This window comes from Allostigmatella hybrida, from assembly GCF_020103775.1.
Classification (GTDB): domain Bacteria; phylum Myxococcota; class Myxococcia; order Myxococcales; family Myxococcaceae; genus Hyalangium; species Hyalangium aurantiaca.
This window is the reverse complement of sequence record NZ_JAHXBH010000014.1, coordinates 113,402-168,248: the sequence shown is the minus strand read 5'-3', so window position 1 is coordinate 168,248 and position 54,847 is coordinate 113,402. Positions and strand designations below refer to the sequence as shown.

Genomic DNA, 54,847 nt, shown 5'->3' with positions numbered 1-54,847 from the left:
CGCCTCGTTACGCCCTGGCCGGGGGGCTCTCCATCCAGTCTGCGTCCACGGCTCAAGTCGTCGCGGATGGCACCATCGTCCTCGCGGGCGCGGTCCTGGGCACGGCGGGCTCTGCCCTGAGCAGCACTTGCGCCGATGGCTCTCGAAAGCAGGAGGGCTACCAGTGGCACCACCTGGCCACGGACAAGAACGACGCTTCACCGCTGAGAGGTGGCCCTTGGACTCCACGGTTCCAACAGCTCTTCAAGAAGGCAGGAATGAGCCTGGATGATCCGGCCAATCGTGTCTATCTGGCGGGCCATCAGGGGCCCCACCCGGAGGAGTACCACTTCGAGGTCTACCAGCGACTCGAAGCAGCCATGGGCCGGTGTCAATCGAGCGCTCAATGCAAGATTCGCCTGGCCGAAGAGCTTCAGAGAATCCGAAACGAGGTGTGTACCTCTGGGTCTTTCCTCCACCGGCTCCTGACAAAATCATGAAGCATCGCGGAGAATCTCAAAGCATGCCCCGGTACTATCAGCTGCTAGACGACATGCGCCTTCCGGGCCGATGGCTTCTGGGAAGCCCCTTGGACGAGCGAAAGCACGAGATCGATCCCTGGCAGTTCAAGGATGGCACGATTCTGGAGGTGGGATGCGTGCCACGGTTTCCGCTCGATGTTCCTGGTACTCCGCTCGACTTCAGCTGGGCGGCCTTGAGCATTCCAGTGGTTCATGAGCGCTTCGCCAGACTCTTTGAGCGCCTCCACGTGGACGGAGTGCAGTTCATCCCCGCCCAGACCGAGGAGCATCCTGGGCCCTGGTACATTCTCAACGCACTGCACATCCTGCGCTGCATTGACGACGCTCGCAGCGGGGAGGTGCAGTACTGGAAACCGGAGGACAACCGGCCGGACAAACTCGGTGAGTATCGCGCCGTCCATGGCCTGCGCATCGACCCAACGAAGGTGGGGGATGCCCGCATCTTCCGTCCCTGGGGTTGGCGCGTGGCGCTCATCATCTCCGAGGACATCAAGCAAGCCATCGAGTCCGTAGGCCTCACCGGAACGCGGTTCGTTGAAGCCTGAAGTTCCTTATCTGGTGGAGGTGGAGGCGGCGGGAATCGAACCCGCCGCAATGCGGTACGCGCTCAGCGCAGCGGTAGTTCATGGAAGAGGATTCCATCCATCCCCAGACGCTGAACGGCCTCCTTGAAGTGCTCATTGCCGACCAGGACGCTTTCGAAATCGGCCAGGCGAAACACATCCGTATGGGGCGGCAGCGAGGCGGCCTTGAGGATGAGCTGCTCTGGGAGTTCGAAGCCCTCACGCACGCACCGAGGACAAGGCGCAGGGGGTTGGCGCAGGCAGTCAGCGTGCAACAGTCCGTAGGGCATGAGCTGGAGCTCGATCAGGTCTGGCAGCTCTTTCTTCTGACGGAAGCTCAGCTGAGGCTGACGCCCCGCCAACCCCCGAAGGCCGGCCTGTTGCAGCGTCTCCATGGCCTCGCGTCGCACCAGCAGCGTCCAGGGATTCTGGAAGAAGAAGGAGCCGAAGCGCCCCCACGCCTTCCCGACAAGGGGACCGAACCGCGTTCCGGGAGGAAGAGGCGCTCCTTCGGGAGCCCAGGGACGGATCAGCTCACGCAGCCGTTCGAACTCATGAAGAGGCTCAGCTCTCGGCACCACGAACGCTGCCTGCTGGGGATGCCGTGATAGGTCGACGCAGGGATAGGCCACCGCCGCGTTGGCCCATGTAGCACCGCACCCAGGACACTTCGCTCCGGGGAGGAACCACTTGGATGCGGCACTGATGTCCCCTGTGTCGCCCGACGCCCGGTTCTCCCTCAACTCGTAGAATCGCATCCGATTTGCGCTCAGGGTACCTCATCAGTAGGGCACCATCGAGGCTCCTGTCAGATCGTACCTCACGATCAACTTGATGGCGTGCTGCCAGATCTCCTCGGGTGTGGCTCGCAGGCGGCCCCTCGTGAAGTGACGCCATTCCTCATTCCACCGGCCTCCGCGTTGGCCTCCGTTATGGAGCCGAATATGCACTTCACGAGGAATCAAGAGCGTGTACTGGTGGATGTTGAGGCCCTGCTGCTGGAACCATGCGGCGAGGTCCGGGGCCTGCGGGAAGATGTGGTGCTTCACGAGGCGGTCGCGCGGGAGCGGGCGCTGACTGGGCAGGGTCGGAGCGGGGTGGTTGTGCCAGCGGATTCGGAAGACGGGCTCGGCGCCTGGCCGAGGTAGCCGTCCCCCTCTGCGCCACCCGCCAGGAGGCCTGAGCCCCGGCCATCGAGCCGGCTCGATGTTGCCAGGGGTGGCTTTCCTGTCATCAGTCAAGTCCCTGCAGTGGAAGAAGGCACAGGTGTCTTCGGCGCAGACCAGCTCAAGGGTGGTGTCGTCCTGGCAGCCTTCTTCCCAGGAGACTTCCTGGGGTTCCTTCTCAGGCAGAGAGACATTCGTGGTGGCGCAGGCCGCCAGGAGCACACCTATGAGCGCCATCCAGCGAGCAGGGCTTGTGAGCATGGCTCTGAAGTCTACAGAGTCCTGCGCGATGACCGGCGTGGAGGCGGCGGGTTTCGAATCCTCCAGCCCACGGAGTAGATATCGTGCGATGGAGCAACCTGCGGTATGCCGTCACCCTGCCGGCCAGGGCTGCAATGGCTGCAGCAACCCGGCCCGGTCCAGCAATTCGTGGACGCGAGCGGCCAGCGCGACATGCTCCGGGTTGGAGGCGGTGAACCGCTCGGGGGTGAGGATGACGAGAGTGCCCTTGTCCTCCACCGGCTCGATGCGCACAGGGGCGGGCAGTGGGGGCACCTTGCCTCGCAGCCGCGAGAAGTACATCCCCCAGCCTACGAAGGTGCCCGGCTTCGCTTTCTCCGTCACGCTGTCCCGGTGCGCCTCGGATGTGGCCACTCCCCACTCTGGATCCCAGGCCAGGGCCATGGCGCGCAGCACCCCGGCCATGACGGGTGCGGTCAGCACCCGCTCTCCAAGAGGGCCCTCATCATAAGGCCGGAGTACGCAAGTGGACGGAAGGTGAAGAGAGGAATGACCGCAGTTGCCATCAACGCCTGATGTCTCCTCCCGGCTGTCTCCTGTCCACAGGTGAAAGGAGAAGCCATCGCCTATCCGATGCTCCTTTTGTGCGAACAGCTTCTGGAAATTCTCCGCGTCTGTGGCGAACAGGCGTTCGCGTGCTTCCTTGAAGGAAGCTGCCGGCTCATACCAGCGGGTCCACGCTGGGTCGCAGCGCCCCAGGAGGTGGAAGAACCGCTCCGCACGTCGGGCGCAAGCCTCGGCGGATTCGGGCCGGTCGAGCCAGCAAGAGCCAGCGTAATACGTCTCTGTCATCGGAGGCTGCTCCTCACGGGGCCGGGTGAATATGAACGACCTCGATATCGCCGAGAAAGTTGGCCTTGAACATCTTCCTGAGTGCAGCTGCGAACTTCTCCTCGGCGACGATCCACCGGATGGGCGTTCCATTGGCGGCTTTGAGCTGGCGCCTCGCCTGATCAAGGAGCTTGTGACGGCCCTCGAAGATCTCAAGCAAGTTCAGCTTCTTGTCGACCCATTTCGCGTAACCGGTGGCTTTGACCTCAAGGAGAACCCCTTGGTCGAACCCATCAAAGTCCACCTCTTCGTCGCCCATCTTCACGCGGTAAGCGTAGCCCTTGGGCGCCCCTGTCCTCTGGGCTTGATAGGTCCGGGCGCTCTCGGACATGAACTCGTCCGCCTGAACCCATTCCCCTGGGCCACCGGAGGGCGGCGCAGCCTGCGCGCCAACCTTGCCGCCTGAGCTGTCGCGCGCCGCCATGGCTACCGCATTGGGGACCAGCACGAGGGTGACTCCCTCGGAAGTGATGGCAACCGACTCTACCTGAGCCAAAGCTGGGGCCGTCCAGCGGATGCCCAACTGCGCCTCGGCTACCCCCGCGGCCTGCCCGGCTCCCGGTAACCTCGGCAGCGTCGCCGCCATGCCCGAAGCCGTGTTCCCCAGGGCCACCGTGCCCAGCATCACGAGGGCTCGGGCGGCCTTCTCCCCCATCGTGTCGCCGAACTTCTTACCGGAGGCGTAGATGCCATCGAAGGTGGTGGCCTGATCCACTTCCTTCATCAGTACCAGCCACCCATCCATGAGGCGCCCCACCGTATCCCAGCCCAGGTAGGCCACCGCCCCGAGTGTCAGCAGCGCGGCGATGCCTTTGCTCACCGGCTCGGGGAGCGCGAGCAAGATGGCGTACAGGGTCAGGCCACCAACGACTGTGGCAACCACAGCCTGGGGGCTCACCAGCCGGGCGAGTTCCTCCTTCATGGCTCCCAGTACCTTGCTGTGAGCGATCGCCATGGCCAGCGCGTACTTGTCGTCCCCATTCAGGAAGGGCTTGTCCACCAGCAGACGCAGGCAATCTCCGCCTCCCCACGTGTGCTCGCACCACAGCAGGTAGCGGCCCTTCAGTTCCTCGTCCTCGGGCAACAAGCGAAGGTTGCGCGTGCTCCCCGGCTCGGAGGCCTTGAGGCGCTGGCTTCGGGCCTCGTACCGGTACCAGCCGCTTCGCTCGGGCAGTCCGAACACCTGCCGGACGTGCTCCAGGGGATGCTCCACTGGAAGCACAGAGGGGGCGTGTTGGGCGACGGCCTTCTTGAACTCCTTTTCGCTCACCGCGACCGGCTCCACATCGCGGCGCGGAGTGCGGACGACGAGCTCGCCCTGGCCTGTGTCCAAGCGGACGACGGTCCTCGTGGAGGCGCTGCACCCTGAGAGGAACACGAACAGCAGCACCACCGCCCAGCGCGGCATCTGGAGCCTCCTGACCATGGCCCCCGCGCGCCGGGAGCACACCCAGCGATTACAGGGGAGCCATGTCAGGCTCGTCAATCACGGGGGCTCGTGGACACCTGGATTGGACGGAGCGTCACCCTTCGAGGGTAGCCGCACCTGCAGCACGGCAGCCCATGTCCATCACGGCCCACTGTTCTAGCGTACGACATACGCGCAACACGGATAGAGCCAGCGTCCAGCCATCCGTCATCACAGAATAAAAGAGACGAGGCGGCGGGTATCGAACCCGCCGCCGTGCGCACGACTCCCGGTGGCGGGTCCAGCGCGCTCCACGTGCGCTTTCCGAAGAACGGAGCAGCGCGCGCGGCCTGAGTGAGCAAGTCTCTCGCGCGCGGCACCGCGCCCCGCCATAGAGTGGCACCTGCCCAGGTGACGGCGAAGAGGAGGCCCATGGCGGAGGGGCTGCGCGAGCGCAACAAGCGTCAGAAGTTGGAGGCAGCCAAGAAGGCCGCGCGGCAGTTGTTTGCCCGCCAGGGCTTCGAGGCCACCACCATCCGCCAGATCGCCGAGCGCGCTGGCATCGGCCTGGGGACGCTCTACTCGTACGTGCCCAACAAGCACGAGCTGTTGGACCTGATCTTCCACGAGCAGTGGAGCGCGGTGGAAGACGCGGCCTATGCCTCGCTTCCCGAGGACGTGGGGCTGGTGGAGGGGCTGCTGCACGTCTTCGGCGCCATGGTGGACAGCTACGCGAAGGATCCAGAGCTGTCGAAGACCTTCCTGCGCGAGACGCTCCTGCCCACCGAGGGAGGGGAGACCCGGCGGGAGCGCAGCCGGCAGGTGCTGACGCGGCTCGCGGGCCTGGTCGAGCGCGCGCGGGAGCGGGGCGAAGTGGGCCAGGAGGTGGAGCCCCTGGCCGCGGCAACCAACCTCTTCGGGCTCTACCTGCTCCACCTGCTGGGCTGGTTCGGAGGGCTGGGGAACACCGCTGAGTTCCTCGAGCGCCTGCGCCTGAGCCTGGAGCTCCAGATGCGCGGCCTGCACCCCGCCAAGCCAGGAAGCTCGCGACGTAGAAGCCGGGCTTAAGCGCCGCATCCAGCCGAGAGCGCCAAAGGCCCCCCTTGCCTGGATTTTCGAACACGTTCGAATTAGAACGTGTTCAGGGCATTGACGTTCAAGGAGTGCCCGGGAGGAATGCATGCGCGCGGAGGATGCGAAGGCCTTGGTGGTGGGCGGCGGCATCGGAGGGCTGGCGGCGGCCATCGCCCTTCGGCAGGCAGGCTGGGCGGTAGAGGTGTACGAGCAGGCGCCCGCGATGGGAGAGGTGGGCGCGGGGTTGGCCATCACCACCAACGCGATGCGCCTGCTGTTCGAGCTGGGGCTCACCGGGTTGCCCCAGCGGGGAGAGGCCGTTACCGATGCCGAGGGGTGTACGTGGCAGGGGGAGGTGCTCGTGAAGTTCCCGGTGCTGGAGCTGGCGCAGCGGCAAGGAGCGCCCTCCGTGGTCATCCACCGGGCGGCGCTGCACTCGGCGCTCCGCGAGGCCTTCGGGCCGGAAGGGCTGCACGTGGGAGCGCGGCTCCGAGGGTTCGAGCAGGACGGCGCCCAGGTGGTGGCGCATTTCGAGGGAGGCCGCGAGGCCCGGGGCGCGCTGCTCGTGGGCGCCGATGGGCTCAGGTCACGCGTCCGGGCTCAGCTCCACGGGGACAAACCCCCGCGCTACGTGGGTTATCCGGTCTGGCGCGGCATCACGCCCCCGTTTTCCCATCCGGGGATTCCCAAGGGAATGCTCCGCGAGACCCAGGGGCGAGGGGGTCGCTTCGGCATGAGCTACATCGCCGGGGACCGCGTGTTCTGGTGGGCCGCGGTCGAGGGGCCCGCGGGCCAGCCCGTGCCTGGAGGCGACAAGGCCTACTTGGCGGAGGTGTTCCAGACAGCCCACGCGCCCATCCCGGAGCTGATCGCCGTCACGGACGCGGCAGACATCCTCCGCGCGGATACCTATGACCGGCGTCCCCTCACGAGGTGGGGCGAGGGGCGCGTCACCCTGCTCGGGGATGCAGCGCATCCGATGGCCCCTAACCTGGGACAAGGGGCCAACTCCGCCATCGAGGACGCCTTCATGCTCGCCCTGGCGCTCCAGGAGGCGGAGGACATCCCCTCGGGACTGCGTGCCTACGAAGCGTGGCGCAAACCGCGCACCGCGCTGTTGCAGTGGCAATCGTGGGCCTTTGGCGCCATGGGGCACTGGGAGAACCCGGCTGCCGTGTGGCTTCGGGATGGGCTGATGAGGCGGCTGCCTCGGCGGCTCGTCACCGGTGGACTCCAGCGCATCTGGGGTTGGGAGCCGCCACTCCGGCAGACGGTCAGGGTCCCGAAATGCAAGCGCCGCCCCCGTTCTCAGAGGGCAGCGCCTTGAAAGCAGCGGTCAGTGCTTGCCAAACTCCAGCGGCACGCCCTTGCGGCGGGCGTAGATGTAGGCCTCCATGGCCTTCATCTTCGGGTCGTCATCGGCCAGCGGCTTGCCGCGCACCGGATTCTGGATGCACCAGTTGATCATGTCGCGCAGCATCGCCACGCGGCCCAGTTGCACCTGGTACTTCGGGTACGTCTCCGGGTGCGTGTTGGCCGCGTCCGGGTGGCACATGTCGCACGACACCGCGATGGTGCCGCCCAGCGCCGCCGCGTCGTGGAACACGCGGTTGCCCTCCTCCACGAACGCCTGCGTCGAGTCCGCCCAGATCTTCTCGTCGCGCTCGCTGAACGCGCCGTAGGTGTGGCCCGTCTGGAGGTGGGCGTCCTTCTTCGCCGCCACCTCCGAGGCCCCCGCCGCCGCGTTCTGTCCGCCACTCTTCACCGAGCCCCCCGCCGAGGGCTTCTGCGGCGTGCCATCCACCGCGGGCGGGCTGCGCGGCCCCTTCGGATCGGGGCTGGGCGGCGGCTTGGCCGTCTGGGCCACGGCCCGCGACGGCAGCGGCACATCGTCCCAGTTCGCGTCCGGGTTCTTGCGGCGCCACTCGGCCATCAGCGCGGTGGACACCGCCTGGGCCTGGTCGCGCGTCATCGACCCGCCATCCTTCACGCCCACGACTTCCATGGACGTCACGCCGTCACACAGGCCGACGACGAGGTTGCCGTCCGGGGAGACGGGCACCTTGTGCTGGGGAAGCGGCTCGGCCTTGAGTCCGGAGCCGGTGGCGAGCGCCGCGCCGCCCGCCAGGGAGCTGGCCGCGACGAGTCCTGCCAGGAGCTTGTTCTGAAAGTTCATTCCGGTGTTCTCGCTCAGTAGGTGGGCAGCTTGGGACGGGGGGGCGCATCCTTCTTCCCGTTGGACGCGAGGTAGCTCGCGCGCACGGAGATGGGGTTGCGCTCCCAGAGGTTGTAGAGCTTGTTGACGAGGCCCGCCTCGAGCACGTCCATGCGCCCGTCTCCGCACCCGTCGAAGGCGCTGAACGGATCCGCGCGGTTCATCTGCGTGGTGAACGAGGGCAGGCCTTCGGGGGCATACGGCCACGGCCACGCGGTGGACAGCATGCCGTGGAAGTGGATGTTCTGGATGCGGTTGGTGAGAAGCTGGTGCGTGTGGCCGTGGATGACCGTCACCTTCTCGAAGGGCTTGAGCAGCGCTTGCACCTCGTCCGCGTCATCCGTCCAGAAGTTCCAGGGCCGGTAGTACTTGTAGAGCGGCGAGTGGCTGAAGACGATGACGGGCGTCTTCTTGTCCACCTTGGCCAGGTCCTTCTGCAGCCACGCGCGCTGCTCGGCGCCCACCTCGAAGCGGGACTGAATCCCGTTGTCCAGGCCGGCGACGATCTTCATGCGCTCCATGTTCGACAGGCCGCGCTCCGTCCAGAAGTCCTTCTCGTAGATGGAGTTGAGCACCACGAAGTGCACGCCCTTGTGGTCGAACGAGTAGGTGGGCTCGCCGAACAGCTCGCGCCACTGCTCGCCCATGTCGAGGAACCAGTCGTGCTCGCCCACCATCATCCGCACGGGCGCCTTCACGCTCTTGAGGATCTGCGCCCCCAGCTTCAGCTCGCTGGCCTGGCCCAGCTGCGCCAGGTCCCCGCCGAACAGCACGAAGTCCGGCTGCGGGTTGAGCGCGTTCACGTCATCCACCGCCTTGAGGATGGAGCGCACGAACCGGTCGTTGAGCTTCTGCTCGTACAGGTGCGTGTCGGAGATGTACGCGAAGGTGAACTTGGGCTTCTCCGGGTTCTCCTGCCCCTCGGCCACCTGGATGAGCTGGAAGCTGGCCGGCGTCACCAGCCCCATGCCGGCGACGATGCCGGCGGAGACCCCCGCCACGCGCATGAAGGCGCGGCGGTCCAGGCGCTTGAGCCCATCGAACAGCTCCTGGCGCTCCTCGTAATACTTCGTCTCGACGCTCTTGAACTTGTTGGTCATGGCTTTGCGTTCTCCCTACTTCGCCGCGCCAGGGACCGAGGTCTCCGCGCCGTACACACCCATCGCCGCCGGGTTCTTCACCGCCAGGTCCGGATTGGGGGCGAGGTCTCCCAGGTTGCCCTTCTTGCCCATCGCCACCGCCGTGTCCCGCTCCGGGCGGGTGTTCTTCCGCTTCTGCTGCCGGGCCAGCTCCTGCCCGTTGAACTTCGTGTAGCGCGTGTCCGTGAGGGTGAAGAGGAAGGCCACCAGGTCGTCGATCTCCGGCTCGGTGAGCCCCAGCCGCTGCATCCCCCCGTCCAGGTAGGGGTTGGCCACGCCGCCCTTGTTGTAGTGGTCCATCACGTCCCACAGCGTCGTCAGCGAGCCGTCGTGCATGTAGGGGCCGGTGATGCCCACGTTGCGCAGCGTGGGCGTCTTGAAGGTGCCGATGTCGTTCTCCTTCTTCGTCACCAGGAAGCGGCCCAGCTCGGAGAACTCCGTCTGCAGCGCCAGCTCGTCGATCTGCTTCTCGTCCCCCAGCCGCACCACGTCCACCGCCTTGCGCGCCAGCTGCACGAAGTCCTGCTTGTGCGCGGCGATGCCGATGTTGTGGAACTTCTGGTCCGAGAACAGCGGCGAGACGATGTTCGCCGCGTGGCAGGAGTTGCAGCGCGCCTTGCCGTTGAAGAGCGCCCAGCCGCGCTTCTCCGAGGCGTTGAGCGCCTTCGCATCCCCGTGGATGAAGGCATCGAAGCGGGCGCTGCCCGAGAACTGCGTGCGCTCGAAGGCGGCGATGGCCGAGGCCAGGTCGTCGTAGTTCACGTCCCGCCCGAAGACGGACTTGAACGCGGTGGCGTACTCCGGGATGGCCTGCACCTTGGCCACCACGGCCTCCGGCGAGGGCATGCCCATCTCGCGCGGGTTGAGGATGGGCAGCTTGGCCTGATCCTCCAGCGTGCCCGCGCGCCCGTCCCAGAACTGGGAGGCGTTGAACATGGCGTTGAGCACCGTGGGGCTGTTGCGCGTCACTTTCTGGCCCTTGATGCCCGTGGACAGCGCCTTGCCGTCCACGAAGCCCATGGCGGGCTCATGGCAGGTGGAGCACGACACGGTGTTGTCGGCCGACAGCCTCGGATCAAGGAAGAGCTTCTCGCCGAGGGCCACTCTCTCCGGCGTGGGCTCCGCGCCCGGGGGCACGGAGAGCTTCCACAGCGCGGGAGAGACTCCGGGGGGCAGCTTTGGCGGCGAGGCCGGCGCGGTGCCCTGCGCCTGGACCGCTCCCGCGCACAGCAAAGCACCCACCATCCAGGCGGTGGTGGACCTGGAACCCATCATGAGGATTCTCCTGAGGCCCAGCAGCGCACGAGGAAAGCTCGCGGAACTCCGGGCCGTGACTTCCGCCCGAAGGCAATCACCCTCCTCAAGGCTCCCGCCATGGCCATGTCCCCGGCGTCTCATTGCGCTGTTCAGTTTCTGACAAAATAAAAATTTCTGCTCGCCCGCCCGCAGCGGGTTCCACGGCTGGAACCACCGCGCCATTCACCAGGGTCCCAGCCGGGCAACGCGCGGCGGCTCACGGCATCGTCTTCAGCGCCACGGTGACCAAGCCCTTCCCGGGCGTGGGCGGCGGCCTCAAGGTGGGCGGGCTGTAGCGCTCCCCTTTCCGCCCACCGCCTGACACCCCGCACATCCCGTACGGCCAACGGCTTGCGCCGACATTAGAGTGCCCGGCCCTATGGCTCACCTGACCGCAGACAAGAACTTCCGGCTGCCGCGGACCGTCCTCCCCCGCCGCTACAGCGCCACGGTGTCACTCGACCTGGAGGCGCGCACCTTCACCGGCTCGCAAACCATCGAGCTGACGGTGGCGGCGCCCACGAACGAAATCATCCTCCACGCCATCGCGCTGAAGCTCACCCAGGTGAGCCTGCGCGCCGGGGGCACCCAGCACACGCCCACCGCCATCGAGCCCGTGGCCGAGAGCGAGACGGTGGTGCTGCGCTTCGCCTCTCCCCTGCCCGCGGGCGAGGCCTCGCTGGCGGTGGACTGGACGGGCCCCTTCACCGAGGGGCTGCGCGGCCTGTACCTGTCCGGCAAGGTGGCCGCCACCCAGTTCGAGACCGCGGATGCCCGCCGCCTCTTCCCCTGCTTCGACGAGCCCGCCTTCAAGGCGCGCTGGGCCCTGAGCGTGCGCGTGCCGGCCCAGCCCGGGCTGACGGTGCTCTCCAACGGCGCCGTCACCTCGGACAAGACCGAAGGGGGACTGCGGCACGTGACGTTCCAGGAGACCGACGTCCTCAGCTCCTACCTCATCGCGCTGGTGGTGGGCCCCCTGGTGGGCACGCCCGAGGAGCGGGTGGACGGGGTGCCGGTGCGCACCTGGGCCCTGCCGGAGAAGGCGCACCTGACGCGCTTCGGCCAGGAGGCCGCGCTGGCCTCGCTGCCCCGGCTCCAGGAGTACTTCGGGCTGCCCTATGCCTACGGCAAGGTGGACCAGGTGGGCATTCCGGACTTCGAGGCGGGCGCCATGGAGAACGCCGGCCTCATCACCTTCCGCGAGGTGGCGCTGCTGTTGGACCCCGCCACCGCGCCGCTGTCGGTGCAGAAGCGGGTGGCGGAGGTGGTGGCGCACGAGCTGGCGCACCAGTGGTTCGGCAACTGGGTGACGATGGTGTGGTGGGACGACCTGTGGCTCAACGAGGCGTTCGCCACGTGGATGGCCTACAAGATTGTCGACGGCTGGAAGCCGGACTGGCGCGTGTGGCTGGACTTCGACACGGGCAAGGCGGCGGCGCTGCACCTGGACGCGCTCAAGTCCACGCACCCCATCCGCGGCGAGGTGCGCAACGCGAGCGAGGCGGGCGAGAGCTTCGATCTCATCACCTACGAGAAGGGCGGCGCGGTGCTGCGGATGATCGAAGGCTTCCTCGGCGAGGAGGCGTTCCGCGAGGGCATCCGCCAGTACATGCGCACGCACGCGCGCGGCAACGCGGTGGCCGATGACCTGTGGCAGGCGCTCGCCGCGGCCTCCTCCCAGCCGGTGGTGGAGCTGGCCAACGCGTGGATTGGCCAGAGCGGCTACCCGCTGGTGTCCGTGAGCCAGGCGGGCCACCAGGTGACGCTCACCCAGCGCCGCTTCTACTCGGAGCCGGGCGTCTCCAGCGGCGAGCGCTGGCCGGTGCCGGTGGTGCTGCGCTTCGAGGATGGCAACGGGGTGCGCGAGCAGCGCGTGCTGCTGCGCGAGGAGCGCACGCCGGTGACGCTGGAGGGCAGCGGGGAGATCCGCTGGCTGAGCGCCAACGCGGGCTCCACGGGCTTCTACCGCGTGGCGTACGACGCGGCGGCGCTGCAGAAGCTGGCCTCCCACCTGGGGGCGCTGGCGCCCTCGGAGCGCATCGGCGTGCTCGCGGACCAGTGGGCGCTGGTGCGCGCGGGGCTCGCCAAGGTGGAGGACTTCCTCAACCTGGCGGCCCGCTTCGGCCACGAGGAAGACGATGCCGTCCTGGACGAGCTGGTGGGGCGGCTGGGCTACATCGAGGCGCGGCTGGTGGAGGGCGAGGACCAGGAGCGCTTCCGCCGCTGGGTGGAGCGGCTGTTCTCTCCGGGGTTGGCGAAGCTGGGCTGGGAGCCCAAGGCGGACGAGACGGACCGCATCCGGCTGCGGCGCGCGGCGCTCGTGCGCGCGGTGGGCGTGCTGGCGCGCGGCCAGGACGCGCTGGGCGAGGCGCGGGCCCGGGTGACGCGGGCGCTCGGCGGGGACACGCGGGCGCTGGAGCCCAACCTGCTGGACAGCGCGGTGGCCATGGTGGCACGGCGGGGCGACGCGGCCCTGTTCGACACGCTGCTCTCGAAGATGAAGGCGGAGCCGGATCCGGCCACCCAGCGCCGCTACCTGTCGGCGCTGACCTCCTTCGAGGATCCGGCGCTGGCCAAGCGGGGCCAGGAGCTGTTCTTCACGGACGCGGTGAAGATGCAGGACGTGACGACGTACCTGAGCGGGCTGATGGTGAACCGGACCGGCCGGGAGGCCTGGTGGGCGGAGGTCCAGAAGCGGTGGAAGGACGTGGTGGCCCGCACGGGCGGCGCGCCCATGCTGCTGCGGCGGGTGGTGGAGGCGCTGGGCACCCTGCGCACCCGGTCCCAGCTGGAGGAAGTCCAGGCGCTGCTCCAGGCCCACCCGGTGGGTGAGGCCCAGCAGGCCATGAAGCAGACCCTGGAGCGGCTCAGCCAGGACGTGGCGCTGCGCGAGCGCGAAGGCCCCGGCGTGGTGGAGTGGCTCAAGCACCAGCCGTAAGGGTGCCGGGAAACATGAGATAACCGCCGGTGTCTTCCTCACCGGCGGCTTCTCCATGATCCAGGCCCCCATCGCAGTCCTCTTCCCTGGCCAGGGAGGGTATTTCCCTGGCGCCCTAGCCGGGCTCGCCGGCAGCCACCCGGCGGCCCAGGCGGTGCTCGCCGCCATGGACCCCATCGCGCGCGTGCACCTGGGGAGCACCCTCTCGGACTATCTCGCCTCGCCGCCTCCTCCCGAGAGCGAGGCGCACACGCTCCAGGCACAGGGGCTGTACCAGCTGGCCATCTACGGCTCGTCCCTGGTGGTGTACCGGCTCCTGGAGTCCGAGGGCCTGGTGCCCCGGGTCTTCGTGGGGCACAGCTTCGGGGAGCTGACGGCCATGGTCTGCGCGGGGGGCTTCACCGTGGAGGAGGGCACGGAGATCCTCTGCGAGCGCGTCGCGGCGCTCCAGCAACTCGGCGCCCACAGCGGCTTCATGGCCGCGCTGGGAACCGGCGTGGCGCAGGCGGAGCAGCTGGTCAACCAGATTGGCTCCCCACGGCTCGCCATCGCGGCGGAGAACCACTCTGGGCAGACGGCCCTGTCGGGCGAGGAGGAGGCCATGGCCCAGATCCAGCGCCTGTGTGGCCCCCTGCGCATCGCGTTCAAGCGGATGAACTCGCTCTACCCCTTCCACTGTCCCGGGGTGATGGAGCCCATCGCGGAGGACTTTGGCGCACGGCTGCGGCGCTTTGCCTCCCGGCCACTGAGGGCCCCTGTCTTCTCCCCCATCCTCGGCCGCTACTATGGCCCCGAGGAGCCCCTGACCGGACACCTGGCCCAACATCTGATTCACCGGGTCCGCTTCTCCACGGCCCTTCACACGCTGGCCCAGGAGGGGCTCACCGTCTTCATCGAGTGCGGTGCGTCCCGGGCGCTCTCCTCGTTCGCCCAGAGCGAGTTGGAGGCGCCGGAGGTGTTCACGCTGACCCTGCTCCACTCCCGTGCGCCCGCGCGGGAGTCCGTCGCCGCCGCGCTTCAGGCCTTGCGAGCGCGGCAGCTCCTGCCCGGGGAGCGCTGAGCTACGGCACGGTGGGCTGATAGTGGGAGGCGTGGGAGACGGTCAGCTGGAGGCACGCCCCGGTGCCATCCCACCGGAATTCGACGTACGCGTCCGCCGTCACCGACTGCGCGGCCGCCACCAGCGCTGGCACCCTCGACGTGCAGGTGCCCGTGATGCCACCGCTGGTCTTCGCGAAGCAGGTCATCGCCATGTCCCCCGCGCTGCCACTGCTGGTGGTGCACCCAATGTACTGGACCGTGTCCGCGCTGGTGCGGGCATTGCCCAGCGAGCCATAGGCGGACCCGCCCGCCGAGGAGGAGGAGACGTAGACGTTGCGCACGATCTTCGAGCCCGCCAGCGCGCCCGTCCCCGCGAGCAGCAAGGTGCCCAGGCCCAGTCCCATCACGACGTTCTTCGGCATTCCCATGTGAGGCTCCGTGGTGTGTGTCCACGAGCGGTACGCCGCGCCCCGTCCTTATTCCCGGGAGTGCCTTTCTTTTCCGCTTTGGCCCCCTGCTCACTACTGCACAGTGACCCGGGCGTTATGTGCCCCGAGCACTTCCGCCTGGGGAGCACGTTCCTACTGTGTGCCGGGACTTCCGCACCCTTACCCGACAGCGACCATGATCCATCCTTCTCTTGGCCGGGCCTCCTCGACGCAACTTCCCACCCAGCACGCCACGTGGAGCGTCGATCCTGCGCACTCGTCCATCCTCTTCACCGCCCGGCACATGGTGGTGGCGCGGGTGCACGGCCGGTTCGAGCGGCTCACGGGCACCCTGCGGGTAAACCCAGAGCAGCCCACCCAGGGTGAGGTCGAGGTGAGCGCGGATGCGGCCAGCATCTACACGGGCAGCCCGGAGCGGGACGCGCACCTGCGCTCGGCCGACTTCCTCGATGCCGACAACTCGCCCAAGATTACCTTCCGCAGCGTCCGGACGGAGCCCACGGGAGGCTCGGGGTTCCGGCTGCATGGGACGCTGACCATCCGCAACATCACCCAGCCGGTCATCTTCGAGGCGCGCCACACCGCCACGTCGAAGGACCCCTGGGGCCGTCAGCGCCTGCTCTACACGGCGCGGACCTCGGTCAATCGCTCGGACTACGGCATCCGCTGGAACAAGGTGCTCGACAACGGCGGCTGGCTCGTCGGGGAGCGCATCGAAATCGAGATGGACATCCAGGCGCTCCCCGTCGTGTCCTGAGCGAAAGGCTGCCTGCCCTCCTCCAAGCTCCTGAAATCAAAGGAAGTTGTTAATGAAATGAACCGGTAGCATATTGCTACACCGTCAGAGCATGGGGTTACTTTTCCAGCTCGGGAGGTTGGAGCATGGGACTACCGCTGCGTATCAGTGACGAAATCGTGCGCTGGGCCCGTGAGGAAGCAGAGACCAGTGACCGCTCCCTGACGAGCCAGATCGAGCACTGGGTGCGACTGGGGATGGCCGTGGAAGCAGTGCTCGGCCATGGCCAGGTCAGGGAACTCAAGCGCCGTGGCAAGGCGCTGCTCTCGCTGCCGGATGCCCTTGCCTACGCGGAGTCCGCGGAAGGGCAATCCGAAATGAGGACCCATCTCGAGACCTCGGGCCAGCCCCTCTACAGTGCCGATCCCGAGCGTCCTGGCGGCATCGTGAGGGAGAATCCCGACGGCACCCGGACACGAGGGAAGTTCGTAGGGCGGGTGTTCGTCCCTGAGAGCCCGGATACACCTTGAGTGCCCAGCCCCAGCTCGTCGTCCTCGCGGGGCCCAACGGGGCGGGCAAGTCCACTTTCTTCGAGCGAAGACTCCGGGCCACAGGCTTGCGCTTCGTTAACGCCGACGTCCTCGCGCGGGCGATTGCGCCCGAGGACCCGGCCAGTGCTTCGTACGCCGCCGCCCAAGCCGCGGATGCCGAGCGGCGTGAGCTCGTCAAGATGGGCATGAGCTTCTGCATGGAGACCGTGTTCTCGGATCCCGCTGGCGACAAGCTCGCGTTCTTGCGCGGAGCCATGGCGGACGGCTACCGCGTCGTCCTTCTGTTCATCGGGCTGGAATCACCTGAGCTGTCGCAGGCGCGTGTCATCAGCCGGGTCGCCTCGGGTGGTCATGATGTGCCCGATGAAAAGCTCTTCAGCCGCTTTCCTCGTACGATTGAGAATTTGGCGCAGGCCGCGAGGTTCGTGGATGAAACGCGCCTCTACGACAACAGTGATGCCCGGCACCCGTACCGTCTGCTCGGACGCCTTGAGCGAGGCCGAAGCCTCGAGCGGTTTCCCCCCGTTCCCACCTGGGCCGCAACGGTGCTCGATGCACCGGAGCCGAAGTAGCGCCACCCTCAGGGCGTGCTGTGGCTCACGGCCGCGGGCTCAAGCAGTGGACGCTCTCCCGCGGTCTTGAGGAAGAGGACGACGTCGAGTGCCCCCTCGCGCGATGAGGCGGACATCCGGACCTCCTGCTCCTGCCGGCGGAAGACGAGCGGCTCCTCCTCCTTATATCCGGCGCGCACGAGCCGCTCCCGGTACCAGGCGCTCACCTGCTCCTGCTTCGCCGCCACGCGGAAGGCGAGCGTCTTCGCCCCTTCCATGTCGCTCTGGAGCACGTTCTGCGCCCCCGGGTACACGGGCAGCAGCTCCGAGGCCGGCAGGGGCTTGAACTCCCCCATCCGGGACTCCCCCAGCACCACCGTCGTGAGGCCGTTGGCCTCCTTTTCGAGGATGACCGTGTAGGCCGTCAGCGTGCGCGTGTTCAGCGCGGTGAGGTGGGGCTCGGCGGCCAGCTGCTTCTGCTGGCGCTCGATGTAGAAGCCGGACTCGTCGAACGCCGTGGCGAAGTACTGGATGAGCCGGTCCACGCTCTCCTTGGAGCTGTAGACCTGAAGGCGGATGGGAACGCCTCCCACGTTCATGCCCCCCGGCACCTCCAACTTCGACACCTGCCCGGGCACCTGCCACTGAAAGGGCTCTCCTGCGGGCGGCGCGGCCAGCAGCCCCCCGAGCACGAGCAGACAGCTCAGCATTTGGACAGTCCCAGGAAGCACTTGTTGGAGGCCCGGCGGACCGCCTCGGGCTTGTGGTCGATACCACCCGTGTTGCGGGGCCGGTCCCGTTCATCCTGGGACTCTCCGCGCGGCGTGTCCCGCTCGATGTAGCCGTCCTCCTCGCCGCGGTAGCTCATGAAGAAGCCGTTCTCGTCGATGGGGCTGTAGCCCACGAAGAACTCGGCGAACTCGGAGCCGGCATTGCCCGCCGCGCGGCCCCCCTGGTCGAACACCTTCCGGGCCGCGTAGTAGTACGCCCGGTTGTCGCCGCAGGGCACGTCCGGCTGCTCGGGCTGAAGGGGGCAGTGTCCACTCGTGTCCCGGTCGGAGAAGCCGAAGTCGCCCAGCAGAATCCCGTAGCGCCCCTTGCACTCGCCATCCACGGCCCGGCCCGCCGCGCACGTCTTCATGTCCAGCCGCACCGAGTGCGGCGCCTGGAAGAAGCCCCGCGTGCCCTCCAGGAAGGAGGTGGGCAAGGTGGGCAGCCCCTCGACGTGGGCCTCCGCCATGCAGCTCACGCCCCCCACGTTCTCGTAGACTTCATCGAGCACGCTGTCCGTCGGCTGCCCCACGTCCTGGCCCGGCGGGTAGTACCCCCAGTCGCCGGCCCGGGGCTCCTTCATGGCCGGCATCCGGCTGCGGGGCAGATCAAACGCCACCTCGTCGTCCCGCTCGCACCGCACCTGCAGGCTGTCGATGCGGGTGAACACCTGGGAGAGCTGGTCCCGGTCCCTCGCCGTGGAGCTGCGCCCATCGAAGTCCTGGTAGCGCAGGTTCGCGTCCGCCATCACCCGCGGCGCGATGGCGGGGAAGGTGCTGAAGTCCCCGATGTTGTCCTGCTGGTGCTGCATCCGGTGCACCCGGAACGCCGTGCTGTCCCACAGCGGGGAGACCGCCGCCTCGTGCACCTTGAGCGACAGGTAGCCCACCTCGGCGAAGTGGATGCCGAACATCACCACGGTGATGAAGACGATGAGCCCCAACGTCAGCTCCACCAGGGACTGGCCCCGGGGTTCTCTCCGGCGCGCCCGCATCAGTGCACCCCCTTGTAGCCCGCCCGGATGAGCTGCTCGAAGGCCGAGGCGCCGGGGGCCCCCACCGTGTCCGGCACGTCCGTGCCGCCCCGGAGCAGCTGGCCGCCCGTGTCGATGTCCGCGGCCACGAGGGTGGCTCGCCAGAAGGGGTTCCAGAGGTTGGGCGGCTCGTTCCAGTGCCCGCGCCGGTGGTAGTAGGCCAGCCCCGTGGCCAGCGCCGACTGCACGCTGATGTCCGTGCCATCCGCCGTCGTCAGGCCGTGGCTGTCGAACGTGCTGCCGCCCTCCTCGGAGAACTGGAAGTTGAACCGCAGGTTCCAGGGATCGCTGCGCAGCCCCCGGACCTTGTAGTCCCGCTGGACGAGCGCGAAGATTTTCGGCTGCGCCCAGACGTTGCCGTCCTCCTGGTCGCTCGTGTTGAACGTCATGCCCCCGATGAAGGTGCTCGGGCAGTAGGTGCGCGGCCAGCACGACAGCAGCGTGTGCCGGTACTGCTTCTCCATGCCCGGGTCCGACCGGCCAATCCCGGCCGGCAGGGGGGAGCTCCACGCGTGCTCGTCGGTCTCGTCCTCGAAATCCGTGGCCTTCACGTACGCCCAGGCATTCGTGCGCAGCGGGGCACAGCCCGGGAACGTCACCTCCACCACCGCATGGTCCTCCGCCCAGGTGAAGTAGGGCTTGTCGGCCCGGCCTCCGTGGTTGCGCTCAGTGCCCCAGTAGGCGCTGCCGCCCCCGCGGATGACGCGCAGGGTGCCGCCCGCGGCAGCCAGCGCGCCCAGGATGCCCTGCGTGCCATTGAAGGCCGGCATGCCCTGGCGGCGGGTGATGAACTCATGGCCCCGGGTGGCCATGGCCATGTCGATGGCGTGGCCCGAGCCGCCCGTCGTGGCGTACACCAGCTCGCCCACGGAAACGGGGGTGGGGCCCGCGTGCAGCTCGCTCGGAAAGCGGCTGCCCTTCGAGGCCAGCGCCGTCAGCTGCTTGGAGAAGGACTTCGGCCCGCCGGAGACCGACTCCTTCAACTGCTCGAACATCATGCCCTGCATGCTGCCCAGGTGGCCGCCCAGCACATAGATGTTGTAGACCTGCACCCCGGCCCGCGCGTCCATCTCGTGCCACTTCTGCTCCATCTCCAGGGACTGCTCGTTCAGCGTGCGCAGGGCGTTGACGGCGGCCGGACAGGGCTGGAGCGCGCTGCGGGCGACGTTGAGGTTCGCGCGCATCATGCTCGTCCAGCTGATGAGGCTCATCGTCCCGGAGGCGGCCACCAGGTGGGCCGTCTGCGCCCGGCGCATGAGGGAGATGCTGTTGAAGGTGCGCGCGGTGGCCACCGCGCCGCTGTAGGCGGCCAGGTCCGCCACGCTCTGGGCCTCCATTTTCTCGCGCACGCGCGTCGAGAAGGAAATCGTGAGGAAGACCATCAGCGTGACGAGCAGCATCGTCAGGCACAGGAGCACCAGCGCCTGGCCTCGCGAGCGGACCGAGCGGCTCATGAGCCCCCCCCTGGCGCGGGCGCGCAGTTCTGGGTCTGGAAGTGCTGGGGGCGGGGCGGGGTCATCATCCGCATGGCGTAGTTGGCCTGAAGGGGAAAGACGTATTCCTTGAGCTCGGCGCGCCGGATCATCTCAGCGCTCAGGGCTTCCTCCAGGGAGAAGGCCGTCTGGCGGGTCCAGCTGGCCACCTGGGTGGGCATGAGCGGATTGGCGTGGCCGCCGTAGCCGAACGTAGTCATGTGGGCGAGGATCATCCGGCCCAGGACCCAGTTGGCGAAGGGGATGCGCATCGGGTACCAGAAGACGAGGCGGGCCTCCAGTCGCACCACGTCCGCCGTGCGCGTGTAGCGGGCGGGGTCATCGAAGGACTCCTCCTCGTCCTCGCGCAGCTCCGCACGCAGGGGACGCTCCCGCGAAATCCACACGATGGCCCCGCTGTGCCCCGAGTCCCGCCCGGGCTGGTACAGGTTGTCCCGGTGGGCGTAGAAAGTTTCTCCGAGCGCCTGCGGCGAATCGGTCCGGCTGAAGGCGGGCAGCAGCGCCGCGATGGCTGCGTGGGTCATCGCCTCGCAGTCCCCATGCTTGACGCTGCCGGTGCGCACCGCGCGGAACGCCGCGTACTCCGTGAGCAGCCGCGCTTGCAGCAGCAGGAAGAACTGGAGCGTGCCCAGCACGAGGAAGACCGTCAGCGGAAGCGTCAGCGCCGCCTCCACCATTGCCTGACCGGACTGAGCGTCCGCGGAGCGCCTCCTCTTGCTCAGCATGGGCCTGACACTTTCGTTCACGGCCGGGTCCCGTTCCATCCGTCCACTGGCCGCGCCCGGACTATCCGTTTTCCAAATTATTGTAAAATGTGCACCAACGAACCTATTTCGGGTTCCACAGCATTTCCTGCATTTTCTTGACCCTAAAAAAAAGCCCGGTCCCTCTTGAGAGGCAGTTCCCTTCAGGAGGCGTTTTGCCTTGATGCGTATCCCCCTGCTGTCCCGAAGCCTGGCCGCCGGGTCCGCGCTGCTGGCCACCGTGTTGGCCTGCTCCGGACAGCCAGACCCCCTCGATTCTTCCCTGGAGCCGCTGCCCACCACCACCGTGGAGGCGCAGGCGCTCACCACCCGGGTCGTCGGCTACTTCCCGTCCTGGCAGGGAGACGTCAATGCCATCCAGTACGACAAGCTCTCCCACATCATCTATGCGTTCCTGCTGCCCACCGCCCAGGGCGGCATCACCGGGCTGAGCCCGACAGATGGCCGGCTGCAGTCGCTCGTCCAGACGGCGCGGGCGCGCAACGTGAAGGTGCTCATCGCGGTGGGCGGGTGGATGGACGGCAACGATGCGCCGTTCGAGCAGCTGGCCGCCAACGCGGGCACCCGGGCCACCTTCGTCACCAACCTGGTGAACTTCGTGGAGCAGGCGGGCCTGGACGGCGTGGACATCGACTGGGAGTGGCCCGAGGCGGGCGCCTCGGCCGCGAACTTCGGGGCGCTGACGCGCGAGCTGGGCGCGGCGCTCCACGCCCGCGGCAAGCTGCTCACCGCGGCGGTCGTGGCCTCCTACGGCGGAGAGGGCATCCCTGCCTCGTCCTTCAGCGACGTCGACTTCCTCAACATCATGGCCTACGACGCGGGCTATCCCCATTCCACGTATGACCTGGCCGTCCAGTCGCTGAACTACTGGAAGGGCCGCGGGCTGCCCCAGTCCAAGGCGGTGCTCGGGGTGCCGTTCTACGGCCGCTCCCAGTCCTCGGCGTACACCTACGCCCAGCTCGTTCAGATGGACGCCCAGGCGCCCAACAAGGACAACGTGGGCGACATCTATTACAACGGCATCGCCACCATCCAGGCGAAGGCGCGGCTCGGCAGCCAGCAGGGCGGCGGCGTGATGATCTGGGAAATCTCCCAGGACACCCCGAGCCCCAGCACCTCACTGCTCAACGCCATCTACCAGGTGGTCCAGGGCAACACGGGTGGCAACAAGGCGCCCGCCGTCAGCCTCACCGCGCCCACCGCGGGGGCCTCCTACGCCGTGGGCAGCACCGTCACCCTGTCGGCCAATGCCTCGGACAGCGATGGCACCATCGCCCGGGTGGAGTTCTTCGCGGGCAGCACCAAGGTGGGTGAGGACACCACTTCGCCGTACAGCATCACCTGGAAGCCGGGCAGCGGGGGCAGCTACGCGCTGACGGCGCGCGCCACGGACAACGGCGGGGCCTCGACGGTCTCCGGCGCCATCTCCGTCACCATCACCGGGGGCACGGGCGGCAACTGCGCCGGGGTGCCCGCGTGGCAGGCCTCGCAGGTGTATGTGAAGGACGACAAGGCCACCCACACCGGCAAGCTGTGGCGCGCCAAGTGGTGGACCCAGAACGAGGCACCCTCGGGCGCCGAGTGGGGCCCCTGGGAGCTGCTGGGCGGCTGCTAGTCCCCCCTAGGAGCCCCGCAAGAAAGCAGGCGGCCAGGCGAGCGTTCCCACGCTCCCTCGGCCGCCTTCGCTTTTTCCCTACATGCCCATCCAGGGCTGAACACCCCCCTCATGATCCTGGGGGCCCCCCCCTAGATTTTTGAGACCTATTCTCATTATCATCCCTTCCATGATCGTTTGTCTCTGTCATGTCGTCTCGGATCGGCTCATCCGCGCCCACATTTCTCAGGGAATCCGGACTGTCGAAGGTCTGGGGGAAGCCTGTGGGGCTGGGACGAGCTGTGGCGGGTGCCAGGATCAGCTCGAGCAGATCCTCGTGGAGGCCAAGTGTCAGGCAGTGGGCACGAAATCCGCCTGCCGTGAGAGTTGTGCTGCCCGGACGCCCCAGTTAGCGTCCGCGGCACCATGAAAGGCGATCCGGAAGTCATCAAGCTTCTCAACGATGTCCTGACCAACGAGCTGACGGCGGTCAACGAGTACTTCCTCCACGCGCGTATCGCGGAGAACTGGGGGTATGACCGGCTCGCGAAGAAGATTTACGAGGAGTCCATCGGCGAGATGAAGCACGCCGACCGGCTCATCAAGCGGGTGCTGTTCCTCGAAGGTCTCCCCAACCTGCAGCGGCTGGGCAAGGTGAACGTGGGCGAGAGCATCCCGGAGATGCTGCGCCTCGACCTGAGCCTGGAGCTGGCCTCCCAGAAGACCCTCAACGAGGGCATCGAGGAGTGCCGCAAGCGGGGCGACAACGGCAGCCGGGAGCTGCTGGAGCGCATCCTCGAGGATACCGAGGAGCACATCGACTGGCTCGAGGCCCAGGTCGAGCTGATGAAGCAGGTGGGCGAGACGAACTACCTCGCCCAGCAGATCAAGAAAGAGAGCTGAGCGGCCGCGCGGGAACGGAGGGCACGGCGGCGTTTTCCCGCGGCCTGCCCTCCACCGCATGGCGATTACCGGACATGAGCCGGTGAAGCGCTCCGGCCGGGAGTGAAGCTGCGGATAGCCTGCTGGGGCGGCTCCCTTCCCCCTCGTGCGCCTTCCCGCTCATGGCCCTGCTCGCCATCCTCCTCACCGGCTTTGTCACCGCCCCCCTGGCGCCCCTGCTCGTCCGGGTGAGCCGGCGCGGCGCGAGCGTGTCGCTGGGGCTCGTTCCCCTGGGGCTCACGGTGTGGCTGGCCTCGCTCGTGCCGCAGGCCCTCTCCGGCACGCCACCCGCCTTCCACCTGCCCTGGGTGCCGGAGCTGGAGGTGGCGCTCACCCTGCGCGCCGATGGGCTGAGCCTGCTCATGGCCCTGCTCATCACCGGGATGGGCACCCTCATCGTCCTCTATGCGGGGGCCTACCTTCAGGAGAACCCCCGGCTGGGGAGCTTCCTGGGCTGGCTGCTGTGCTTCATGGCGTCCATGCTGGGGCTCGTCCTCGCCGACAACGCCCTGCTGCTGTTCATCTGCTGGGAGCTCACCACCGTGAGCTCCTTCTTCCTCATCGGCCACGACAGCCAGAAGGAGGAAGCGCGCCAGGCGGCGCTGCGCGCCCTGATGGTGACGGCGCTGGGCGGCCAGGCGCTGCTGCTCGGCCTGCTGCTGATGGGGTGGGTGGCCGGGACGCTCACGCTCTCGGAGCTGCCCACGGCGGGCCCTGCGTTGCGTGAGGGCCCCCTGGCCCTGGCCATCCTGCTGCTGGTGCTCGCGGGAGCCTTCACCAAGTCGGCCCAGGTGCCCTTTCACTTCTGGCTCCCGTCGGCGATGGCGGCGCCCACCCCCGCGAGCGCCTACCTGCACGCGGCCACCATGGTGAAGGCCGGCGTGTACTTGCTGGCCCGGCTCTCGCCGGTGCTCGGCGGCACGCCGGTGTGGCAGGGGGCGCTGGTGTCCGTGGGGCTGGTGACGATGCTGGTCGGGGCGCTGCTCACGTTCGCCCATACGGACCTCAAGCAGATCCTCGCCTACGCCACGGTGAGCGTGCTGGGCACGCTCGTGCTGCTGCTGGGGCTGGGCACGCCCGGGGCCGCCCAGGCGCTGGTGGTGTTCCTCACGGCGCATGCGCTCTATAAAGGAGCGCTCTTCCTCGTGGCGGGCGCGGTGGACCACGCGGTGGGGACCCGCGAGCTGCCGCTGCTGGGCGGACTGCGCAAGGCCATGCCCTTCACCGCGGCCGCCGCGGGGCTGGCGGCGCTGTCCATGGCGGGGCTTCCCCCGCTCTGGGGCTTCATCGGCAAGGAGCTGGTCTACGGCGCCGCGGGGCTCGCGCCGGGCGGCTGGGGACTCGCCCTGGGCGCGACGGCGGGCTTCACGTTCCTGGTGGGCTCGGCGCTCCGGGTGGGCCTGCTGCCCTTCTCCGGCCCGCCGGGCGAGCGGGGCCCGAAGGCCCACGAGGGCTCCCCAGCGCTCTGGGGGCCTCCGCTGGTGCTGGCCCTCTGCGCGGTGGGACTGGGGCTCGTGCCCGGGTGGCTCCAGCCGCTGCTGGAGGGGGCCGCCCGCGCCATCGCGGGCCCGGGGGACAAGCCGCTGGACCTGGCGCTCTGGCATGGGCTGACCCCGGCGCTGGGGTTGAGCGCCATCAGCCTCGTGCTGGGAATCACCGCCTATACGCAGCGGGAGCGCCTGCGCCGCGCCCTGGTGGCCCTGCGGCTGGAGCGCTGGGGCCCCTCACGCCTCTACACCCTGGGCGTCGCGGGCCTGCGCCGGTGCGCGGACTTCCTGACGGAGCAGTTCCAGAGCGGCTCCCTGCACCGCTACACCTTCCTCACCGTGGCCGTGACGGCGGGCCTGCTCGCCCTGCCCCTGCTCTTCCGGATGGGGCTCCCCCACGGGCTGAAGCGCGATCTCCACCTCCACGAGGCGGCGGTGCTGGCGATTTTAGTGCTGGCCACGGCGCTGGCCGTGAGGACGCGCTCGGTGCTCACCGCCATCATGGCGCTGAGCGTCGTGGGGCTGACCGAGTCCTTCGTGTACGTGCTCCTGGGCGCGCCGGACCTCGCGCTGACGCAGGTGGTGGTGCAGACGCTCACCGTCATCCTCTTCGCCCTGGTCTTCTCGCGCTTCCCGGTCAAACCGACCGGCGGGCGCTCCCGGCTCCAGGACGCGGCGCTGTCCCTGGCCGCGGGCGGGCTCATCTCCTGGGCCCTGCTGCATGCCTCGGCCCTGCCGCCGCAGACCCGGCTGGCCGACGCGTACACCTCGCGCAGCGAGCCCGAGGCGCATGGGCGCAACGTCGTCAACACCATCATCGTGGACTTCCGCGCCCTGGACACGCTGGGGGAGACCACCGTGCTGGCCACGGCGAGCCTCGGCGTCTACCTGCTCTTCCGTCCCTCGCGCCGGAGGAAACCGGCATGAACTCGGTGGTGTTGCGCGCGGTGGCCCGGACCATGACGCCCGTGCTGCTCCAGCTCTCGCTGTTGCTGCTGGTGCGCGGGCACAACGCACCCGGCGGCGGCTTCGTCGGGGGCCTCATGACGTCCGCGGCCCTCATCCTCTACCTCATCGCCTATGGCACCGGCACGGTGCGCAGGCTCGTGCGCGTGTCCCCCCTGAAGCTGATGGCGCTGGGGCTCGCCGTGACGCTGGGCACCGCGGCGCTGCCCCTCGTGACGGGCCAGCCCTTCCTGCGCTCGGCCTGGACGGAGCTGGCGCTGCCCTGGGGCGGCCACCTCGCGCTGGGCACGCCGATGCTCTTCGACGTGGGGGTGTACCTGGTGGTGGTGGGCGCGACGCTGGGCTTCATCCTCGCCCTGGCGGAGGGAGAAGGCTCCGAGGGCGGCGGCAAGGAGGACCTCTGAATGGAGACAGGACTCATCCTGGCCGTGGGGATGCTGTACGCGGCCGCCATCTACTGCATGCTTCGCCGCAGCACCGTGCGGCTGTCGCTGGGGCTGGTGCTGCTCGGCAGCGCCACGAACCTGGCGCTGTTCACCACCAACAAGGTGACGCGCTCGCCACCGCCCCTGCTGCCCAAGGATGGCCTCCTGGCGGGGCCCGTGGCGGACCCTGTCCCCCAGGCCTTCATCCTCACGGCCATCGTCATCAACTTCGGCATGCTCGCGCTGCTGCTGGTGCTGGTGCACCTGGCCGAGCGCACGGTGGGCAGTGACGAGATGAAGCACCTGAACGCCGAAGTGCCCCCTCCCAGCGCCCCCAACGAATGAAGAACCTCCTCATCCTGCCGGTGTTCATTCCCCTGGCGGCCGCCGCGCTGAGCCTGCTGCTGCCCTCCCGCGCGGGGCTCCGGCGGGCGCTGGCCCTGGGGGCCACGGCGGCCCTCACGGGCGTGGCCGCCTGGCTGCTGTCCACCGTGTGGCACCAGGGCGTGCAGGTGCTGCGGGTGGGCGGCTGGGAGGCGCCCGTGGGCATCACCCTGGCGGCGGACCTGCTCAGCGCGATGATGGTGCTGCTGTCCGGGGCGATGAGCTTCCTGTGCGTGGTGTACTCGGCGGGCTCCCTGGAGGCCCGGCAGGAGGCCGGGGCGCACTACCCGCTCGTGCTGGTGATGCTGGCCGGGGTGTGCGGCAGCTTCCTCACCGCGGACCTCTTCAACCTCTTCGTCTGGTTCGAGCTGATGCTCGTCGCCTCCTTCGTACTGCTGGCGCTGGAGGCGGAGCGGGAGCGGCTGGAGGCGTGCCTGAAGTACATGACGCTCAGCCTGCTGGGCTCGGCGCTGTTCCTCATCGCCCTGGCGCTGCTCTACGCGGTGGGCGGCTCGCTGAACCTGGCGGACCTGGCCCAGCGGCTGCCCGGCACGCGGCAGCCCCCCCTGGCCACGGCGGCGGCCATGCTGCTGCTGGCCGTGTTCGGGCTGAAGTCCGCGGCCTTCCCGTTCTCCTTCTGGCTGCCGGCCGCGTACCACACGCCCCCGGTGGCGGTGACGGCCCTGTTCTCTGCGATGCTCACCAAGGTGGGCGTCTACGCCCTGTACCGCACCTTCCCCCTGCTCTTCGCGGGGGACCCGGGGCTGACGCAGCCGGTGATTCTGGCCATGGCGGTGCTCAGCATGGTGGCGGGGGTGGCGGGGGCGGTGGTGCAGTACGATCTCCGCCGGCTGCTCGCCTTCGAGATCATCAGCCAGGTGGGCTACCTGCTGGTGGGTCTCGGCCTGTCGTCCCGGGCGGCGCTGGCGGCGGCCATCGCCTACTGGGTGCACTACGTCTGCGCCAAGTCGGCGCTCTTCTTCGTCACCGGGGCCATCGAGCGGGTGACGGGCACGCACCAGTTGGAGAAGATGGGGGGGCTGTCGCGCACGCACCCGCTGCTGGGCCTGCTGTTCCTGGTGCCCGCGCTGTCGCTCGCGGGCATCCCGCCGTTCTCGGGCTTCTTCGCCAAGATGGCGCTCCTGCGCGCGGCGCTCCGGGCCGAGTCCTGGGGCGTGGTGGCCGCGGGGGCGGCGGTGGGGCTCCTCACGCTCTACATCCTGATGAAGGTGTGGCGGGAGGTGTTCTGGAAGACGCCGCCCCAGGAAGCCCGGGGCACGCCGGGGCCGCTGGCCATGCTGGGCCCGTGCGTGGTGCTGGCGCTGGTGATGGTGGGGCTGGGGCTGGGCGCGCAGCCCCTGTTCGTGCTCTCCGACGCGGCGGCGGGCCAGCTCCTGGACCGGGACACGTACATCCACGCGGTGCTGGGAGGTGCGCCATGAGCGCGTTGCTGTGGAACCTGGTGCTGGCGCTGCTGTGGGGCGCCGTGCAGGACGACATGAGCGTGGGCAACCTGGCCATCGGCTTCGTGCTGGGCCTGGGGCTGCTGGCGTTCATCACGCCGCAGCCAGGCCCCTCGCCCTATGCGCGCAAGTGGCTGGACATCCTCAAGCTGCTGGGGCTGTTCGCGCGCGAGGTCATCACCACCAACTGGCGCCTGGCGCTGGAGATCGCCACCCCGGGCATCAAGAGCCGGCCCGCCATCTACGCGTTCGAGACGGAGGCGCGCACGGAGCTGGAGGTGACGCTGCTCCTGCTCATCATCAACTTCACCCCCGGCTCGCTGGGGCTGGAAATCTCGGAGGACGGCAAGGTGCTGTACATCCACAACATGTTCACCACGACCCGGGAGGCGTTCATCCGGAACATGCGGGAGAACGTGGAACGCCCCCTGCTCCGGGTGCTGCGATGAGCGGCTGGTTCGAAGCACTGCTGCGCGGGGTGCTGACGGTACTGGGCGCCTCGGCGCTGCTCACGCTCGTGCGGCTCATCATCGGCCCCACGCTGCCGGACCGGGTGGTGGCCTTGGATCTCATCGCCCTGCAGATGGTGGGCGGCATCGCCGTGTACGCGATGCTCACCCACGAGCCGGGGCTGCTGAACGTGGCGCTGGTGCTGGCCATCATCAGCTCGCTGGGGACCATCGCCATCGCCCGCTACCTCTTTCAGGGCGGAAAGGGAGAGCCATGAGGGAAATCATCACCGCGGTGTTTCTGGGGGTGGGCGCGCTGGCCATGCTGCTCGCGGGGCTGGGCATGGTGCGGCTGCCGGACCTGTTCCTGCGCCTGCAGGCCACGGCCAAGGCGGCCACCCTGGGCGTGGGCGGGCTGCTCTGCGCGGCGGCGGTGAACACCGGCAGCCTGGGGGGCGTGGCCCACGCGCTCTTGACCGTCGTCTTTCTCTTCGCCATCACCCCCGTGGCCACCCTGCTCATTGCCCGGGCCGCGTTCCACGCCGGCGTGCCGCTGTGGAAGAAGACCGGTGAGAACGACCTGGCGGAGAAGTACCGCGCCGAGGCTCCGCCCCCGAGCGCCGACTCGCTGATCGACGGCCAGTAGCTGGGATGCCGGGCCCCGGGCAGCTAGGATGCCCCGCCCATGTCCCTCAAGCTGGATGAGCCCTTCGGCCGGTACGAGCTGGTGTCCCAGCTTGGGCGTGGCGGCATGGCCGAAGTCTACCGCGCCCGGCTCCTGGGCGAGGCGGGCGTCACCAAGCCCGTGCTCATCAAGAAGGTGCTGCCGGAGTTCGCCACGGATCCGGCCTTCATCAGCATGTTCATCAACGAGGCGCGCATCTCCGCGACGCTCTCGCACGGCAACATCGCGCAGGTGTACGACTTCGGCCGGGTGGGCGAGGAGTACTTCCTGGCCATGGAGTTCGTGGACGGCCAGCCCCTGCACCGCGTCCTCAAGCGCGCGCTCCACGCGGGCATGCCCTCCATGCCCGTCCCCGTCGCGCTGTTCATCGCGCTGGAGATGTGCCGGGGGCTGCACTACGCCCACACGCGCACGGATGCCCAGGGCAACCCCCTGGGCCTGGTCCACCGGGACATCTCCCCGGACAACGTGCTCGTCAGCTACGAGGGCCAGGTCAAGATCGTCGACTTCGGCATCGCCAAGGCGCGGGCGCTGCGCGGCCTCACCACCGAGCCGGGCATCGTGAAGGGCAAGTACCTCTTCTTCTCCCCAGAGCAGGCCCGGAGCGAAGAGGTGACGCCCCACACGGACGTGTGGGCCACGGGGGTGGTGCTCTACGAGATGCTGTGCGGCCGGATGCCCGTGGAGGGGCCGCCGCACGTGGTCATCCCCCGGCTGGTCCGGGGCGAGTTCCCACGCCCCTCGGAGGTGAGGCCCGGGATTTCGCCCAGCCTGGACGGCCTCGTCATGCAGGCCCTGGCGGTGAACAAGCAGGAGCGCTACGAGTCCAGCCACGCCTTCGCGGACGTGCTCGCGGAGGCGCTCCATGCGGCCATGCCGCGCTTCTCGGGGCTGAGCCTCTCGTACTTCGTCCAGGAGTTGTTCCGCGAGCACCTGAAGGGCCAGGGGCGCAAGGTCCAGGTTCCCGCCGCCTTCCAGGCCCAGATGGCCGAGTGGCGGTGCGAGCTGCCCACCGCTCCTTATAAGGAGCCGCCTTCCTTCACGGAGCCCCCGCTCTCCTCGGCGCCCCTCGCCGTCCCGGCGCCCCGCCCCGCCCCGGCGCCCCCTGCCGCTTCCGAGCCGCTCGTGCCCGCCCCGCCTCGCCCCTCGCGCCTGCCGCTGATCCTGGCCGCGGGGGTGGGGGTGACGTTGCTGGGCACCATGCTCGCCTCGCTGCTCTGGATGAGGCCCGAGCCCCCCCAGGCCGCGAAGGCCGCCCCGCCCCCGCCCGAGCCCGGGGTGGCGCCCCCCGCCTCACCGCCGCCCCCAGTGGAGCCGCCCCCGGTCCAAGCCGCCACCGCGCCTCCCTCGGAGCCCTCTCCTGCTGGGGCGCCTCCGGAGGCGGAGCCCGCTCCGGGACGCGCCTCCGCCTCCTATCCCGTCGAGGCCATCCGGCTCGATGCCCGCAACGACATCATCGACACCCAGTCCGTCACGCAGGTGCTGGAGCTGAAGCCGGGGTCCACCTACCGCCTTTCCGAGCCCGAGCCGCCCCGGGACAGCGCGCCCTTGTTCTTCTGGCTCGCCGGGCCGGGGCTGCGGGCGAAGGACGGCGTGGGCGTGCTCTCGCAGAAACCCCTCTCCGTGAAGGGGGCCACCGCCCTCAAGGTCTTCGCGCTGAAGCCGCTGCCGGCCGGGGCCCCGGACCGCGTGGTGCGGGTGGAGAACGCCCACCGCAAGGAGCGCCAGCGCCTCACCGTGACGCCCAGGAACGCCGCCAGCACGGAGCGAGCCTTCGAGCTCAAGAACCTGGATCCTGCCTCCTCCTACCGGCTGCTGCTGGTGCCGCTGGGCGCGGGAGCGTCCACGCGCGGGGAGCAGGCAGGCCCCCTGGAGAGCCTCGCGTGCGCGCGGCTGCCCGTGGAGGGGGCCTCTTCGCGCGGGCAGCAATTCCTCTTCCGCGAGGGCGCTTCCCTCCAGGTGATGGGGGCCACCAACCTCCTGTGCGGCTTCCTGGATGACGACCCCTCGGACAACCAGGGCGAGCTGCAGATCCGCATCACCCGCACGAGCGGAGGGCCTGCCTGGCCCAGCCCCTCCTCCTCCCACCTGGTGATGCCTCAGAAGACCGGCGAGACGCAGCGCCTCTTCGAGGAGGCCCTGCAGCGCTTCGATGAGCGCCAGTACGACCGGGCTGCGATTCTCGCCGCGCGGTGTCTCTCCCTGGAGCCCTCGGAGGCGGACTGCCACCTGCTCGCCGCCGCCACCTACGCCGCGATTCCGGGCCAGGCAGAGAAGGCCGCCCGGCACTACCGGACCTTCCTGAAGCTGGCGCCCCAGCACCTGCTCGCCACGTCCATCCGGCGGAGCCTGGCGGAGTACGAAGAGCAGAAGCGCCAAGTGCCCGCCCCCTGAGCCGTCCGGCTCGTCGGGCAAGCGGGCAGCGAGCGCTCTGACAGGGGGGAAATAGCCTTTCCACTCTCCGTCGTTGAGGCCTGCAACCTGGAAACGGGAACAACCGTCTGGCCCTCGCCTGCCCACCCGGTGGGCGAGAAGGTGCGCAGTGGCATTGCCCACCCCCGGCAGACAACGGCCCGGAGACCAGGGGCTCTCAGTCTCTTCAAGGATGGATACCGGATGACCGTTTCGACCAAGTCAGCGCATACGACGCATGCCCATTCCTCGAAACCTTCCCAGCACGCAGGCCGGTTCGATGGGTTGCAGCAGCGAGGCCTGAGCCGCCAAGAAGCGAAGATGGTGAAGAGCACCCTCTCGTCCTTGAAGACGCAGATGGCCCAGCTCCAGGCGCTCTTGAAGGGGGACAAGTTCCAGAAGCACTCGGGAGGCCCCTCTCCCGTGGGGCACGGCAAGCACTCGACTTGCCATCCCGCCCCGCCGTCGCGCCAGGACGCCAGCCACCCCGCCGGGAGCCTGAAGACGGACGCGAACGGCACCATCACCACCCCGGGCGGTTACAAGATCGAAGCCACGGGCCAGTTCGACTGGAAGATCACCGGTCCCGACGGCAAGGAGACCAAGGTGTGGGGGGATCCGCACGTGGCCGAGGGCGACGGCGGCAAGTGGGACTTCAAGCGCGACAGCACCTTCGTGCTGGGCGATGGCACCCGCATCAACGCCTCCACCGTGCCCTACGGCAAGGACGCGACGGTGACGGGGAGCCTGGAGATCATCTCCGGCAATGACCGGGTCCAGGTGACGGACATCGACAAGGGCAAGGGCAAGACGGGCCCCGTCACGGCGGACGGCTTCGCGCACGCCAACAGCTTCGGCGGCAAGGACGTGTTCGTCATGGGCAAGGAGTCCGACGACTGGTCCTTCCAGGGCCGGGAAATCGTGGGCAGCGAGAACCTGGGGGAGACCTTCAAGCTCGGCAACCCGCTGGAGGCAGGCCAGGGCCGCGGTGGGCTTCAGGGCGTGCAAGGCAAGGGGCTGCCCAATCCCAAGCAGAACCACTACCTCCAGCAGATGAACCAGTTGTTCAGCAGCATGGCCTCGCTGTTCTCGAGCATGTCGTCGCTCAGCGGCGCCCTCTCGCAGCACAACGGCCAGAACCGCTGTGGCACCGGCAGCTCGGGCGACTGGATGTCCAACCGCCAGAACCAACTGGGCAGCAGCTTCGAGGACATCGGCCGGATGTTCGACATGTTCGCGCGCATGGATTCGCTCAACCGCAGCATCCAGTCGATGCGTGGCATGCAGATGGCGTGACGGCGTGTCCTGACGCCGCCTTCCTGTTCTTCCCTCTGACTTCAGCAGGTACTCCGTGAACGCGAATCCTTCGTCTTCGTCCCCTTCCCTGCCCCCGAACTCCGGCCTGAGCCAGCGGCTCATCGCCGGTGAGATCACCCCCGCGCAGTTCCTCGGGCTGTCCCCGGAGCGGATGTATGCGCTCGCCACCCGGGGCTACGAGCTGATGGTGCGTGGCAACACCCAGTCCGCGATCGAGATCTTCAAGGGTCTGACCGCCGCGTCCCCCTATGACAGTGTCTTCCACTGCCACCTGGGCGCCGCCTACGTCCAAGCGGAGCGCTTCCAGGAGGCGATGGAGGAGTACAACCTGTCCCTCCAGCTCAACATCGCCAACGTGGATGCACTGGGCGGCCGCAGCGAGCTGCTGCTGCGCGAGGGAAAAGTGGCCGAGGCGCTCGCCGACATCCAGGCAGCCCTGCAGCTGGACCCCGAGGCCCAGCGCGAGACCACCCAGCGTGCCCGCACCGCCCTGCTGCTGCTGCAGAGCATGGCGGAGGCCACGGACGCCTCCGCCCCCAAGCAGTCCTGAGCGCGCTCAGCCTCCCTCGGTGAGGGGCAGCTCCTGCCCCTTGCTGGCCAGTGACTGCCGGGCCAGGCACTGCACCACGAGGGCCGTCCAGCCCGTCTGGTGGGCGGCCCCGAGCCCCCGGCCGGAGTCGCCGTGGAAGTACTCGTGGAAGAGGACCAGCTCGCGGAAGTCCGGGTCCTCCACGAAGCGCGCGTCCTCGCCATGGCAGGGGCGCTGCCCCTGGCCATCCGGGAGAAACAGGCGGCACAGCCGGGAGGACAGCTCGCGGGCCACCTGCGCCAGGGACATCATCTGCCCCGAGCCGGTGGGGCACTCCACCTGGAACTCATCCCCGTAGAAGTGGTGGTAGCGCTCCAGCGCCTCGATGAGCAGGTAGTTGAGCGGAAACCACACCGGCCCGCGCCAGTTGGAGTTGCCCCCGAACATGCCGCTGTCGGACTCGCCCGGCACGTACGCCACGCGGTGCTCCTCGCGCCCGGCATGGAACACGAAGGGCGCCTCGGCATGCATCCGGGACAGGGACCGGATGCCGTAGTCCGAGAGAAACTCCCGGGGATCCAACACCCGCCGCAGCACCCGCGTCAGGCGCTCCCGGGAGGGAATGGCCAGCAGGCGCCGGCCGCCCAGGCCCGTGCGCTGGCACACCGCCATATAGGAGGTGTTCTGCGCCAGGTCCGAGCGGTTCTCCAGGAACCACCGCAGCCGCCGGGCGAAGCCGGGAAGCCGGTCGAGGACGCGGTCCTCCAGCACCTCGGCGGCGAACAGCGGCACCAGCCCCACCATCGAGCGCACGCGCAAGGGGGTGGCCCGCCCCTCCAGCTTGAGCTCGTCGTAGTAGAAGCCGTCCTCCTCGTCCCACAGGCCCGTGCCGCCCAGGTGGTTCATGGCGTCCACGATGGCGACGAAGTGCTCGAAGAACTTGGAGGCGATGTCCTCGTACGCGGGGTCCTCCTGCGCCAGCTCCAGGGCCATGGAGAGCATGGTGGTGCAGAAGAAGGCCATCCACGCGGTGCCGTCCGCCTGGTGCAGGTGGCCGCCGGTGGGCAGCGGCTTGGAGCGGTCGAAGACGCCGATGTTGTCCAGGCCGAGGAAGCCGCCGGAGAACAGGTTGAGGCCGTCCACGTCCTTGCGGTTCACCCACCAGGTGAAGTTGAGCAGGAGCTTCTGGAAGGAGCGCGCCAGGAAGAGCCGGTCCCGCTTCCCGTGCGCCCCCGTCAGCTTGTAGACGCGCCAGCACGCCCACGCGTGCACGGGCGGGTTCACGTCCGAGAACTCGAACTCGTAGGCGGGAATCTGCCCGTTGGGGTGCATGAACCACTCGCGCAGGAAGAGCAGCAGCTGCTCCTTGGCGAAGAGCGGATCCAGGCGCGCGAAGGGGACCATGTGGAAGGCCGTGTCCCAGGCCGCGTACCAGGGGTACTCCCACTTGTCCGGCACGGAGATGATGTCCCGGTTGTAGAGGTGGCCCCACTCCCGGTTGCGCCCCTGGAGACGTGCCGGGGACGGCGGCGGGGCGGTGGGGTCTCCCTCCAGCCAGGGCTTCACCGCGTAGTGGTAGAACTGCTTCGTCCACAGCAGCCCCGCGCAGGCCTGCCGCGCCACGCGCCGCTCCTCCTCCCCCAGCGTGTGCGGGAACCGGGAAGCGTAGAACGCGTCCGCCTCGTCGATGCGCTGCGCGAACACCTGATCGAACGCCTCGCCGAAGAGGGCCTCGGGCACCTGGGCCTCGGAGAAGAGCCGCAGGGGAAGGACCACCGAGCCCCCGGCGGGCACCTCCAGCACGTAGTGGAACGCCGCCTTGGTGCCCTCCTGCGCCGGGTCGACGGCCTCCCGCTGCCCGCGCACCACGGCGTCGTGAAAGGCGTCCTTCACGTAGCGGGCCTTGTTGGGCACCCCGTAGAGCCGCTGGAAGTTCGTCTCGTTCCCGGTGAACAGCCGCTCCGGGGGCAGGCCGCCCACGGGCGCCTGGGCATGGAGGCGGTAGTTGCCCAGCGAAGTCTGACCCGCGGCCAGGGCGTCCTCGCCGTGGGCCGCCACCCGCGGCTTGGCCCAGTAGCCCTCTCCGGTGCGGCCCCAGGCCCAGGTGTTGCGGAACCAGAGCGTGGGCAGCACGTGGAGGCGCGCGGCCACGGGCCCCCGGTTGGCCACGGTGAGGCGGATGAGCAGATCATCCGGCCCCGCCTTGGCGTACTCGGCGAAGACATCGAAGTAGCGGCGCTCGTGGAAGATGCCCGTGTCGGCCAGCTCGAACTCGGTCTCGTGCCGGCCGCGGCGCTGGTTCTCCCGCACGAGGCGCTCGTAGGGGAACTCCGCCTGCGGGTACTTGTAGAGCGCCTTCATGTACGAGTGGGTCGGCGTGGAGTCGAGGTAGAAGTACTCCTCCTTCACGTCCTCGCCGTGGTTGCCCTGGGGCCCCGTCAGGCCGAAGAGGCGCTCCTTGAGGAACGGATCCTTCTCGTTCCACAGCGCCACGGAGAAGCACATGCGGCCCTGGCGGTCAGTGATGCCCAGCAGCCCATCCTCGCCCCAGCGGTAGGCGCGGCTCCGGGCGTGCTCGTGGGGGAAGTCCGTCCAGTTCGTCCCGCCCGGGGAATAGTCCTCGCGGACGGTGCCCCACTGGCGCTCCGCGAGGTAAGGCCCCCAGCGCTTCCAGTTGGATGCGCGATGCTCGTCCTCGGCCAACCGGCGCGCCTCGGCGCCAAGCCCTTGTGTCGACGCCTGACTCATGGCGCGCACCATACCCGAAGCGCCCAGGGGCTATGCTCCCTCACCATGCGCATTCCCCCCATGGCCCCCGATGCGTCCTTCGCGCAGCTCGTCCTGGACGACGAGGGCCTCCACGTGCGCCGCTTCCGCGCGCCCGGAACGGTGGAGCACTCGCCGGACACCGAGGGGCTCGCGGAGCTGGCGTGCTCGGGGAGCGCGCAGTTCTCGGCGGCGGGCTGGAAGGACCTCCAGGCCCGGCTGGACGTCCCCCGCGAGCGGCTCTACGTCGTCGACCTGCGCCAGGAGTCTCATGGCTTCCTGAACGGGGCCGCGGTCAGCTGGTACGCCCAGACCAACTGGGGCTGCGTGGGCCTGTCCGATGCGCAGGCGCTCGCGCTGGAGAACCTGCGGCTCCAGCTCCTGGAGAGCAGCGAGCACATCCAGCTCGGCCGGGTGGAGGACGTGAAGCGCGGGCTGCCCCGCGTCCTCTCCGAGTGGACCCGGCAGACCGTGGCGGACGAGGCCCAACTCCTGGACCTGCCCCCGGGGAACTACCTCCGGCTGCCCGTCACGGACCACGCCCGTCCTTCCGATGCGGCGGTGGAGCGCTTCATCAGCCTGGTGCGAGGGCTGCCGCCCCAGGTCCATCTCCACTTCCATTGCCGGGGGGGAAAGGGCCGCACGTCCACCTTCCTCGCGCTCTACGACATGCTCCACCACGCGCACCGCATCTCCTACGATGCCCTGCTGGAGCGGCAGCGGAAGTGGAATGACTACGATCTGCGCAAGAGCGCAGACCCGGCGAGCGCGAAGGCGCCTTACATCCAGGAGCGGACGCGGTTCCTGGAGAACTTCTACCGGTACGCCCGCGCCCATCCCGGAGGCGCTCCCGTCTCGTGGGCCCAGTGGCTCGCCGCTCCAGGAGCCTGAGGGGCCCGGAACGGCCCTTACCCGCCTGCGAAGGGTGTCTCCCGCCAGGCCTGGAGTGACGGCGCGAGCCCCTCGGCCAACATCGGCAATTGAGGCACGAGGGCGTGGCAGACCACCATCTGGAGCATCCGCGCGGCATCCACGGTGCGCAGAGCCGCTGGGTCGAGCGCCCTCACCCCCGCTTGCGCCGCCGCCGCGTCGTAGACGGCGGCTCCCTGAGGGCCAAGGAACGAGAGATCCCACTCCACCGGCCCCAGCGTCACATCCTCGAAGTCCGCATAACGCACGCCATCCGCCGTCCGGAGGATGTTGTACGAGGGCGCATCTCCGTGGATCGGCTGGACGCTGACCTGGGGAAATTTCGCGGCGAAGCCCTCGCGCGTGGAGAGCAGCGGCGAGAGAAGCGCCCACTCTCCCCGTGCCCGCTCGATGTCCGCAGGGGGCAGCAGCCCCGGGTTCTCCTCCAGGAGCGCCAGGCACGCGGGCAGGGTCGCCGCCAGGGGGGAGAGAAAGGGAAGCTCACCCGGGTAGCCGCGCAGCACCGCGTGCAGCCGGGCTGCGAGCGCCGCCTCGGCGACATAGTCCGGTGTGCGCGAGGGATCGACCTCCACGAACTCCCAGAACGTCATCGAGAAGCCGTCCCGCTGCACGGGCTCGCACGGCACCAGGGGGCTCGGGCGCACCACCGGGAGCCCATGGCTGTCCAGCCAGGAGACCACGGCCAGTTCGCGGGCCTGCCGCGCGGTCTGGCGGGAGGCATCCAGCCCAGGTGGCAGCACCACGGGAACCCGGACCACCACGGGCGCTGGCGCGAGGTGCACGACGACCGAGAACACGTCATGCAAGACCTTGGGCTGGGCCGCCTTGAGTCCGAGCGCAAGGCCCGCGTTCACCGCCGCGGTGACAGCCCGGGCCGTGCGTGCTTGGAGATCCGCCGGAGTCAGGGAGGAGGTAGGCATCTGCGCATCATACCTATGAGCGGCACAGGCCTCACCGGCGAGGACGTGCCCATTGCTCCAGGACACTCGGGCCGTCCGCGCTGACCGCATAGTCCTTCCAGAAGGCCCGGTGCAGCCGCAGCTCTCGCGGGACGCCTTCCCGCAGGAACTGGACCGTCACGGGCTTTCCTGAGGGCTCCAGCGCCTGGAGAAAGGCTTCCACGCTGGAGCCGGCCCGGCCCTCCACGGAGGCCACCACATCGCCCCTCGCAGTTCCACGTGCACGGCCTCCGGGAAGACCTGGAGGCGGTACTTCAACGAGCAGCCCGAGCGCCCCAGACAATTCCTCATGACGGTCTCCTACCCCCAAGGTAGGGTAGCATGGCCAGGACGTGTCCAGTGCCTCCCCTTCACCCTACCTGGGAAGTCATCATGTCTTGCCAGCTAATCTCGAATCCGCTATGAAGCACCGAGAAGCAAGCTTTGCTCGTTTTTCGAGGTAAGCATGGGGTTCCTTCGTGGACTGACGCTGACGCTGGTGAGCGGGGGGTGGCTGGGCTGTGCCAGTACCCCGGCTGGCGAAGCCGCCACCTACGGAGTCCAGGACGGCCGGGTCTGGGTGAGCGGGCCCTGGAAGGCGGTGGACCCCTCCCGGGACGCGGATGACGTGATTGACCAGCTCTGCCCCGCCATCATGCGGCTGCCGCGCGCACAGGCGGGGGACCACGGCCAGGAGTACTGCGGCGTCCTCTACACCCTGGAGGACGGCACCTACTACGCCAGCCATCCCTCACCGCTGGGGGACACGCGGGTGGGCCGGGTCTCCTCCGAGAAGAACTGCTACGTGCCGCGCGTCGTCCGGGACGTGCGCGGCCAGACGGTGCCCATCGGGGACTACCACAGCCACCCCTGGTCGCCCTCGCCCATGACGACGAGCCGGCGGGACCGGGTCGCCGCCACGCAGATTTATTCGATTCGCATCCAGTTCGACAAAGCATGTCACCTGCAGAAGCTCGTCCCCTACATGAACGAGGCGAGGCCGGGCGAGCTGTATGAGCGCCGGGGCAAAAGCTGGAAGCTCATTGGTCTCATCCGGCCTGAAAACAAAGCGAACGGAGCCATCACCCGTGTCGACGACTGACCCGCACCGGCCCGGAGACACGCCCCCGCCGCTCCTCTTGGGCCTGCTGCTCTGCGCCCTGCTGCCCGCCTGCGCGCTGTTTCCGCGCCCGCAGCGGCCCGTCCATGCCCCGCCGGAAGAGGCCGCCGCCGTCACCTTTCCGATGGACCTCCCCACCGAGGGAAGCGTGAGCCTCTCCGGTCCCACGCTGGCCGCCATCCAACTGGCCATGGAAGACTTCCTGCCCTGGGACACTCACCCCCACGAAGGGGCAACCCCTCGCGAAGTCTGTCTTTACCAGCGTGAGTCCTACGACGTCATCGCCTCCCCCGGGGCCGAGGGAATCATCTACGTGGAGCTCTTCCCCCGCACGGGAGCGTGCGAGATGGGCGGCCCTCCGGTGATGGACTTCAGCGCCATCTACGCCATCGACGCGAAGGGCAAGCGCATCCTGGCCGTCCGGCGCTGAGCCGCGCCTTCAGTACGTCACGGGCTCCTCCGCCACACCGGGACGTTTGCAGCCCGGATTCAGGCACACTGCGGTCGCCACGCGGATATTGGGAAGCTGCATCCCGAGCGCGGAGGGCTCGAACTGCAGGAGCGTGGGGGTGTGCCGGCAGGACAGCCGGATGAGGGGCTCCTCGGAATAGACGCCATGGGGATAGCCTCCCAGTTGGATGCCCCGCCTCCTGGGCAGCCCCGCGTCCTCCAGCCACTGCTTGTATCTTCGCCACACGAAGCCCTCAGGCAACTCCCGCGCCGCGGCCTCCGCGTCCGGGGCATCCTCGAAGGCCTCGGGCGAGGACGGCTTTCCCTGGCCGCCCGGCCCGAGGGTGATGTGGACATGCTCCACCGTGGGCTCCTCGGCGGCGCAGGTCTCGCATTCGTAGATCTGAATCGTCCGGGAGCCGAGCTTCGGCGTGAGAAGGGGAACGTTGAGCACCGCCTTGGGCTTCATGGACGCTCGGCACTCGGGGCACTTGAGCGTGGGCTTCACGGCCTGGACCGGGGCGAAGGCCCAGGCAGGGAGCTGCTTCAAGCCATAGGGCGGAACGGCCTTGCCCGCCGCCCGGAGGCGCTTGGAGAGGGCGGGCGGAAAACCCTTCCGGGACAGCGCCTCAAGGGCACTCACGAGTCCGGCCTCTTCGAGCGGCGGCAGGTGGGGGATCGCGGAGGGCTCCACCGCCCAATCGATGACCCGCTCCGCGAGCAGGAAGAGCCCTGGAGACTTCTCTGCCGCATCGGGGCGCGTTCCCATCTTGAGCGCCTGCTGAAGCGCCTGCGCCAGGGAAAGACCTTCGACGCGCTGAACCGCGTCCAGCCAGCGCCCCACCTGAGACACACTCCCCAACGCCTCCTCCTCGAGGCTGCGCAGGTACTCCTTGCGCTCCTGGGGCTTCAGCAGGTCCGGTGCCAGCTGAGCCAGCGCCATGAACCCGATGTGCTCCTCGAAGTCAGACAGCACCCACTGCGAGCGCGTCTTCGGCGAGGCGAGCCGCAGGATGACGCTGAACGCGGCTTGCGCCTCGGCCCCTGCCAGCCCGTCCAGCGGCACCCCAGCAAGCGAGGCCGCGGCCGCCCAGCCCGGCTCGGGATGGCGCAGACCGCCCGCCAGTTCGAGCAGGGTCTCCCGGCAGTCCCGCCCCAACTTCTCGAGTGTGGCTCGCGTGCGGACATCCGCTGCTCTCAGGAGAGCGTGGATCCAGGTGCCTGGGGTCCGGTTCGATTCCCCGATGGGATACTTCTGGGGCCAGGAGGCCGCTTCCTGAAGCAGGGAGACCCGCCGGCTCAGCTCCTGCGCGTCGAGCAGGGTGAAACCCGCCCGGGTCAGCACCTGCTGGGCTTCGAGCCACTCCCGGGCGCCGCGAGGGCGGACGAGCGTGAAGGTGTTGAAGTGCGTGCCTTCGAGTGCGATGCCCAGCTTCTGGAGGTGTTCGCGTCCATGTCTGGCCGCGGCCGCATCGCCGGGCGCCGCCTTCACCCCGAGCGGTTCGATGAAGGACTGACGGCAGCCCGGGCAACGCGTGGCGTTCGCCCCGACGGAGGCACCGCAAGGACACACGAGCCCCCCGGCAGGCGTGGCGGCCTCGGGGGGCGCCTTGATCCGGACAAGCTCCCGGAGCGCCCGCTGGGCCAGCTTGTAGTCTCCCTTCACGTCCCGCGACTCCGGTGGGCGCTGGGCCAGCTGGCGCTTGCGGGCCTCCCACACCCAGCACGCCGCCGTCCCTTCGAGCGGAAAGCGCATCACCTCCGCGTGCGCGCCCTTCTCGCCCGCGGAGGTAGCCAGGGCCTCCAGAAGCTTCCCCGCCGCATCGGCCTCGGCGGCCGGGACGGCGATGGCGAGTTCAACGGGGTTGCTGAAGAGCGACGCATCGCAGAGGGGACGCGCCTTCAACCCGTCGATCACCTCTTGGACAGACTGCCCCGCTTCCGCAAGCCGGCCGCGGCGCCAGGCGTTCGCGCTGGCGGACCGCTCGAAGTGGATCTGGATCGCAACCCCTTCATAACCCGTTCCCATTCGCCCCCTATAGCCCACCTGGCGCCTGCCCCTCAAAGCCAGACGCCCCTTCCTCGCCTCCCCCCCAGGCAGTCACCGGCCGGAACTGTTGATTAAACCATCAGGTCCGACGCCAGTACCTTTGCGGGCTCCGGGAGCGCTTCCATTCTGAAGTCTCTCATTGGGCCCCCCCCTCTCCCCCCCTGCAACGGTTGTTTGTCTTTCCACCGAGACCTGCCTTGAAGAACGCACTTCTGTCGTCCGGCCCCCTGTTGTTCCTTCTGAGCAGCCTGGCCTGTGGAATGCCCCCTGCCGGCGAGGAGGCCCCCTACGCACTCCCGGCCCTGGCGGCCCGCTCCCAGGCCCTGGCCCTGCAGGGCTGCTCGCCGCTCGCCATCCTCTCGGTGAGCGCCAACGGCGACGACGGCAACCCGCCCGTTCAAACCCTGGATGATCAGCTCGACACGCGCTGGAGCCAGCTCGGCAAGGGCGCCTGGATCGACTACGACCTGGGCACGCACCGCGCCGTCTCCGGCGCCGCCATCGCCTGGCACCAGGGCAACCTCCGCGCCAACACCTTCACCGTGTCCATCTCCTCGGACGGCAAGACGTACCTACCGGTCTACAGCGGTGTCAGCAGCGGAACCACGGTGACCGCGGAGGTCTACGCCTTCATCCCCTACACCGCGCGCAACGTGCGCATCACCGTGCAGGGCAACAATGTGAATGACTGGGCCAGCCTCGCCGAGGTCCGCGTCTGCGGTTACACGGAGTCCCTCGTGCCGCTGCCCGCCGCCACCCTCACCTGGCGCGGCGACTTCGAGACGGGCAATCGCTCCCAGTGGAGCCATGCCCAGGAGGTGAGCCCCGACCGGCTCCAGGTGGTGCCCTCCCCCATGCGCGAGGGGCGGTACGCGCTGAAGGCCACCGTGAAGCAGGGGGACGACCCCATCTCCACCGGCGGCAACCGCAACGAGCTGGTGCTGATGACGCACGAGCCCGTGGGCGCCGAGTACATCTACTCCTGGAGCACCCTGTTCGCGCCCAGCTTCCCGAGCGTGCAGACCTGGCAGCTCTTCACCCAGTGGCACCATGACGGCTGTTGCGGCTCGCCGCCGGTGGAGTTCTACGTCTACGGCGAGGAGATCCGCCTGAGCGTCGGCGGCAGCACCGGCGCCCTGGTGTGGCGCACGCCGCTGGTGCGCGGGGTGTGGCACGACTTCGTCTTCCGCGTGAAGTGGTCCCCGGATCCCAAGACGGGCTTCATCGAGCTGTTCCACAATGGCCGGCAGGCCGTGCCCCAGCGCGCCATGGCCACCCAGTTCGATGGAATGCTCAACTATCTGAAAGTCGGCCTGTACCGCAGTGACACCGTCACCCAGGACGGGGTCGTGTATCATGACAACTGGGCCATGGCCCGGCGGATGGAGAACGGTCCCCTCCCCGGGGACCTCCCCCCCGAGGGCGTCCCCTGAGAGAAGGAGAGAAGCAGACAGCCGCTTCGCTCGTCTGCCGGCTGCGCTTCATTCCCGGGGGCCCTCCATTGGCACACAAGGGGCGGAGCGTGATTTGACTGGGGCCATGCTCCTTCCGACTCCGAGTCCTACCGCGAAGTCCGGAACGGGCCTCGCCCTGCTCGAGGCCCTGCTGCTCAAGGATCTGGAGCGGCTTGCCTACCCGAAGCGCTCCTGGGTGCTGCCGCGCCGCTCCCAGGAAGGACAGGCCGTGCTCGATGTCGTCATCATCGGCGGCGGGCAGAGCGGGCTGGCGGCGGCCTTTGGCCTGCTGCGCGAGAAGGTGACGAACCTCCTCGTCGTGGACGAGAACGCGCCGGGCCTCGCCGGGCCGTGGAAGACGTTCGCGCGCATGCACACGCTGCGCACGCCCAAGCACCTCACCGGCCCGGACCACAACCTGCCCAACCTCTGCTTCCAGAGCTGGTACGAGGCCCAGCACGGCGAGGAGGCCTGGCAGCAGCTTGGCCTCATCCCCAAGGAGCTCTGGGCGGACTACCTCGACTGGTACCGCCGCTTCCTCGGCATTCCCGTGCGCTGCCATGCCCGCGTGGGCGCCCTCTCCTGGCGCGCCCAGGACGCCTGCTTTGCCGTCCCCCTCCAGCCCCAGGACGGCGGGGCCCCGGAGGTGCTGCTCGCCCGCAAGGTGGTGGTGGCCACCGGCATCGACGGCTCCGGCCGCTGGGAGAGCCCCGCCATGGTGTCCCGGCTGCCGCGCGAGCTGTGGGCCCACACCCGGGATGCCATCGACTTCGAGGCCCTGCGTGGCAAGCGCGTGGGCCTGCTCGGCGCGGGCGCCTCCGCCTTCGACAACGGCGCCGTGGCGCTGGAGAAGGGCGCGGGCGAGGTCCACCTCTTCTACCGCCGCAAGACGCTGCCCACGGTGAATGCCTACCGCTGGGCGGAGTTCGTCGGCTTCCTCAAGCACCATGGGGACCTGCCGGATGGGGACCGCTGGCGCTTCATCCGCCGCATCCTGGAGATGGGGCAGCTCCCGCCGCACGACACGTACCACCGCGCCCGCGCCCACCCGAACTTCCACCTCCACGCGCAGAGCCCCTGGCTGGACGTGCAGGCCGTGAAGGGCGAAGCCCACGTCACCACGCCCCACGGCACGTTCGCCTTCGACAAGCTCATCGTCGGCAGCGGCACCGTGACGGACCTCACCCTGCGCCCGGAGCTGGCGAACGTGGTGGCCGACATCGCGCTGTGGAAGGACCGGTACACCCCGCCGCCCCAGGAGGCGCACGAGGACCTGGCGCGCCACCCGTACCTGGGCCCGAACTTCGAGTTCCAGGAGAAGGTGCCCGGCCGCGCGCCCTACCTCTCCTCGCTCTTCAACTACACCTTCGGTGGCCTGCCCTCGCTGGGGTTTGGCGGCGCGAGCATCTCGGGGCTGAAGTACAGCCTGCCCCGGCTCGTGTCCGGCATCACCCGCCAGCTCTACCTGGAGGACAAGGACGCCTTCTTCGATTCCCTGATGGCCTATGACGTGAAGGAGTTCGAGCTGTGAGTTCTCAGCCGTGGGCGCTGGCCAGCCAGCGCGTCGTCACCGAGTCGGGCGTGCGCGAGGCCGCCGTCGTCATCCGCGACGGCAAGGTGGCCGCCGTGCTGCCCCTCTCGAAGGTGCCCGCGGGCCTGCCCGTGGAGCACGTGGGCCAGAAGGTTGTGATGCCCGGCGTGGTGGACTGCCATGCCCACATCAACGAGCCGGGCCGCACCGAGTGGGAGGGCTTCGAGACGGCCACCCGCGCGGCGGCCAGCGGCGGCATCACCACCGTGGTGGACATGCCGCTCAACTCCATCCCCGCCACCACCACCCTGGCCGCGCTGCAGCTCAAGGCCGCCGCCGCCGAGGGCCACTGCGCCATCGACTATGGCTTCTGGGGCGGCGTCATCCCCGGCAACGGGGCCGAGCTGGAGGCCATGGCCGGCGCGGGCGTCACCGGCTTCAAGTGCTTCCTCATCCATTCGGGCGTGGACGAGTTCCCCCACACCACCCGCGAGGACCTGGAGCGCGCCCTGCCCGTGCTGGCGCGGTGCGGCGTGCCGCTCATCGTCCACGCGGAGCTGACGCCCGACGAGAAGCCGCCCCAGGGCGACACGCGCACCTACCGCAGCTACCTGGAGTCGCGCCCCCGCCAGTGGGAGGACGATGCCATCCGGATGATGGTGGAGCTGTGCCGCAAGCACCGCACCCGCGTCCACATCGTCCACCTGTCCTCCTCGGATGCGCTGCCGGATATCGCCGCCGCCCGGCGCGAGGGGCTGCCCTTCTCCGTGGAGACGTGCCCCCACTACCTCACCTTCGACGCGGAGCACATTCCCGACGGCGCCACCTTCCTCAAGTGCGCCCCGCCCATCCGCGAGGCGGAGAACCGCGAGAAGCTCTGGCAGGGCCTGGCGCGCGGGGACATCGACATGGTGGTGTCGGACCACTCGCCGTGTACCCCCGCCCTCAAGCACCTGGACAAGGGGGACTTCTCCGCCGCGTGGGGCGGCATCGCCTCGCTCCAGTTCAGCCTCCCGGCCGTGTGGACGGGCATGCGCGAGCGCGGCCACGGGCTGGAGGCGCTCGTCCGGTGGATGTGCCGCCACCCCGCCCGCCTCATTGGCCTGGAGGGCACCAAGGGCAGCCTGACGCCCGGCGCGGACGCGGACCTGCTCGTGTTCGACCCGGAGGCCACCTTCACCCCCGAGGCCGCCCACGTGCGGCACCGGCACAAGCTCACCCCCTACGCGGGCCGCTCGCTGCACGGCGTCGTGGAGCGCACCTACCTGCGGGGCGAGCCGGTGTACACGGAGGGCGCGTTCGCCGCCCGCCCCGGGGGCCGCTGGGTGCGTCGCCCGGGCAAGGCCTGACAGAAGGCCGCCACAAGGCATACATCCCCTCGCATCAGCCGGGCTACACGCGAGGTGAACCCACACCTCAACGCCCTGGCACGGCCTGCGCGGAGGAGTAAGGTAGCCCGCGAGGGGAGACTCACCACATGCAGACACCTGAAGAGGGCAAGATCCGCGTTGCCTTCGCCGAGCTCATCGACCTTGTCTCCGAGAAGGTGGGCGGCAAGGCCCTCCTGGCCAATGACGAGTTCTTCGCTCCCAAGGAGAACCTGCTCAAGCCGGGCCGGGGCGTCTTCATCCCGGACAAGTACACGGAGTTCGGCAAGTGGATGGACGGCTGGGAGACGCGGCGCAAGCGCGTGCCCGGCTACGACTGGTGCATCCTCCAGCTCGGCCTGCCCGGCGTCATCCGCGGCGTGAACGTGGACACCAACCACTTCCTGGGCAACTTCCCCGAGTACGCCTCGGTGGATGCGCTGGAGGTGACGGGCTCGCCCACGCCGGAGTCGCTGGTGGACGCGGCGTGGACCGAGGTGGTGCCGCGCACGAAGCTCTCCGGGGGCACGCAGAACTTCCTGCCCGTGGCGAGCGAGCGCCGCTGGACGCACGTGCGGCTCAACATCTACCCGGACGGCGGCGTGGCGCGCTTCCGCGTGCACGGCGTGGTGCGGCCGGACCTGGTGGCGCTGCGCGCGAGCGAGGGCGTGGACCTGGCGGCGGCAGAGAACGGTGGCACCGTCGTCACGTGCAATGACGCGTTCTTCGGGCCCAAGGACAACCTCATCATGCCGGGCCGGGCGGTCCACATGGGCGAGGGCTGGGAGACGCGGCGCAAGCGCGTGCCCGGCTTCGACTGGATCGTCGTGAAGCTGGCGGCGCCGGGCACCGTGCAGCGCGTGGAGGTGGACACCAACCACTACAAGGGCAACTTCCCGGACATGTGCTCGCTGGAGGGGTGCACGCTGAAGGAGGACCTGCTCGACTTCGCCAACGCGAAGGACATCGCCTGGCAGGAAATTCTCCCGAAGACGAAGCTCCAGGCGCACCACCGCCACTTCTTCGAGGCCGAGCTGAAGACCTCGGGGCCCTTCACCCACGTGCGCCTGAACATCTTCCCAGACGGAGGCATCAGCCGGTTGCGCATCCATGGACGTGCGTCGTGAGCCGGCTCGACTGGCTCAACGGCCTGCCACTGGAAGACGCGCAGGCGGAGTTCCTCCGGTGCTGTGGCTCCCGCCGCTGGGCGGAGGGCATGGCGCGGGCGCGCCCGTTCGCCCGGGAGACGTCGGTGTACACGGAGGCGGGCTGGCTCTGGTCCCAGACAGGCCCCGAGGACTGGAAGGAAGCCATCACCCACCACCCGCGCATTGGCGACATCTCCAAGCTGCGCGAGCGCTTCAAGGCCACCAGCACCTGGTCCGAGCAGGAGCAGAAGGGGGTGCAGGGCGCGAGCGAGGAAGTGATTCAGGGGCTCGCCGACGGCAACCGGGAGTACGAGGAGCGCTTCGGCTTCACGTTTCTCATCTGCGCCACGGGCAAGAGCGCGGCGGAGATCCTGGAGCAGCTGCGCGAGCGGCTGAACAACCCCCCGGCCCTGGAGATGCGCATCGCCGCAGGAGAACAAGCGCAAATCACCCGCATCCGACTGGAGAAGCTTCTCACCAGCCCATGAGCACCCTGTCCACCCACGTCCTCGATACGCAGTCGGGCCGCCCCGCCGCGGGCGTCCCCATCACCCTGGAAGCCCAGACGCCCAGCGGCGAATGGCGGGAGCTGGCGAGCGGAACCACCAACACGGATGGACGCGTCCGGGACTTCCTGCCTGCCGGAACGAAGCTGGAGCTAGGCATCTACCGGATGACCTTCCACACGGGAGAGTACTTCCGGGCGAACAGCCTCAAGGGCTTCTACCCATACGTCCCGGTGGTGTTCGAGCTCGCCTCGGCAGAGGAGCACTACCATGTGCCCCTGCTGCTCAGTCCGTTCGGCTTCTCCACTTACCGGGGCAGCTAATATTACACGGTCACTTCCAGCGGACTCTAAGCCAGGGAAACTAAATCCGTTCAGAGGGGGCCCGAAAAGCCAGAGGCTCCAGCCGCCTTGAGTGGCGCAGTCTCCGAGAAGCAGGCGGACAGTATCTGAAAGAACGCTTCACGTCTCTTGCTCAGCATGAAGCTGAAGCCGGTGCGCTTCAGCTTCTTCTAGAAGTTTTCGATCCAGTTCAAGGTTTCCGATGTCGGGACTCGGGGGTTGTGGCACCCCAGAGGATGCTCGGGATGAGGAGGCAACAAGGGCGCCAACTTCGCCCACACCTCCTCCTTCATCCTTACGTAACGTAGGCCCCTTTCCTCCCTACTGAATTACTCTCTTAGTCGCAGAAGGTGTAGGAGTGGTTGTGGTCGTAGAAATAGGACCAGACGCGACGCTGGCTCCCGTCGTAGTTGGTCTTCCAATCCACGTCGTTGACGCCCGGGTAGTAATCGGGCGACCACTGCCCGTTGAACCACTGGATGCGGTAGGAGGCGATGTCACAGACGTAGGTGCCGGCGCACTGTGAGGGGTAGTAGTCCCGCAGCACTTTCGTATCGGTGCTGAGCGAGAGGTTCTGTGGCCACCGGTTGTCATAGGTCGGCCCTTGCGTAACCGTGTAACAATTGGCAGAGGCCGAGTACGCTGCCAAGGAGCCGCCAACCGCCGCGAGCACTCCAAGATTTTTGAAGAAGCCGTTCATTTCAAGACTCCTGTTGCGAGTGTTTTATGCCTCCGCAGACAGAGGCGAGGGAACGTACGGCCCCTCGCTCAAAACAGAAGCCCGACTTGGGTGCTAAGCCCCCGGACAGACATAGATGTTGACCATCTGCTCGCCACCCCGCGGTGCTCCCCCCTCCCTGCGAGAGAGGCTGGGATGAGGGCGGTGTACAACAATTTCGTCCTGGGGCTTATGGCGGCCGGACTCCACCATTCTGCTTTTGCTACCGGATACGCTTCAGGCCGCCGCCGCTGGAGCCGCCCAAGAAGTACGAAACTCGAACTTAGCGTGGACTAGATGTCGAGGGCGGTGGCGGATCGAACGTGGGCCTATAGCATTTTCCCTTCCATTCGTACGCATGCGCGCCACAAGGCGGCAACTCCTCCGCCAGGGCAATCCAGCACCCTTCGTTGATTTTGATCTCAGGCTTCGCGCACGGGGGACGATGCTGGCCAGGAAACGGCTTCTTGGGCATATCAAAACCGATTCCACCTTGCTCAACCTTAGGTAGAATCCCTCCCCTGGAGGAATCACTCACGGCGTCCCCAAGACCTGCAGTCCCACCGTCTTCAGCATGGTGCTGACGCGCGGGCTGGGCTATTTTAACGAGTTCTTTCCCGCCCTTCGCAGGCTTGGCCCACTCGCCTTCTTCCCACCACAAGGCGCTCACCACTGCTACTGTGAGTCCCCCGAGCCATGTCGCTCCAGTGCCCCACCCTCCAAACCGCCCCTCCTTCACAGGAGCGGCCTGCTTCGAATGCCGAGTGATGACATTGGATGCTTGTCTTCCAACATCCATTGCTGCACTTACCAAGGCTTGAGCCACTTCCTCCGCATTTCCCCGAGCCAAGGGAGCCTCGGAGAGCATGCGACGGATGAACGCCGCCAATTTTGGACTGACACGTGCCAGTCTCTCGGGGGCTATTCGCTTTGAGCGGACATACCCGTCCTCCATATCCAACGCCTTGGGTTCCAAAGATGGAGGGTACTTTCCGGTGACAAGCCGATAGGCCATTACTCCCAGTGCGTACACGTCATCGGTCGGTCCAGCTTCGTAGTGTGCCGAGTCGTCGTACCGAAATCGCCACCGGAAGCGCAGCGCTTCAATACTCCAGTATTGAAACGTTCCAGGAGGCTCCGGCCGCCACGTGAGCCTTTTTGCCCCCGCGTAGCTACCCGAGCCGAAGTCCATCAGCACGGCCTTGGTGCCATCCGCACACACCAAGACGTTGTCGCCCTTCACGTCCCGATGAACACCACCCGCTGCGTGCGTGGCGGCCAAAGCACTGGCCACCTGTGCCAGCAATCCCAAGACTTGCCGGGAGGAAACGGGATGGCGCTCGGCCCATTCGTACAGCGGCACTCCCTCCACCCACTCCATCACCAAGTATGGAAAAGACACGCCTTCAGGCGACTCCCAAGTGCCCTGGTCGAATAGCCTTGGCACGTGAGCATGCGTCAACCGCGAGAGCAGCTCCGCCTCCCGTTCGAACCGAGGGTCCATCGGACGCAACGACAACTTCAGCGCGAAGGTTCCCGCTCCCTCATCCCCCACTCTTTCGACACGGTAGACCATGCCGTAGCTGCCGTGACCGCCCCGGCCCAGCACACGCCAAGCGCCCACTTGAACGCCGAGCGGTAAAGCGGAAGGTTCCATTGCTGAAGGCTCCACGAAGGTTCACTTCCTACGGAACTACACCTTTCTCCCCGCTCGCTCGACGAGCACGTCCATCCCGTCGGCCAAGCTGCGTAGCAGGTTCAGTGCATCCTCGGCGTCCGCGTTGCCGACGTGGCTCCAGATCTCAGCCTGCGCCTTGGCCAGGCCTTCGAGCGTGATTGGGTAGCTCGCAGCCTCGGTGACAGCGCCCTTCTCATTGATGAGGTAGCGGCCGTTCAACGCAAACAGCACCTGCGCCATGCAGCACAGTGCCCGGTAGGCGCAGCCCGCGACATGTGTCTGCTCGGCGCGTAGAGCCGCCTTCTCGGCATTCGAGATGGCAAAGCCCACCTCCCAGCCAAAGCGGGCAATCAGTGCATCCCTCAGCGCCTCGGGGTACGGACAAGTCTCCTTCTTCAATTCCGCGATTCGGCCGGATGGATCGTGAAGCGGCTGGCAGGTCGCGACCTCGCCCATCCAGATGACCGAGCAGAAGCCATGAGGGTGGCCCGGCTGGTAGTTCATCGAGAGGCGGCCCTGCCGCGCATCGGCGATGACCTCACGCACGCGTCCGAGATCCCGGTAGAGAAGATCGACTTTGGCACCCGCGATGGTGAGCCATCCCCCACCGTTGATCCACGGTCCCCACTCGCCAAGAGGAGTCACCATCGGTGGTTGCTCATCCACGAGGGGGGCCACGGCCCTTCTGAGCGCTTCTACATCGAGTGGCGCACCAGGCTCGTAGTAGAGGCCAAAGTCATAGTCGGAAGCAGGGCCCGCCGTCCCCCGCCCTCGCGAGCCGCCGAGCACGAGCGCAACCAAACCCGGAACAGGCTGGAGCGCCTCAACTACACGGGCAAGCAGCGCATCATTATTCTCGCTTGAGGATGAGCCCATCGTCACTGACCGCATAGCTGGCCCCCGCATCCATGAGGCTGGGTTGAAGCCCACAGCGCTCATCTTCTTTGGGAGTGAAGTGAATGAAAGTTACTCTTTCGCCACCGCGAACCCATGCATCGTAACTTTCCAACCTAGACAGGCAACGCGTCCAAGCGTCATCCGTTTTCGAAGCTTCTGAGCCTAGAGGTTTGAAATCATCCATCGCGATCTGGAGCGCCTTGAGTTGCGGTCCTGTCAGAGCCGTTGTCTTGTCCTGACTCCACTCGGGAAATTGAATCGGCGCGGCTACTTGCTCAGAAGCAACCCGAGGTTTGCGATGAACATGGAAGCATCCTGAGCAGGAGAAGAGAAGTGCCTGCAGCGCCAATACCTTCATCCCTGTGTATTCACGCACCGCAAGTTTCGTCATTCGCCCCTCACGTCATCCGTCACGTGTTTGATGGCTGCAAACTTACCGTCCTTCAGTTGAAACACTGTTCGTGCTTGAAAATCGTACAGGTACATTTCACACAGAGGATTGAGCATCACTCGAAAGTAGAACCGCTGGCGCCTGGCCTGAAGGTCTTCTGGTGAGAAGCGCGTGCTGGATGGATGGTTGTGGTAATCGGCGTAGATCACGGAGCTAGGAGCGCCAGGATCACTAACAACATCAGGGATAAAACACTGCTTGCGTCCACCCGCAGCTTCCAATGCGGGGCCTAGCGAGGAAGGATGGCTCGCGTAGAAGCGGTCACTCCCGGGCCGTTGGTAGATCACCCCGCAGTATTCTTGGCCCCCACGCCGGTTGCCCGCGGTTGATCCAGGCATCTTGCGGAGTTCTTCGCAGAGGAGAGGCCCCAGGGTTTCCAGGTTGTCGATGGGGCCCAGGAGTGGACCTGCAACCACCAAGCGGTTTGCAGAGTCATGCCAAAACTTGGGCGATTCGCTTGTGGCGCAGGCCAGAACGAGCCCTATCCACATGGAACTCAACCGGAATGGGGGAATAGAGCTTGAGAGCTCTCGCACATAGCGCATCCACTGACTCTATCAATGCCTGCCCCCAGTCACCTAGAGGCAACCCTCTGAAGCTACACGCGCACGCTGACTCACGAGCACGAGCCGTTCTCTTAGCCAGCCGCATCGACCGGACAGTTCGGCACCAGGTGGCCTCTGAATCCCTGGTCCATCAGGTACCGCCACGACTCCAGGATGTCTGAGGGCAGGGAATGCTCCTGCTGAAAGCCAAGCCGGGGGTAGACGCGAATCCGGTGGATGTCCCCCACCATCTCGTCGATCACCCCCAGAATGCCCACCACGTTCGATACGCCGTCGGGAAAATCGATGGGGGGGCAGTCCACGTTCGATGTGATGCCCGGCCACCCCACCGCGGCGGTCAGCGCCACCCGGAGAACGGAGTTCGGCTTCGTGAGAAACGTCACCGTCCGGGCCTGCGGCGCCAGCTTCCTCGAAAAGGCAATGTTCTCTCCGAAGTTCGTGGCCCGGTCCTCGATGAGGACCTGCGCTTCGGAAACTCCATTCGCCCGGACCCGCTCCAGGAACACGAGCGCCTCCGGCTTGTCCCACAGGTGCCGCGTCCAGTTCCCAGTGTTCCCGCTGATAAGGAGCTGCTTCGTCAGCCCTTTCTTCAGGAGTTCGCAGGCGTAATCGCACACCCGCAGGTCGTACGAGCAGCAGATCACCGCGAGCTCGGATGGCGCCTGGCGCTTGAAGGAAGACAGGTAGTCCCAGAGCCGTCTCGCGTGCTCGAGCGTCATCGACATTCGCAGCCCCCTGCCTCCTCAGCGGCTGCAAGCCATCCGCAACTCGGGGCCAGACGGGAAGCGCTTGACCACCTCTCCCGGAGACCGGGGCTGGAACGTGATGCCCGTGAAGTCCTGGACTGTCGTCCGGGCCCCGGACGCCAACAGCTCCTCGCCGCCAATTCCCACGCAGTAGGCCCCCGCCCCAGCGGCGGACCGCACGCCGCTGAGGGAGTCCTCGTAGACGATGGTCTCCGAGGCGGAGAGGCCCAGCAGCGAGGCCGCCCGCAGGTAGGGCTCGGGGTCCGGCTTCCCCCGGCTGACGTCGTCACGGCTGACAATCACCTCGAAGCGTCCCGCCAGCCCAAGGCTCTGGAGAACGAACTCGATCCGGCCCTGCCACCCGCTCGTCACCAGTCCGAAGCGGATCCGGTATTCGGCCAGGGACTGGATGAGCTTCTCCACGCCGGCAATCGCTGCGCAGGGGGAGCGCTCTTCGAGGACTTCCACCTTGCGGTGGATCTGCCGCTGCTCCTCCGCCGAGGCGTTGGGAAAGAGCGCGTTCACGGTGTAGCTGCCCGGACGCCCGTGAACGAGCTCGTGCATCTCCGGGTCGCTGATGGGGCGCCCCAGGCTCTCGGCCACCGTCCGCCAGGACTTTTCAACGACAGGCTTCGAGTGGACGAGCACTCCGTCCATGTCGAAGAGGACGGCGGAGAATCGGGTACTGGCTGCACTCATGTGAAGGAGCCTATCTCAAGGCGCCACGCCTCGCGCTATGGTGGCCGCCTCTCTCCCTCGAGTTGAGTTCCTCCTCTCTTATGATGAAGACCACCCTCAAGCCCTCCTCCCTTGGCCCCGCCCGTGCCGCGCTGAAGAAGGCCAACCTGGCCTACACCCAGGCCTACCCGGGTGAGTCCTCCCGGCGCCAGCCTGTGCACACCGTCTACGGTGGCGCGCAGATCTTCAAGTCGGACACGGCCCGGAAGATGGGGCAGACGGCCCTCGCCACCCTGCAGGACTCCGCGCCGGACGCCAAGACGTTCGCCGAGTGCCTCGGCTTCCCGAAGACAGGTGGTTTCGGCAAGCGCGTCTACGAGCGCGTGGTGGCCAAGCTCGAGCGCGAGCCCGTGGAGGACTTCCGCATCGACTTCGAGGACGGCTACGGCCACCGCCCCGATGCCGAGGAGGACGGCCACGCCGTGTCCGCCGCCGAGGAGACCGCCAAGGGGCTCAAGGCGGGCACGCTGCCGCCGTTCATCGGCATCCGCATCAAGTCCCTCTCCGAGGAGCTGTTCGACCGCAGCCTGCGCACGCTGGACCTGTTCGTCAGCACGCTCCTGGAGCGCTCCGGCGGCAAGCTGCCCCCCAACTTCGTCATCACCCTGCCGAAAATCACCGTCGTGGAGCAGGTCACCGCCCTGGTCCGCCTGCTGGAGGCGCTGGAGAAGGCCAAGAAGCTGCGGACCGGCTCCATCCCCATCGAGCTGATGGTGGAGACGCCCCAGTCCCTCTTCGACGCCGACGGGCGCCTGGCGCTGACGGACCTCGTCGCCGCCGCGGAGGGCCGCTGCGTGGGCGCCCACCTCGGCGTCTACGACTTCACCGCCTCGCTCAACATCACCGCCGCCTATCAGAGCATGGCGCACCCGGCCTGCGACGTCGCCCGCCACCTGATGCAGCTCGCCCTGGCGGGCACCGGCGTGGCGCTCTCGGACGGCGCCACCAACGTGATGCCC

General features: G+C 68.0%; 53 protein-coding genes, 1 tRNA gene and 4 pseudogenes (2 of these 58 cut by a window edge). 32 read left to right on the top strand and 26 right to left on the bottom strand.

Annotation, left to right across the window (positions count from 1 at the left end):
- Window positions 1–479: pseudogene (locus tag KY661_RS37900) on the top strand (AHH domain-containing protein); it begins 816 nt to the left of the window's first position.
- On the top strand, window positions 386–1,066 hold the full coding sequence (locus KY661_RS21730) for an imm11 family protein (RefSeq protein ID WP_398577222.1): 681 nt from the start codon (window positions 386–388) through the stop codon (window positions 1,064–1,066). Before KY661_RS37900 ends, KY661_RS21730 begins: the two are co-directional and overlap by 94 nt.
- A 20-nt stretch (window positions 1,067–1,086) precedes the next feature.
- Here the strand turns inward: KY661_RS21730 and KY661_RS21725 are convergent.
- The 5 genes and pseudogenes from KY661_RS21725 to sitA5 all read right to left on the bottom strand — a co-directional run bounded on the left by KY661_RS21725 (window position 1,087) and on the right by sitA5 (window position 4,789).
- A tRNA-Arg gene (locus tag KY661_RS21725) sits at window positions 1,087–1,189 on the bottom strand.
- 2 nt (window positions 1,190–1,191) lie between these two features.
- Window positions 1,192–1,842: pseudogene (gene sitI6 / locus KY661_RS37760) on the bottom strand (SitI6 family double-CXXCG motif immunity protein); the annotation flags it as partial.
- Window positions 1,843–1,866: 24 nt separating this feature from the next.
- The gene (gene sitA6 / locus KY661_RS37755) at window positions 1,867–2,511 is read right to left on the bottom strand and encodes a SitA6 family polymorphic toxin lipoprotein (protein WP_450097577.1); all 645 of its coding nucleotides are present in this window, start codon (window positions 2,509–2,511) and stop codon (window positions 1,867–1,869) included.
- Window positions 2,512–2,622: 111 nt separating this feature from the next.
- Entirely contained in the window at window positions 2,623–3,342 is a 720-nt protein-coding gene (locus tag KY661_RS37750; protein ID WP_398577221.1) for an immunity 52 family protein, read from the bottom strand.
- 13 nt (window positions 3,343–3,355) lie between these two features.
- Window positions 3,356–4,789, bottom strand: coding sequence for a SitA5 family polymorphic toxin (gene sitA5 / locus KY661_RS21705; protein WP_225412032.1), 1,434 nt, complete (start codon window positions 4,787–4,789; stop codon window positions 3,356–3,358).
- Window positions 4,790–5,221: 432 nt separating this feature from the next.
- On the opposite strand from sitA5, the gene KY661_RS21700 reads away from it, so the two are divergent.
- Together KY661_RS21700 and KY661_RS21695 are read left to right on the top strand one after the other, a co-directional pair.
- On the top strand, window positions 5,222–5,857 hold the full coding sequence (locus KY661_RS21700; RefSeq protein WP_225412031.1) for a TetR/AcrR family transcriptional regulator: 636 nt from the start codon (window positions 5,222–5,224) through the stop codon (window positions 5,855–5,857).
- Between the two features lie 112 nt (window positions 5,858–5,969).
- Complete coding sequence (locus KY661_RS21695; protein ID WP_225412030.1) at window positions 5,970–7,190, top strand: FAD-dependent monooxygenase; 1,221 nt, start codon at window positions 5,970–5,972, stop codon at window positions 7,188–7,190.
- 9 nt (window positions 7,191–7,199) lie between these two features.
- Here KY661_RS21695 and KY661_RS21690 read toward each other — a convergent pair whose 3' ends face one another.
- The 3 genes from KY661_RS21690 to KY661_RS21680 are packed head-to-tail and all read right to left on the bottom strand — an operon-like array spanning window position 7,200 to window position 10,492.
- Window positions 7,200–8,039 (bottom strand): c-type cytochrome, encoded by an 840-nt coding sequence (locus KY661_RS21690; RefSeq protein ID WP_177241366.1) that lies wholly within the window; start codon window positions 8,037–8,039, stop codon window positions 7,200–7,202.
- A 14-nt stretch (window positions 8,040–8,053) separates the two neighbouring features.
- Window positions 8,054–9,178 carry a metallophosphoesterase family protein gene (locus KY661_RS21685; protein WP_225412029.1) on the bottom strand — a complete coding sequence of 375 codons (1,125 nt, stop codon included), beginning with the start codon at window positions 9,176–9,178 and terminating at the stop codon, window positions 8,054–8,056.
- Between the two features lie 15 nt (window positions 9,179–9,193).
- Entirely contained in the window at window positions 9,194–10,492 is a 1,299-nt protein-coding gene (locus KY661_RS21680) for a cytochrome-c peroxidase (RefSeq protein WP_225412028.1), read from the bottom strand.
- A gap of 400 nt (window positions 10,493–10,892) precedes the next feature.
- On the opposite strand from KY661_RS21680, the gene KY661_RS21675 reads away from it, so the two are divergent.
- Entirely contained in the window at window positions 10,893–13,451 is a 2,559-nt protein-coding gene (locus KY661_RS21675; protein WP_225412027.1) for a M1 family metallopeptidase, read from the top strand.
- A gap of 55 nt (window positions 13,452–13,506) precedes the next feature.
- Window positions 13,507–14,511 (top strand): ACP S-malonyltransferase, encoded by a 1,005-nt coding sequence (locus KY661_RS21670; protein ID WP_225412026.1) that lies wholly within the window; start codon window positions 13,507–13,509, stop codon window positions 14,509–14,511.
- 1 nt (window position 14,512) lies between these two features.
- Here KY661_RS21670 and KY661_RS21665 read toward each other — a convergent pair whose 3' ends face one another.
- On the bottom strand, window positions 14,513–14,920 hold the full coding sequence (locus tag KY661_RS21665) for a hypothetical protein (protein ID WP_225412025.1): 408 nt from the start codon (window positions 14,918–14,920) through the stop codon (window positions 14,513–14,515).
- A 196-nt stretch (window positions 14,921–15,116) separates the two neighbouring features.
- Between KY661_RS21665 and KY661_RS21660 the strand changes: the two genes are divergently transcribed.
- From KY661_RS21660 to KY661_RS21650, 3 genes are all read left to right on the top strand, one after another.
- On the top strand, window positions 15,117–15,698 hold the full coding sequence (locus KY661_RS21660) for a YceI family protein (RefSeq protein ID WP_225412024.1): 582 nt from the start codon (window positions 15,117–15,119) through the stop codon (window positions 15,696–15,698).
- A gap of 125 nt (window positions 15,699–15,823) precedes the next feature.
- A complete protein-coding gene (locus KY661_RS21655; RefSeq protein WP_225412023.1) occupies window positions 15,824–16,207 on the top strand; it encodes a ParD-like family protein in 384 nt (127 codons plus the stop codon).
- Window positions 16,204–16,800 (top strand): zeta toxin family protein, encoded by a 597-nt coding sequence (locus KY661_RS21650; RefSeq protein WP_225412022.1) that lies wholly within the window; start codon window positions 16,204–16,206, stop codon window positions 16,798–16,800. Before KY661_RS21655 ends, KY661_RS21650 begins: the two co-directional genes overlap by 4 nt.
- 8 nt (window positions 16,801–16,808) lie before the next feature.
- Here the strand turns inward: KY661_RS21650 and KY661_RS21645 are convergent, their stop codons facing one another.
- The 4 genes from KY661_RS21645 to KY661_RS21630 are packed head-to-tail and all read right to left on the bottom strand — an operon-like array spanning window position 16,809 to window position 20,801.
- Window positions 16,809–17,489 carry a hypothetical protein gene (locus KY661_RS21645; RefSeq protein ID WP_225412021.1) on the bottom strand — a complete coding sequence of 227 codons (681 nt, stop codon included), beginning with the start codon at window positions 17,487–17,489 and terminating at the stop codon, window positions 16,809–16,811.
- Window positions 17,483–18,544, bottom strand: a complete 1,062-nt coding sequence (locus KY661_RS21640; protein ID WP_225412020.1) for a pilus assembly protein — start codon at window positions 18,542–18,544, stop codon at window positions 17,483–17,485. The genes KY661_RS21645 and KY661_RS21640 overlap by 7 nt, the downstream gene beginning before the upstream one ends.
- Window positions 18,544–20,037 carry a pilus assembly protein TadG-related protein gene (locus KY661_RS21635; RefSeq protein ID WP_225412019.1) on the bottom strand — a complete coding sequence of 498 codons (1,494 nt, stop codon included), beginning with the start codon at window positions 20,035–20,037 and terminating at the stop codon, window positions 18,544–18,546. Before KY661_RS21635 ends, KY661_RS21640 begins: the two co-directional genes overlap by 1 nt.
- A complete protein-coding gene (locus KY661_RS21630) occupies window positions 20,034–20,801 on the bottom strand; it encodes a TadE/TadG family type IV pilus assembly protein (RefSeq protein ID WP_225412018.1) in 768 nt (255 codons plus the stop codon). Before KY661_RS21630 ends, KY661_RS21635 begins: the two co-directional genes overlap by 4 nt.
- 202 nt (window positions 20,802–21,003) lie before the next feature.
- Between KY661_RS21630 and KY661_RS21625 the strand changes: the two genes are divergently transcribed.
- The 13 genes from KY661_RS21625 to KY661_RS21565 all read left to right on the top strand — a co-directional run bounded on the left by KY661_RS21625 (window position 21,004) and on the right by KY661_RS21565 (window position 33,514).
- Window positions 21,004–22,455 (top strand): glycosyl hydrolase family 18 protein, encoded by a 1,452-nt coding sequence (locus KY661_RS21625; RefSeq protein WP_225412052.1) that lies wholly within the window; start codon window positions 21,004–21,006, stop codon window positions 22,453–22,455.
- 169 nt (window positions 22,456–22,624) lie between these two features.
- A complete protein-coding gene (locus tag KY661_RS37745; protein WP_075006563.1) occupies window positions 22,625–22,864 on the top strand; it encodes a (2Fe-2S)-binding protein in 240 nt (79 codons plus the stop codon).
- Entirely contained in the window at window positions 22,861–23,337 is a 477-nt protein-coding gene (gene bfr / locus KY661_RS21615) for a bacterioferritin (RefSeq protein WP_075006564.1), read from the top strand. Before KY661_RS37745 ends, bfr begins: the two co-directional genes overlap by 4 nt.
- Before the next feature lie 161 nt (window positions 23,338–23,498).
- Entirely contained in the window at window positions 23,499–25,790 is a 2,292-nt protein-coding gene (mbhE, locus tag KY661_RS21610) for a hydrogen gas-evolving membrane-bound hydrogenase subunit E (RefSeq protein ID WP_225412017.1), read from the top strand.
- Window positions 25,787–26,233 (top strand): MnhB domain-containing protein, encoded by a 447-nt coding sequence (locus KY661_RS21605; protein WP_225412016.1) that lies wholly within the window; start codon window positions 25,787–25,789, stop codon window positions 26,231–26,233. Before mbhE ends, KY661_RS21605 begins: the two co-directional genes overlap by 4 nt.
- The gene (locus tag KY661_RS21600) at window positions 26,234–26,599 is read left to right on the top strand and encodes an NADH-quinone oxidoreductase subunit K (protein ID WP_225412015.1); all 366 of its coding nucleotides are present in this window, start codon (window positions 26,234–26,236) and stop codon (window positions 26,597–26,599) included.
- Window positions 26,596–28,080 carry a proton-conducting transporter transmembrane domain-containing protein gene (locus tag KY661_RS21595; RefSeq protein ID WP_225412014.1) on the top strand — a complete coding sequence of 495 codons (1,485 nt, stop codon included), beginning with the start codon at window positions 26,596–26,598 and terminating at the stop codon, window positions 28,078–28,080. The genes KY661_RS21600 and KY661_RS21595 overlap by 4 nt, the downstream gene beginning before the upstream one ends.
- The gene (locus tag KY661_RS21590) at window positions 28,077–28,550 is read left to right on the top strand and encodes a Na+/H+ antiporter subunit E (protein WP_225412013.1); all 474 of its coding nucleotides are present in this window, start codon (window positions 28,077–28,079) and stop codon (window positions 28,548–28,550) included. The genes KY661_RS21595 and KY661_RS21590 overlap by 4 nt, the downstream gene beginning before the upstream one ends.
- Window positions 28,547–28,828: a monovalent cation/H+ antiporter complex subunit F gene (locus KY661_RS21585; RefSeq protein ID WP_075006570.1), complete on the top strand. Its 282-nt coding sequence runs from the start codon at window positions 28,547–28,549 to the stop codon at window positions 28,826–28,828. Before KY661_RS21590 ends, KY661_RS21585 begins: the two co-directional genes overlap by 4 nt.
- Window positions 28,825–29,196 carry a monovalent cation/H(+) antiporter subunit G gene (mnhG, locus tag KY661_RS21580; RefSeq protein WP_225412012.1) on the top strand — a complete coding sequence of 124 codons (372 nt, stop codon included), beginning with the start codon at window positions 28,825–28,827 and terminating at the stop codon, window positions 29,194–29,196. The genes KY661_RS21585 and mnhG overlap by 4 nt, the downstream gene beginning before the upstream one ends.
- Window positions 29,197–29,235: 39 nt before the next feature.
- A complete protein-coding gene (locus tag KY661_RS21575; protein WP_225412011.1) occupies window positions 29,236–31,629 on the top strand; it encodes a serine/threonine-protein kinase in 2,394 nt (797 codons plus the stop codon).
- A gap of 339 nt (window positions 31,630–31,968) precedes the next feature.
- Window positions 31,969–32,943: a DUF1521 domain-containing protein gene (locus KY661_RS21570; protein WP_225412010.1), complete on the top strand. Its 975-nt coding sequence runs from the start codon at window positions 31,969–31,971 to the stop codon at window positions 32,941–32,943.
- A 55-nt stretch (window positions 32,944–32,998) separates the two neighbouring features.
- Window positions 32,999–33,514: a tetratricopeptide repeat protein gene (locus KY661_RS21565; RefSeq protein WP_075006574.1), complete on the top strand. Its 516-nt coding sequence runs from the start codon at window positions 32,999–33,001 to the stop codon at window positions 33,512–33,514.
- A 6-nt stretch (window positions 33,515–33,520) separates the two neighbouring features.
- Here KY661_RS21565 and KY661_RS21560 read toward each other — a convergent pair whose 3' ends face one another.
- Entirely contained in the window at window positions 33,521–36,241 is a 2,721-nt protein-coding gene (locus tag KY661_RS21560) for an MGH1-like glycoside hydrolase domain-containing protein (protein WP_225412009.1), read from the bottom strand.
- A 45-nt stretch (window positions 36,242–36,286) separates the two neighbouring features.
- Here KY661_RS21560 and KY661_RS21555 point away from each other — a divergent pair, with 45 nt between their 5' ends.
- Window positions 36,287–37,150: a phosphatase domain-containing protein gene (locus KY661_RS21555; RefSeq protein WP_225412008.1), complete on the top strand. Its 864-nt coding sequence runs from the start codon at window positions 36,287–36,289 to the stop codon at window positions 37,148–37,150.
- A gap of 17 nt (window positions 37,151–37,167) precedes the next feature.
- Here KY661_RS21555 and KY661_RS21550 read toward each other — a convergent pair whose 3' ends face one another.
- Complete coding sequence (locus tag KY661_RS21550; RefSeq protein ID WP_225412007.1) at window positions 37,168–38,109, bottom strand: phosphotransferase; 942 nt, start codon at window positions 38,107–38,109, stop codon at window positions 37,168–37,170.
- A 31-nt stretch (window positions 38,110–38,140) separates the two neighbouring features.
- Window positions 38,141–38,344 (bottom strand): hypothetical protein, encoded by a 204-nt coding sequence (locus tag KY661_RS21545; protein WP_225412006.1) that lies wholly within the window; start codon window positions 38,342–38,344, stop codon window positions 38,141–38,143.
- Between the two features lie 249 nt (window positions 38,345–38,593).
- On the opposite strand from KY661_RS21545, the gene KY661_RS21540 reads away from it, so the two are divergent.
- The gene (locus tag KY661_RS21540) at window positions 38,594–39,229 is read left to right on the top strand and encodes a hypothetical protein (RefSeq protein ID WP_225412005.1); all 636 of its coding nucleotides are present in this window, start codon (window positions 38,594–38,596) and stop codon (window positions 39,227–39,229) included.
- Window positions 39,216–39,677: a hypothetical protein gene (locus KY661_RS21535; protein ID WP_225412004.1), complete on the top strand. Its 462-nt coding sequence runs from the start codon at window positions 39,216–39,218 to the stop codon at window positions 39,675–39,677. The genes KY661_RS21540 and KY661_RS21535 overlap by 14 nt, the downstream gene beginning before the upstream one ends.
- 9 nt (window positions 39,678–39,686) lie before the next feature.
- Here KY661_RS21535 and KY661_RS21530 read toward each other — a convergent pair whose 3' ends face one another.
- The gene (locus KY661_RS21530; protein ID WP_225412003.1) at window positions 39,687–41,603 is read right to left on the bottom strand and encodes a hypothetical protein; all 1,917 of its coding nucleotides are present in this window, start codon (window positions 41,601–41,603) and stop codon (window positions 39,687–39,689) included.
- 341 nt (window positions 41,604–41,944) lie between these two features.
- Between KY661_RS21530 and KY661_RS21525 the strand changes: the two genes are divergently transcribed.
- From KY661_RS21525 to uraH, 6 genes are all read left to right on the top strand, one after another.
- Entirely contained in the window at window positions 41,945–43,180 is a 1,236-nt protein-coding gene (locus KY661_RS21525; RefSeq protein WP_225412002.1) for a heparin lyase I family protein, read from the top strand.
- Between the two features lie 106 nt (window positions 43,181–43,286).
- Window positions 43,287–44,732: an FAD/NAD(P)-binding protein gene (locus KY661_RS21520; protein WP_225412001.1), complete on the top strand. Its 1,446-nt coding sequence runs from the start codon at window positions 43,287–43,289 to the stop codon at window positions 44,730–44,732.
- Window positions 44,729–46,081: an allantoinase AllB gene (gene allB / locus KY661_RS21515; protein WP_225412000.1), complete on the top strand. Its 1,353-nt coding sequence runs from the start codon at window positions 44,729–44,731 to the stop codon at window positions 46,079–46,081. Before KY661_RS21520 ends, allB begins: the two co-directional genes overlap by 4 nt.
- A gap of 128 nt (window positions 46,082–46,209) precedes the next feature.
- Window positions 46,210–47,226, top strand: a complete 1,017-nt coding sequence (alc, locus tag KY661_RS21510) for an allantoicase (protein ID WP_225411999.1) — start codon at window positions 46,210–46,212, stop codon at window positions 47,224–47,226.
- Window positions 47,223–47,735, top strand: coding sequence for a 2-oxo-4-hydroxy-4-carboxy-5-ureidoimidazoline decarboxylase (uraD, locus tag KY661_RS21505; protein ID WP_225411998.1), 513 nt, complete (start codon window positions 47,223–47,225; stop codon window positions 47,733–47,735). The genes alc and uraD overlap by 4 nt, the downstream gene beginning before the upstream one ends.
- Window positions 47,732–48,076, top strand: a complete 345-nt coding sequence (gene uraH, locus KY661_RS21500; protein WP_225411997.1) for a hydroxyisourate hydrolase — start codon at window positions 47,732–47,734, stop codon at window positions 48,074–48,076. The genes uraD and uraH overlap by 4 nt, the downstream gene beginning before the upstream one ends.
- A gap of 200 nt (window positions 48,077–48,276) precedes the next feature.
- On the opposite strand, the pseudogene KY661_RS21495 reads toward uraH, so the two are convergent.
- The 9 genes and pseudogenes from KY661_RS21495 to KY661_RS21460 form a co-directional block, all read right to left on the bottom strand.
- Window positions 48,277–48,387: pseudogene (locus tag KY661_RS21495) on the bottom strand (IS5/IS1182 family transposase); the annotation flags it as partial.
- Window positions 48,388–48,431: 44 nt separating this feature from the next.
- Window positions 48,432–48,743 (bottom strand): hypothetical protein, encoded by a 312-nt coding sequence (locus KY661_RS21490; RefSeq protein WP_225411996.1) that lies wholly within the window; start codon window positions 48,741–48,743, stop codon window positions 48,432–48,434.
- Between the two features lie 352 nt (window positions 48,744–49,095).
- Window positions 49,096–50,469: a serine/threonine-protein kinase gene (locus KY661_RS21485; protein ID WP_225411995.1), complete on the bottom strand. Its 1,374-nt coding sequence runs from the start codon at window positions 50,467–50,469 to the stop codon at window positions 49,096–49,098.
- A gap of 36 nt (window positions 50,470–50,505) precedes the next feature.
- Window positions 50,506–51,138 carry a DUF4037 domain-containing protein gene (locus KY661_RS21480; protein WP_263437250.1) on the bottom strand — a complete coding sequence of 211 codons (633 nt, stop codon included), beginning with the start codon at window positions 51,136–51,138 and terminating at the stop codon, window positions 50,506–50,508.
- A gap of 51 nt (window positions 51,139–51,189) precedes the next feature.
- Window positions 51,190–51,366, bottom strand: a pseudogene (locus tag KY661_RS37325) (nucleotidyltransferase domain-containing protein); the annotation flags it as partial.
- Entirely contained in the window at window positions 51,341–51,778 is a 438-nt protein-coding gene (locus KY661_RS21475; protein WP_225411994.1) for a hypothetical protein, read from the bottom strand. The gene KY661_RS21475 and the pseudogene KY661_RS37325, both read right to left, overlap by 26 nt.
- Window positions 51,775–52,125 carry a hypothetical protein gene (locus KY661_RS21470; protein WP_225411993.1) on the bottom strand — a complete coding sequence of 117 codons (351 nt, stop codon included), beginning with the start codon at window positions 52,123–52,125 and terminating at the stop codon, window positions 51,775–51,777. Before KY661_RS21470 ends, KY661_RS21475 begins: the two co-directional genes overlap by 4 nt.
- Window positions 52,126–52,475: 350 nt before the next feature.
- Window positions 52,476–53,129, bottom strand: coding sequence for a YdcF family protein (locus tag KY661_RS21465; RefSeq protein WP_225411992.1), 654 nt, complete (start codon window positions 53,127–53,129; stop codon window positions 52,476–52,478).
- 18 nt (window positions 53,130–53,147) lie between these two features.
- Window positions 53,148–53,849, bottom strand: a complete 702-nt coding sequence (locus KY661_RS21460; protein ID WP_225411991.1) for an HAD family hydrolase — start codon at window positions 53,847–53,849, stop codon at window positions 53,148–53,150.
- A gap of 80 nt (window positions 53,850–53,929) precedes the next feature.
- Here KY661_RS21460 and KY661_RS21455 point away from each other — a divergent pair, with 80 nt between their 5' ends.
- Window positions 53,930–54,847, top strand: the 5' portion of a protein-coding gene (locus tag KY661_RS21455; RefSeq protein ID WP_225411990.1) for a DUF6986 family protein. 447 nt of this gene lie beyond the right edge of the window; the window shows 918 of its 1,365 coding nt (coding positions 1–918); its start codon is at window positions 53,930–53,932; the stop codon falls past the right edge of the window.

What these genes read in the sequence shown, in the direction of transcription:
- KY661_RS21730 (WP_398577222.1), top strand. Translation starts at nt 386, where the DNA reads ATGCAAGATTCGCCTGGCCGAAGAGCTTCAGAGAATCCGAAACGAGGT.
- sitA6 (WP_450097577.1), bottom strand. Translation starts at nt 2,511, where the DNA reads ATGCTCACAAGCCCTGCTCGCTGGATGGCGCTCATAGGTGTGCTCCTG.
- KY661_RS37750 (WP_398577221.1), bottom strand. Translation starts at nt 3,342, where the DNA reads ATGACAGAGACGTATTACGCTGGCTCTTGCTGGCTCGACCGGCCCGAA.
- sitA5 (WP_225412032.1), bottom strand. Translation starts at nt 4,789, where the DNA reads ATGCCGCGCTGGGCGGTGGTGCTGCTGTTCGTGTTCCTCTCAGGGTGC.
- KY661_RS21700 (WP_225412031.1), top strand. Translation starts at nt 5,222, where the DNA reads ATGGCGGAGGGGCTGCGCGAGCGCAACAAGCGTCAGAAGTTGGAGGCA.
- KY661_RS21695 (WP_225412030.1), top strand. Translation starts at nt 5,970, where the DNA reads ATGCGCGCGGAGGATGCGAAGGCCTTGGTGGTGGGCGGCGGCATCGGA.
- KY661_RS21690 (WP_177241366.1), bottom strand. Translation starts at nt 8,039, where the DNA reads ATGAACTTTCAGAACAAGCTCCTGGCAGGACTCGTCGCGGCCAGCTCC.
- KY661_RS21685 (WP_225412029.1), bottom strand. Translation starts at nt 9,178, where the DNA reads ATGACCAACAAGTTCAAGAGCGTCGAGACGAAGTATTACGAGGAGCGC.
- KY661_RS21680 (WP_225412028.1), bottom strand. Translation starts at nt 10,492, where the DNA reads ATGATGGGTTCCAGGTCCACCACCGCCTGGATGGTGGGTGCTTTGCTG.
- KY661_RS21675 (WP_225412027.1), top strand. Translation starts at nt 10,893, where the DNA reads ATGGCTCACCTGACCGCAGACAAGAACTTCCGGCTGCCGCGGACCGTC.
- KY661_RS21670 (WP_225412026.1), top strand. Translation starts at nt 13,507, where the DNA reads ATGATCCAGGCCCCCATCGCAGTCCTCTTCCCTGGCCAGGGAGGGTAT.
- KY661_RS21665 (WP_225412025.1), bottom strand. Translation starts at nt 14,920, where the DNA reads ATGGGAATGCCGAAGAACGTCGTGATGGGACTGGGCCTGGGCACCTTG.
- KY661_RS21660 (WP_225412024.1), top strand. Translation starts at nt 15,117, where the DNA reads ATGATCCATCCTTCTCTTGGCCGGGCCTCCTCGACGCAACTTCCCACC.
- KY661_RS21655 (WP_225412023.1), top strand. Translation starts at nt 15,824, where the DNA reads ATGGGACTACCGCTGCGTATCAGTGACGAAATCGTGCGCTGGGCCCGT.
- KY661_RS21645 (WP_225412021.1), bottom strand. Translation starts at nt 17,489, where the DNA reads ATGCTGAGCTGTCTGCTCGTGCTCGGGGGGCTGCTGGCCGCGCCGCCC.
- KY661_RS21640 (WP_225412020.1), bottom strand. Translation starts at nt 18,544, where the DNA reads ATGCGGGCGCGCCGGAGAGAACCCCGGGGCCAGTCCCTGGTGGAGCTG.
- KY661_RS21635 (WP_225412019.1), bottom strand. Translation starts at nt 20,037, where the DNA reads ATGAGCCGCTCGGTCCGCTCGCGAGGCCAGGCGCTGGTGCTCCTGTGC.
- KY661_RS21630 (WP_225412018.1), bottom strand. Translation starts at nt 20,801, where the DNA reads ATGCTGAGCAAGAGGAGGCGCTCCGCGGACGCTCAGTCCGGTCAGGCA.
- KY661_RS21625 (WP_225412052.1), top strand. Translation starts at nt 21,004, where the DNA reads ATGCGTATCCCCCTGCTGTCCCGAAGCCTGGCCGCCGGGTCCGCGCTG.
- KY661_RS37745 (WP_075006563.1), top strand. Translation starts at nt 22,625, where the DNA reads ATGATCGTTTGTCTCTGTCATGTCGTCTCGGATCGGCTCATCCGCGCC.
- bfr (WP_075006564.1), top strand. Translation starts at nt 22,861, where the DNA reads ATGAAAGGCGATCCGGAAGTCATCAAGCTTCTCAACGATGTCCTGACC.
- mbhE (WP_225412017.1), top strand. Translation starts at nt 23,499, where the DNA reads ATGGCCCTGCTCGCCATCCTCCTCACCGGCTTTGTCACCGCCCCCCTG.
- KY661_RS21605 (WP_225412016.1), top strand. Translation starts at nt 25,787, where the DNA reads ATGAACTCGGTGGTGTTGCGCGCGGTGGCCCGGACCATGACGCCCGTG.
- KY661_RS21600 (WP_225412015.1), top strand. Translation starts at nt 26,234, where the DNA reads ATGGAGACAGGACTCATCCTGGCCGTGGGGATGCTGTACGCGGCCGCC.
- KY661_RS21595 (WP_225412014.1), top strand. Translation starts at nt 26,596, where the DNA reads ATGAAGAACCTCCTCATCCTGCCGGTGTTCATTCCCCTGGCGGCCGCC.
- KY661_RS21590 (WP_225412013.1), top strand. Translation starts at nt 28,077, where the DNA reads ATGAGCGCGTTGCTGTGGAACCTGGTGCTGGCGCTGCTGTGGGGCGCC.
- KY661_RS21585 (WP_075006570.1), top strand. Translation starts at nt 28,547, where the DNA reads ATGAGCGGCTGGTTCGAAGCACTGCTGCGCGGGGTGCTGACGGTACTG.
- mnhG (WP_225412012.1), top strand. Translation starts at nt 28,825, where the DNA reads ATGAGGGAAATCATCACCGCGGTGTTTCTGGGGGTGGGCGCGCTGGCC.
- KY661_RS21575 (WP_225412011.1), top strand. Translation starts at nt 29,236, where the DNA reads ATGTCCCTCAAGCTGGATGAGCCCTTCGGCCGGTACGAGCTGGTGTCC.
- KY661_RS21570 (WP_225412010.1), top strand. Translation starts at nt 31,969, where the DNA reads ATGGTGAAGAGCACCCTCTCGTCCTTGAAGACGCAGATGGCCCAGCTC.
- KY661_RS21560 (WP_225412009.1), bottom strand. Translation starts at nt 36,241, where the DNA reads ATGAGTCAGGCGTCGACACAAGGGCTTGGCGCCGAGGCGCGCCGGTTG.
- KY661_RS21555 (WP_225412008.1), top strand. Translation starts at nt 36,287, where the DNA reads ATGCGCATTCCCCCCATGGCCCCCGATGCGTCCTTCGCGCAGCTCGTC.
- KY661_RS21550 (WP_225412007.1), bottom strand. Translation starts at nt 38,109, where the DNA reads ATGCCTACCTCCTCCCTGACTCCGGCGGATCTCCAAGCACGCACGGCC.
- KY661_RS21540 (WP_225412005.1), top strand. Translation starts at nt 38,594, where the DNA reads ATGGGGTTCCTTCGTGGACTGACGCTGACGCTGGTGAGCGGGGGGTGG.
- KY661_RS21520 (WP_225412001.1), top strand. Translation starts at nt 43,287, where the DNA reads ATGCTCCTTCCGACTCCGAGTCCTACCGCGAAGTCCGGAACGGGCCTC.
- alc (WP_225411999.1), top strand. Translation starts at nt 46,210, where the DNA reads ATGCAGACACCTGAAGAGGGCAAGATCCGCGTTGCCTTCGCCGAGCTC.
- uraH (WP_225411997.1), top strand. Translation starts at nt 47,732, where the DNA reads ATGAGCACCCTGTCCACCCACGTCCTCGATACGCAGTCGGGCCGCCCC.
- KY661_RS21485 (WP_225411995.1), bottom strand. Translation starts at nt 50,469, where the DNA reads ATGGAACCTTCCGCTTTACCGCTCGGCGTTCAAGTGGGCGCTTGGCGT.
- KY661_RS21480 (WP_263437250.1), bottom strand. Translation starts at nt 51,138, where the DNA reads ATGGTGACTCCTCTTGGCGAGTGGGGACCGTGGATCAACGGTGGGGGA.
- KY661_RS21475 (WP_225411994.1), bottom strand. Translation starts at nt 51,778, where the DNA reads ATGACGAAACTTGCGGTGCGTGAATACACAGGGATGAAGGTATTGGCG.
- KY661_RS21465 (WP_225411992.1), bottom strand. Translation starts at nt 53,129, where the DNA reads ATGTCGATGACGCTCGAGCACGCGAGACGGCTCTGGGACTACCTGTCT.
- KY661_RS21460 (WP_225411991.1), bottom strand. Translation starts at nt 53,849, where the DNA reads ATGAGTGCAGCCAGTACCCGATTCTCCGCCGTCCTCTTCGACATGGAC.